We start from the raw sequence: 57671 nt of genomic DNA, 5'->3' as shown, positions 1-57671 counted from the left end.
TTTCGCGGCCTTTGCCGCTGGCTCCAATGATACGTCCCCACCCAAGCCCGTTGTGAAATGCGAAGACGGGCAGGTGTATGACAAGAAGTCAAAGACCTGTATCGATGCAAAGGATAGCCGGTTAACACCGGATGACCTTTATCAAACTGTTCGTGAACTGGCCTATGCAGGGGAATATTCGGATGCGCAGATCGTACTTGCCGCTATGCCTGAGCACGACGATCGTCGCTTGACCTACATGGGGTTCACGACGCGCAAAATGGGCGACCAAGCTGGCGGAATGGCGTTCTATGCGCGTGCGCTGGCAGCCAACCCTGCGAATGTTCTCGCGCGGTCCTATCGCGGGCAAGCTTTGGTAGAACAGGGCGATATCCCCGAAGCTTTGGCCGAACTTCGTGCCATTCGTGCGCATGGCGGGGCAGGGACATGGGCCGAAACCTCCTTGCGGACAGCGATCGCAACCGGTCAAACGTTTAGCTATTAACCAGCCGCTGTTGCATCCGGTGGCGCATTGCCGCCTGGGTGAAACACGCTTGTTGCGCGGGGCCCTGCGCGGTATGAACGGCAGGCCCCGCCCCTTAAGGGCGCTTTTCCTTGCAGGCAGATGCGCATGGCCAGTCCCAAATATCCCAAGAACGTTCGATTTAGCCGACGTGCAGGGCACTACCTGACCAATGCCTTTATCGTCGGCCTTATTCGACTGGCCTTGGTGCTGCCCTATAAAACGCGCATAGCCTTCGTCGGCTGGGTTGTTCAACATGTGATCGGGCCGGTAGCGGGATATCGGGCGCGGGCGCTTGAAAATCTTGCGATGATTTGGCCGCAGATGCCGCAAGAACGGCGCGCAGAAATTGCTTCAAGGTGCCTTAATAACGTGGGGCGCAGCTTTATCGAAAACTATTCGGCGCGCGACTTCCCCAAGCGTATGGCAAAGAATACGCCGACCGGCGCAGGCGTCGCGGCGCTGGAAAAAGCGGCAGAACAAGGCAAACCGGTCATTCTGGTGACGGGCCACTATGGCAACTACGAAGCGATGCGTGCCTGTCTTGTGGCGCGGGGGTATGACATTGGCGGGCTCTACCGCAACATGAAGAACCCCTATTTCAACGCGCACTATGTCCAAACGATGGAGGCTTTCGGCGGCCCTGTCTTCCCGCAAGGCCGACGCGGCACGGCGGGTTTCGTACGGCATCTAAAAGAGGGCGGGCAGCTGGTACTGCTGTTTGATCAACACGTCTTTGGCGCGCCGGCGCTCGATTTCTTGGGGCAACCTGCCAATACAGCGCTTTCTGCCGCCGAGCTGGCACTGCGCTATGATGCGCTGTTGATCCCGTTCTACGGCATTCGACAGGCTGATGGGGTGTCATTCGACACGGTGCTGGAGGCACCTGTGCCACACAGCGATGCTGTCACGATGACCCAGGCTTTGAATGACAGTCTTACCGCACGGGTCAAAGCGGATCCCGAGCAATGGTTCTGGGTCCATCGTCGCTGGCGCATCCACGACAATTAATGCCTAAACATCTAGGTGTTTTGAGTGACTACTTGATCCGCGCCGCTGCCACGATCGGCCCCGCGTTGCTGCGCTGCACCAGCACAACCACCGGCATATCGCCGGTGATGGCGGCAGAGAGTGATAGCGGCGCTTGCCCGTCCCACTGATCAACCGTCTGCCAGCCTTCGACGATGTTATAATTCTCGAACGTGTGGCCCGCGTTTTCGCCGCGTTTGACCTGCGTGACCGCCATCGGGTGATAGCGCAACATGTGCACGTCAAACGGTCCGGCGGCACCCGATACCGTATGCGCGTTGATGCGCAGGGTTTCCCCGTCGCGTGCGATAGATAGGTCGACCTGTGGGGCGTCTTCTTTGTGCTTGTTGATCGCCTCCATCAGCTTCATGGGTTTGGCACCGACCACATCGGACTGGCCGTTGACGATCATCTCGGGCGTGTAAATCGACGTCCGCCCACCGGTCAGCGCGTAGGCGCGCTGGCGTTCGGCGTGCTCAGGCGCACCAAAGGGGTCTTGCCAGCCGATATAGTCCCAATAATCCACATGCAGCGCCAGCGCGATCACGTCGTCCCTTTTGGACAGCTCGGCAAACATCTCGTCAGCAGGAGGGCAGGAAGAGCACCCTTGCGAGGTATAGAGTTCGACGACAACGGGGCGATCCTGAGCAAAGGCGGGCGCTATGGACAGCAGGCCAGCGGCGATCAGGGACGTAAACAGGCGGGGCATCGCAGGGTACTTTCGGTTTGGATGCACAATTCGTAGACTGCACCCGTTGTAATTACCACTCAACCTTTGTTGAGGCGCTGTAACGTCACGGGATTGCGTATGAAATGCCTCAGTCCAGTACACAACGGTATACAAAAGCGCCAGAAGCGCGTGTTTGCAGTTGAAACGACCCGCGCAATAAGGCATTTAGGCCCCAAGTCACCGACCTTTTTTAACCCATAAAGGGAGCCATCCATGACCATCTTCGTTGGCCAGGACACCGCCAAAACCCGCAAAACTCTATCTTCGGGCAGCCAATCCATCGCTTATTATTCGATTCCTGCAGCGCAGGAAGCCGGTCTGGGTGATTTCTCCAATTTGCCAGCCGCGCTTAAGGTGGTGCTCGAGAACATGCTGCGTTTCGAAGATGGCAAAACTGTCACCGTCGATGACATCAAGGCCTTCGCCGAATGGGGTGCCAAGGGCGGCCAGAACCCGCGCGAGATCGCTTACCGTCCCGCACGCGTGTTGATGCAGGATTTCACCGGCGTTCCCGCAGTTGTCGACCTCGCGGCGATGCGCGACGGGCTGGTTGCCTTGGGTGGCGATGCCGACAAGATTAACCCGCTGAACCCTGTTGATCTTGTCATCGACCACTCGGTCATGATCGACGAGTTCGGCAACCCGCGCGCGTTCCAGATGAACGTTGACCGCGAATACGAGCGCAACATCGAACGCTATACCTTCCTGAAATGGGGTCAGAAGGCGTTTAACAACTTCCGCGTTGTACCCCCCGGCACCGGCATCTGCCACCAGGTGAACCTTGAATATCTGGCGCAGACCGTTTGGACCGACAAAGACCAAGACGGCGTCGAAGTCGCATATCCTGACACGCTCGTCGGGACCGACAGCCACACCACAATGGTAAACGGCATGGCCGTTCTGGGCTGGGGCGTTGGCGGGATCGAGGCCGAAGCCGCGATGCTGGGTCAGCCGATTTCGATGTTGATCCCCGAGGTGATCGGCTTTGAGCTGACGGGTGCCATGATGGAAGGCACCACCGGGACCGATCTGGTGCTGAAGGTGGTCGAAATGCTGCGCGAGAAGGGCGTGGTTGGTAAATTCGTTGAATTCTATGGTGCTGGCCTTGATAGCCTGCCCCTGGCGGACCGCGCGACAATCGCCAACATGGCCCCCGAATACGGTGCGACCTGTGGCTTCTTCCCGATCGATGCCGAAACCCTGCGTTACATGCGCACCACCGGCCGTGATGAAGACCGCATCGCGCTGGTCGAAGCCTATGCCAAGGAAAACGGCATGTGGCGCGGCGATGACTATGCGCCGGTTTACACCGACACACTGTCGCTCGACATGGGCACCATCGTGCCTGCGATCTCGGGTCCGAAGCGTCCGCAAGACTACATTGCACTGACCTCGGCACACACTGCATTTGCAGAATACGTGAAAGGCGTGCGCGAAGGTAAAGATACCACAGCCAACGCCGAAGTCCGTTGGGAAGGTGAGGGCGGTCAGCCCGAGCCTCAAGACATCCCCGGCGACGAGGGCAACCACAAGCGTGGCTACGTCCAGACCGAAGATGGCAACTACCAGCTGCATGACGGGTCTATCGTGATTGCGTCGATCACATCGTGCACCAACACGTCCAACCCCTATGTGATGATCGGTGCCGGTCTGGTTGCACGCAAGGCACGCGCCTTGGGCCTGACACGCAAGCCTTGGGTCAAGACGTCGCTCGCGCCCGGTAGCCAGGTTGTGTCCGCCTATCTTGAGGCCGCAAACCTGCAAGAGGATCTGGACGCCATCGGCTTCAACCTCGTCGGGTATGGCTGCACCACCTGTATCGGTAACTCCGGCCCGCTCGAAGCACCGATCAGCAAGGCGATCAACGACTACGACCTGATCGGGACATCGATCCTCTCGGGTAACCGGAACTTTGAAGGGCGGATTTCGCCTGACGTGCGCGCCAACTATCTGGCGTCGCCTCCCTTGGTCGTGGCATACGCGCTGGTCGGTGACATGAACGTCGATCTGGCCAACAGCCCGCTGGGTCAGGACAAGGACGGCAACGACGTCTATCTGAAAGACATCTGGCCAACATCCAAGGAAGTCGCTGATCTGGTCGAGCAGACCGTGACCCGCGAAGCCTTCCAGGAAAAATATGCCGACGTCTTCAAGGGCGACGAAAAGTGGCAGTCCGTCGAAACCACCGACGCCAAAACCTATGACTGGCCACCAACCTCGACCTATGTGCAGAACCCGCCCTACTTCCAAGGCATGTCGCCAGAGCCGGGTGTGATCACCAACATCGAGAACGCCAAAGTGCTTGCCGTTCTGGGTGACATGATCACGACCGACCACATCTCGCCTGCCGGTTCCTTCAAGGAAACCACGCCAGCGGGTCAGTATCTGGTGGAACGTCAGGTGCCTGTGCGTGAATTCAACTCGTACGGTAGCCGTCGTGGTAACCACGAGGTCATGATGCGCGGCACTTTCGCCAACATCCGTATCAAGAACGAAATGCTGGACGGTGTTGAGGGCGGCTATACCAAAGGCCCCGATGGCGAACAGACCTCGATCTTTGACGCGGCTATGGCGCATCAGGAAAACGGCACGCCGCTGGTCATCTTCGGTGGTGAACAATACGGCGCGGGTTCGTCCCGTGACTGGGCGGCCAAAGGCACGGCGTTGCTGGGCGTCAAGGCGGTCATCGCCGAGAACTTTGAACGTATCCACCGCTCCAACCTGGTTGGCATGGGGGTTATCCCGTTCGAGTTCACCAACGGCGACACCCGCAAGAGCCTGGGCCTGACCGGCGAGGAAACCGTTTCGATCAGCGGTCTGGACACCATCAAGCCGCTGCAAGAAGTGCCCTGCACGATCACAATGGCAGATGGCTCGGTCAAAGAGATCATGATCAAATGCCGGATCGATACCGCGATCGAGATTGAATACATCGAACACGGTGGCGTTCTGCACTACGTGCTGCGCAACCTCGCGAAATCCGCCTAACCACCGGCCACTGGCCGTTTCGCACGGCCTTGAAAAGAACGCCCGTCAGGTTCCCCCTGGCGGGCGTTTTGCATACGCGTCCCCATTTTCACGGCAAACTTCCGCCTGCTTGCGTAAAATGACATAACCGGATGTGTTTTGCGGTTCACAATCGCGATTTTGGCCAACAGACTGTTTGCCGATGGCAGGCGCTTTCCGCTATGCACAAGGGAATAATAAACAAGTTTGCTGACGTTGCGGTCGCGCGCTCTATGTCTCACCCAACGGCACGTCGTTCTATGAGTACAGGGAGCACCGCATGGGGCATTTTCAATCAGACAGTTTTGCAAAGTTCTTGCGGGCGTCTACGGCCGCGGCAGCTTTGGTCTGGGGAGGATGCACGGCGGGTCTAGCGGCGACGCTCGACATCACCGGCATCGATAAGGACTCCGATCTATACGAGACGGTGCTCGGCGGATCGCTTCTGCGCGAACAAACGGACGAAGATGCAGACCCCACCACGCAAGAGCTTTTGGCCGCCGCGCAGGCCGATTATGCCCGCCTTCTGGCCGTGCTCTATGACGAAGGGTATTTTGCTGCCGTCATCAAGATTACCATCGACGGTGTAGACGCCTCTGCCATCGCGCCGGTCGCCCCGCCGCGCCAGATCAACCGCGCTGTGATCGACATCGAAACCGGTCGCAAGTTCAGCTTTTCCAAGGCCGAAATCGCCCCAGTCGCCCCCGAAACCGAGCTGCCTGATGAATTCGCCGCAGGTGAAACCGCAAGTCTCGGCGTCATGAAAGAGGCCGTCGCCGCCGGTATCGAAGGCTGGCGCGATCAGGGCCACGCCAAAGCCGAACTGGCCGACCAGCAGCTGACCGCCCGCGTGCCCGATGCCACGCTGGCGGCAACCCTGCGTCTGCGCCCGGGACCGCGCCTGCGTTTCGGAGAGTTGACGGTAAAGGGAAAAAGCGATGTGCGCCTGCGCCGGATCGTCAAAATCGCCGGCCTGCCCACCGGAGAGGTCTATTCACAAGAGCAACTTGATCTGGCCGCCACACGGTTGCGGCGCACGGGCGCATTCAGCTCTGTCGCGATGATCGAGGCCGAACAGATCACCGCGCCCGATGTTCTGCCGATTACAGCGCAGATCACCGACGCGCCCAAGCGACGCTTTGGTTTCGGCGGGGAACTGTCGTCGCTTGAAGGGCTTAGCGTCAGCACCTACTGGCTGCACCGTAACCTGCTGGGCGGGGCCGAAAGCCTACGTGTCGAAGGGGAGGTGTCGGGGATCGGCGGCGATTCCGGCGGCACGGATTATCGCCTTGGCACCCGTTTTGAACGCCCTGCGACCTTTAATGCCGACACGAATTTCTACGCGCTGGCCGAGATCGAACAGCTTGACGAGGTGAACTATTTCTCGCGTCAGCTCGACCTTGAGGCCGGGATCGAACGCATCGCCAGCGAGGAACGGACCTATACGCTTGGCGTCGGTTTGCGTACCGCTGAAACCCGCGACGCTTTTGGCGAGAACAAATATACGTTGCTGACGCTGCCCCTAAGCGCGGAACATGATTACCGCGACAATCGGCTTGATGCGAAAGATGGCTACTACGCCAAGGCCAGCGTGACGCCTTTTGTGGCGCTGTCGGGGTCGGATAACGGCGTGCGCACCTACATCGACGTGCGCGGCTATAAAACCTTTGGCACCACGCGGCCCGTGACCTTTGCCCTGCGGGGACAGCTCGGGTCGGTCTATGGCCCGACACTGGCTGAATCGCCCGCGGACTATCTGTTCTATTCCGGCGGCGGCGGCACCGTGCGCGGGCAACCCTACCAATCGCTTGGCGTTGATCTGGCCAGTGGCGATACAGTAGGCGGTCGCAGCTTTGCTGGCCTGTCCGCAGAGGCGCGTTGGCAGGTACGCGACAAGATCGGCGTCGTGGCCTTTGCCGACGCGGGCTACATCGGTGCCGAGGAATTCTACGACGGGTCAGGCACTTGGCAGTCAGGTGCAGGGCTTGGTCTGCGCTATGCCACGGGCATCGGCCCCATCCGCGTGGACCTCGCGGTGCCTGTGTCAGGCCCCGAAACAGATGAGAATTTTCAAGTTTATATCGGTATTGGACAATCGTTTTGATCCACTTCATGCGCAGCTTTCTGGTTTTCGCCCTGATCTTTGTCGGCTCTGTCGCTTCGGCCCAAGAGGATGACAAAGGCTTCCTGACCCGCACGATCCAAGACGCTCTCAGCGGCGCGGGCCGCACGGTCAGTATTGACGGTTTCGCTGGTGCGCTCAGCTCGCGCGCGCGGTTCGACCGGATGACCATCGCCGACGATCAAGGGGTCTGGCTGACGCTGGAAGAGGTGGAGTTGGACTGGAACCGCTCCGCACTGTTGCGCGGCCGGCTGGAGGTGCAGGCCCTGACCGCAAAGCGGCTGAGCGTTCCGCGATTGCCCGTGGCGCAGGAAGAAACGCTCCCCGATCCCGAGGCGAAACCCTTTACCTTTCCGGCGATCCCCGATCTGCCCGTCGCCATCGACGTGGCTGACTTTTCGGTCGACGAGATCAATCTGGGCGCGCCAATTCTGGGCGAAGCGGCCACACTGACGGTTCAAGCCACGGCGCTGTTGAATGACGACACGGCGACGGTCGATATTCTGGCCGCGCGCACCGATGGCAAGAAGGGCGAGTTCAAAATCACCGCTGATCTGGACCGCAATGACAGCCTGCTGGACATGGCTGTAACGCTTTCAGAGGAAGCCAAGGGCATCATCTCGCGCACGCTTAAACTGCCTGATGAGCCCTCTGTCGATCTGGTGATTGCGGGGCAGGGGCCGCTTTCGGATTTTGCGACAGATATCAACCTTTCGACCGACGGGGAACAACGGCTTGCCGGTCAGGTTATCGTTGCCGCCCAAGGCGATAGCGCCGCACCTGACCGCCGTATTCAGGCCGATCTGAACGGCGACGTGACCGCGCTGATCCTGTCGCAATACCGCGAATTTTTTGGCCCCGATGTCGCGCTGACCGTGGATGCTTTGGTACAGGCTGAAGGCGGTGTCGAGGTCAGCGATTTCGCCCTCAAGGCGCAATCCGCGGAGCTGCAGGGCGAGGTCACGCTGAACAGCGACAACTGGCCCAGCCTGATCGACATCACGGGCACTGTCGCCAGCGCCGATGGCAGTCGCGTTTTGCTGCCAGTGGCCGGGGGCGATACTTACGTGCGGCGCGTCGGGCTTGATGTGAACTATAACGCGCAAGATGGCGACTCGATTGACGCGACGTTCGACGTGACCGAACTGGCCACAGACGCGCTGGCGATTGACGCGACACAACTGAAGTTGAACGGGACGTTGCAAGGTGCGGCAGGGTCGGTCGGCGAATTCATGGGCGATCTGGCATTCTCGGCTGACGGGCTGACGCTGACCAACGCCGCGGTTTCCGAAGCGGTCGGCCAGTCCATCAAGGGGCGTACAACCATCGCCTATACCGAAGGCACACCGGTTCAGATCACGGGGCTTGATCTTTCTGGCGCGGATTATGGTCTGACCGGTGATGTCACGATTAGCGGGCCAGCCGATAGCTTTCTTACCCAGTTGAAAGCCCGCCTTGAAGCCACCGACATCAGCCGCTTTTCCGCTCTTGCCGGACGCGAGATGGACGGGGCCGCGAATGTAGAGATCGCGGGGCAGATCACGCCACTGGACGGGACGTTCGACCTGAATATCTCTGGCCTGACGCAGGATTTGAAAGTGGGGATCGAACAGGCGGACGCATTGCTGGCTGGCGACACGACGCTAAGCCTTGGCGCATCGCGTGACGAGACGGGCACCTTCGTGCGTGACGTGCTGCTGGAAAACGACGCATTGACCGCCAGCGGTGGCGTCGAGCTGCGCAGCAATAATTCGCAAGCGCGATTTGATGCAAAACTGAACGATATCGAGACTGTGCTGCCGCAATATTCCGGTCCCATCACGATCAAGGCCGAGGCCGAGCAGGACACCCGTGGCTGGACTGTCGATGCCGTGACGGACGGCCCCTACGGTGCCGCGCTGACCGCCAAAGGGCTGGCAACGGGCGAGAATGCGGTGCTCAACTTCACGGCCGATGTGCCCGAACTGCGTGACTTTGTGCCCGACGCGCCGGTCGAGGGCCCTATCGCGTTGGATGGCGTGCTCCGCCAGACGCCGGACGGGTGGCAGGTCGACACCAAAGCCTCCGCCCCCGAAGATGTGACCGCCTCGGTCCAGGGGCTGCTGACGCCGCTGGATCTGGACTTTAGCGCCTCGATCCCGCGGGTAGAGGCTTTTGCACCTCAGGTGACCGGCGCGGTAGAGGCGTCGGGCAACCTCAAGCAGTTGGAAGAAGGGTTCCAGATCGACGCGAAAGCCAGTGGCCCCTACGCCGCGCAGGTTGCCGTTCAGGGGATGTTAACACCTATGGTCGATATCTCTTTCGACGCATCGGTCCCGAATCTTCAGGAGGTGGTGCCGCAGGTGAACGGGCCACTTGCGGCGACAGGGACCGTGCGTCAGACGGAAAAGGGGTTCTTCGTCGATACCAACGCGACAGGCCCATATGGCGCGCGCGCGATGGTGGAAGGTTTGGCCACAGGCCCCGATATGTCGCTGACGTTTGACGTGTCGGTGCCAAATGTGCAGCCGCTGGTGCCGGGCGTGTCCGGCCCGCTGGCGGCAAAAGGATCGGTGCGGCAAACGCCCGCCGGCATCGCCGTAGATACAAACGCGACGGGCCCCTATGCGGCCCGGGCGTCTGTGCAGGGGGTTGTCACGGGGGATGCGCCCGCGCTGAATTATGATGTCACGATCCCCAATCTGGGGGCCGTGGTGCCAAAACTGTCCGGCCCGCTGAATGTGACCGGTACCGCACAGCAGGAAAGCGCTGGCTGGCGGGTCAATACGAACGCCACCGGACCAGCGGGCACCCGTGCCACGATCGCGGGGCTTGTGGGCAGCGATGGCAATCTGAACCTTGACGTGAACGGGAACGCGCCATTGGGGCTGTCCGCCCCGTTCATTGCGCCGCGGAGCTTGCAAGGTCAGGCACGGTTCGATTTGACGGTGAACGGGCCGCCGGCACTTGGGTCGGTCAACGGGAGCATTCAAACCTCTAACGCGTCGCTGTCCGCCCCCAACCTTCGGGTGACACTTCAGGACATCGCAGCGGATATCCGGCTGGCCAATAATCGCGCGCAAATCGACCTATCTGCGCGCAGCGCGGACGGGGGGCAGATCAAGGCGGGCGGGGCGGTGACCCTGACCGGATCACTGCCCGCCGATATCCAGATCGGATTGAACAACCTCGTGCTGATCGATCCATCGCTGTATCGCACGTCGCTTGATGGCAACCTGCGTCTTGCGGGACCGCTTTCGGGGGGGGCGAATATCAGCGGTCAGATCGACGTGGGCGAGACCGAGGTAAGCGTGCCGTCAACCGGTATGACCAGCATCGGTGATATTCCACAGATCGATTTCATCGGCGCGCCAGCAGATGTTGTGGCGACCCGTCGCAAGGCCGGTTTGACCGGTGCCGACGCGGGCACGGATCCCGCGGCAAGTGGCGACAGCGGGCCGGGGTTTGGCCTGAACGTCCGCATCAATGCGCCACGGCGGATTTTCGTGCGCGGCCGTGGTCTGGATGCGGAACTGGGCGGTAGCCTGTTGCTGACGGGATCGACCAATCGCATCATCTCGGCCGGTCGCTTCGACCTGATCCGTGGTCGTCTGGATATTCTTGGCAAACGGTTCGAGCTGGACGAAGGGGCCGTGCGCTTCCAAGGCGATCTGGTACCCTACCTGAGGTTTGTAACCTCGACGACCACCAACACAGGCGAGGTTCGTATCGTGATCGAGGGCAAAGCCACATCGCCCGAGGTTTCCTTTGAATCGACACCCGATGCACCGCAGGACGAGGTGCTGGCACAGCTTCTGTTTGGGCGAAACATCTCTGAAATCTCGGCGTTTCAGGCGCTGCAACTCGCCAGCGCGGTGGCGACACTTGCCGGACGCGGTGGTGCGGGGGTGATCTCTAACCTGCGCACAGGGTTCGGGCTGGACGATCTGGATGTGACCACCACCGACAGCGGTGCCACGGCTGTCCGCGCGGGTAAATACATTTCTGAGAATGTCTACACCGATGTGACCGCCGCCTCTGACGGGACAGCGGATGTGTCTATCAACCTTGATCTGACCAAGAATCTGACGGCGAAAGGGACGGTCGGGTCCGATGGGAACACCGGGATCGGTATCTTCTTCGAGAAGGATTATTGATCCGCCATTGAGCGCTTTGTTCTGCGGTTCAGCTAGGATGGGGGCCAGCCCCCGTCCCGGCGATGCCGGGACACCCCCGGGATTTTGACCATTTGGAACGGCTTACGGGCTATTCCGTCAGCGGTGTAAAACGGCCATAGCGGCCTTGGTCATACATCAGGCCCGCAACGCTGTCATCGGGGTCATAAGCGGCGTGCGTGACCTGCCCGAGGACAATGGAGTGGTCGCCCGCCGGATGCACGCCGTAGGTGTCACAGTGGAAGCTGGCGAGGCAGCCTGCCAGTGTCGGCGCGCCATTGGGGCCAATCGTCCAGTCGAATTGGTCAAACGCGTCGCCAGAGACAGCAAAGGCATCTGCCAGCGCCCGCTGACCGCTACCCAGAATATGCACAGCGAACTGCGCCGCGTTGGTAAATGCGTCATGACGTTTGGAACTGAGCGCAGGGGACCACTGCACCAAGGGCGGGTCCAGCGAAACCGAGGAAAAGGAGTTCGCGGTCATCCCCAATGGGCCATTCGCGGTCTGCACCGTCACAATCGTGACCCCTGTGCCAAAACGGCCAAAGGCGCGGCGTAGCTCGACTGTGGCGTCGGGCAGCGGGATGAAGTGGTGCAAAGGATCAGCCATGCCGCAGCGGTGCCACGGGGAGCCGGATTTGTCCAGACAGCAAACCCCGGCCCGTTGCGGCACGCCCTCTGCGGGTGGCGATGGTGGTCGATAAATACCGCTGTTTGGAACCGAATAGCGCCTGCCGTGTTGTTCCCCCACTGAGAGGCATGACCGTGAGATTTCGGACTGCCTGTCGGAGAAGGGGTGTTGGGATATGAGGTTCCAGCTACCGCCAACAGGCACCCGAATGCCGACGCTCACGACTGTTATTGGCGGGTTTCCCGCCGGAAGGATTAACTATGACACTGAATCGTTTTGCCCCCATCAAGCTGACTGTCGCAGCCCTTGTCACCGGCGCTGCTTTGTCCACGCCTGCACTGGCCGACGACGGCGAGACTGTGGACCACACCGAGGTCGGCTCGCTGAGCTGTGATGTTGGTGATGGCACGGGCTTTATCTTCGGGTCTACCCGTGAACTGACCTGCACCTTCAATCCTGTGCAAGAGGGTCTGGCTGACGAGACATACATCGGCGACATCAAACGCTACGGCATTGATATCGGTAAGACCCAGAATGGTCAGATGTCCTGGTTGGTGCTGGCACCAACTGAATCTGAATATTACGAAGGCGGGTTGAACGGCGACTATCAGGGTGTTTCTGCTGAAGCCACTGTTGGTGTTGGCCTAGGTGCCAATGTCATGGTCGGCGGTTCGGAAGACACGCTGGCGCTGCAACCGGTGAGCGTCAACACGCAGAACGGCGTAAACTTTGCCATTGGCGTGGGTGAAATTACACTGCAACGCGTCGAAGGCTAATTCAGGCCAATAGATCGATATGCAAAAGGGGCACCATTCGGTGCCCCTTTCGCGTTATGTGGTCAGCGGTTCATCCGGTTCGCGATCAGATCGTCGACAACCTCGGGCTCTGCCAGGGTAGATGTATCACCAAGCGTGCCATAGTCGTTCTCTGCGATCTTGCGCAGGATGCGGCGCATGATCTTGCCTGAACGGGTTTTGGGCAAGCCAGGGGCCCATTGGATCATATCGGGCGAAGCGATCGGGCCAATCTCCGAGCGGACCCAGTTGCGCAGCTCGGCCCGCAGGTCCTCGCTCGGGTTTTCGCCGCTCATCAAAGAGACATAGCAATAGATACCCTGTCCCTTGATATCATGGGGGAACCCGACGACCGCAGCCTCTGCCACCTTAGGGTGGGCGACCAAAGCGCTTTCGACTTCGGCCGTGCCCATCCGGTGACCGGAGACGTTGATCACGTCATCCACGCGGCCCGTGATCCAGTAATCGCCATCCGCGTCCCGGCGGCACCCGTCCCCGGTAAAGTAATAGCCCTTGTAGTCGCTGAAATAGGTCTGCTCGAACCGCTCGTGATCGCCCCAGACCGTGCGCATCTGGCCTGGCCAGCTGTCCGCGATACATAGAACCCCCTCGACGTCATTGCCCTCGATCTCGGCACCGGTGGTGGGTTCAAGTACGACCGGTTTGATCCCAAAGAAGGGCTTCATCGCGGCACCGGGTTTGGTGGCGTGGGCACCGGGCAGCGGCGTCATCAGGTGACCGCCGGTTTCCGTCTGCCACCATGTGTCAACGATGGGGCAGTTTCCTTTGCCCACAACGTCATTGTACCAATTCCAGGCTTCGGGGTTGATCGGCTCGCCCACGGTGCCAAGCAGTTTCAGGCTGCTCAGATCGCAACCGTCAACAAAGGCGCGGCCCTTGCCCATCAGCGCGCGAATGGCGGTCGGGGCCGTGTAGAACTGATTTACCTTGTGTTTTTCACAGATCTGCCAAAAGCGGCTGGCGTCGGGGTAGGTGGGCACGCCTTCGAACATGAGCGTTGTCGCCCCGTTGGCAAGCGGACCGTAGACGATATAGCTGTGGCCCGTCACCCAGCCCACATCGGCCGTGCACCAATAGACATCGCCATCGTGGTAATCAAACGTGACCTCGTGGGTCAGCGCGGCATAGACCAGATAGCCACCCGTCGTATGCACGACCCCTTTGGGCTGACCGGTCGAGCCAGAGGTATAAAGGATGAACAGCGGATCCTCGGCGTTCATCTCTTCCGGCGCGCAAGTATCAGAAGCCTCTTTTTCAAGCGCGGTATAATCCACGTCGCGCGCATCATTCCATGCCACATCACCGCCAGTGCGCCGCACAACCAGACATTTGACCGATGGGTCGCAGCCTGCCAAAGCCTTGTCCGCGTTGGCCTTCAACGGTGTCGCTTTGCCCCCGCGGGGCGCATAATCTGCGGTAATCACAACCTTGGCGTCCGACCCCTGTACCCGTGCCGCCAGCGCATCCGGAGAGAACCCGGCGAAGACGATCGAATGGATCGCGCCGATGCGCGCGCAGGCCAGCATGGCATAGGCGGCTTCGGGGATCATCGGCATGTAAATGATAACCCGGTCGCCTTTGCCGACGCCGATATCGCGCAGGATATTGGCCATTTTACACGTCTGGGCATGCAGGGCGCGATAGCTGATGTGCTGCGCCTCTTCGTCCGGGCTGTCCGGCTCCCAGATGATCGCGGTCTGGTCGCCGCGCGTTTCAAGATGACGGTCGATGCAATTGGCGCTGACGTTCAGCGCACCGTCGGCAAACCAGTTGATCTTGACCTGACCGAAAGTGAAATCGACGTCCTTGACCTTGGTAAATGGCTTCATCCAGTCGATGCGCTGCGCCTGCTCCAGCCAGAACCCTTCGGGGTCCGCGATAGAGGCATGATACATCGCGTCATATTTCGCGGCGTTCACATGGGCATTGGCCGCCATGTCGTCGGATGGCGGATAGGTCTGTGTGGCGACGTTGGACATGGTTCCTCCCTCAGAACTCTGTTCGTTTTCTGCCGCTCGGACGCATAGGCGCGGCGGCTCTCCCTTGGCAGATCATAACGGGAAGTGAAAAGAAGGAAATAAGCATATGGAAACACGCGGTTTGTCTGTAAATATTTTTCCGTTTTCTGCGCAGACTAGTAAATTTCGCTGACAACCCTGCCAAAACCCTAGGAAACAGCACCGATTGCCTGTTAACGGGGCCGATCGCGCGCGGGGCATGGTTCCAAATGGTGAAAAATCCTCGCCGAAGGCTCCCACAGGGGCAATCAAGAGATATGTTCAGGGGTTGGCAGCAAGTTGCCCTAAGGATAGTATTTCGCCCAAGCGGGCCCCAAACAGCCCGCATAAGGGAGATATCAATGAACAATCTACTGAACGGCGCAGCTGTCTGCGCTTTGACTTTCGCTTTTGCCTCGCAAGCGGCCGCGACGGAATGGAACGCCTCTGTCTGGGGTAAACGTCGTGCCTTCACCGAGCATGTCGAAAAGATTGCCGAGCTTGTGTCCGAAAAGACCAATGGCGAATTCACCATCAATGTCAGCTATGGCGGTCTGTCCAAGAACTCAGACAACCTTGATGGTATTTCCATCGGTGCCTTCGAGATGGCGCAATTCTGTGCTGGTTACCACGCCGACAAGAACCGCGCGATCACCGTGCTAGAACTGCCCTTCCTTGGGGTTCAGAACCTTGAAGAAGAAGTCGCCGTATCCCGCGCTGTGTATGCACACCCCGCCGTGGCCAAAGAGATGGCACAGTGGAACGCCAAGATGCTGATGACCTCGCCAATGCCGCAGTACAATCTTGTTGGCACGGGCGAGCCTCGCGATACGCTGGAATCCTTTGACGGCATGCGCGTGCGTGCGACAGGTGGTCTGGGCAAAGCCTTTGAAACCGTGGGCGCTGTCCCGACCTCCGTGACCTCCTCCGAGGCATATAACGCAATGGAATCCGGTGTTGTGGATACCGTGGCGTTCGCGCAGCACGCCCACCTGAGCTTTGGTACGATCAACAAGGCCGATTGGTGGACCGCGAACCTCAACCCCGGCACGGTGAACTGCCCTGTTGTGGTGAACATCGATGCCTATGAGGCCCTGTCGGACGCGGAAAAAGAAGCGCTGGACGGTTCTGTCGATGAGGCGCTGGATCACTATCTGGCGAACTATGGCGAGCTGCTGAACCGCTGGGACGCCGTGCTGGAAGAAAAAGGCGTTGAAAAAGTGATGTTCACGCCCGAAGTTCTGGCCGAGTTCAAATCCAAGGCAGCTGACCCTGCGCGTGAAGCCTGGATCAAGGATATGGAAGCCCAAGGCATCCCTGGCCAAGAGCTTTATGACCTGGTCGTCAAAACGCTTGAAGAAAAACGCGCGTCCAACTAATTGGCGCGGGGAGGGGGCTTGCCGATGCAGGCCCCCTTTGTTTGTACGATCTCCCTCCCACTCATTTGAAAGGAAAGCATCATGGCCGGTTCCTCCGCCGTGCTCGAAGACGGCAGTCTGCTTAGCCGTATCGACAAAGGGCTTTTACGCCTTGAAACCGTGTTTGCTCTGGTCTCTGGTATTGCCGTTTTCATGCTGATGGTGCTTGCCGTTTGGTCCGTTGGCGGCCGCAAGTTCTTTGGCACGCCGCTGGCGGGGTATGTGGACTGGATTGAATTCGCCATGCCGTTGATCGCGATCATGGGCATTTCCTATACCCAGCGGAACGGCGGCCATGTGCGCATGGACATCCTGATCGGCCAGCTTAAAGGCCGCGCGCTATGGGCCGCCGAGACATTCTCGGTCGTGCTGATCTTTATCCTTATGCTGGCGCTGATCTGGGGCTCTTGGGCACATTTCCAGCGCAGCTTTGACTTCGCCGCCCCGATGTGGAGCCGTGACAGCTCCATCGATATCGGTCTGCCGATTTGGCCTGCGAAACTGATCGTGCCAATGGCCTTTACGGTGCTGGCTCTGCGGTTGCTGCTGCAGATCTGGGGCTATGGGCGGGCCTTTGTATTGGGGTTGGAAAACCCCGTTGCTGTACCCTTGGTACAATCCGCGGCCGAACAGGCGATGGCGGAAGCTGAACATCTAGACGGGCGGGACTGATTATGGATCCTATTGAAATTGGCCTATGGGTCTCGGGCGGGCTGCTGCTTATGGTGGTGCTCGGTATGCGCGTGGCTTTCGCCGCGGCAATGGCGGGTCTGGTCGGCCTGATCTGGATCTTTTGGTCCAAGAAAGGCATGCAGTGGTCCGAACTGGACTGGGCGCTGACGGTCGCGATCAAGACCGCGGGGCAGGTGCCACACTCCAAAGTGTCGAGCCAGACGCTAAGCTTGATTCCCACCTTCATTCTGATCGGCTTTCTTGCCTATTACGCCGGTCTGACCCGCGCCTTGTTCGAGGCCGCAAAACGCTGGATTGCTTGGCTGCCCGGCGGTCTTGCTGTGTCGACTGTCTTTGCAACCGCGGGCTTTGCGGCGGTTTCCGGTGCTTCGGTCGCGACGGCAGCGGTTTTTGCCCGTATCGCCATCCCCGAGATGCTGGCGATTGGGTACAACAAGAAATTCGCGGCGGGCGTCGTGGCGGCCGGGGGCACTTTGGCCTCGTTGATCCCGCCGTCAGCGATTCTTGTCATCTATGCGATCATCGTTGAACAAGACGTGGGCAAGCTGCTTCTGGCGGGCTTTATCCCCGGTGCGTTTTCGGCCATCGTCTATGCCGTCCTGATCGTGGGCATTGCGACCATCTGGAAAAGCGTCGGCCCCCCTGTAAGCGGCTTTACCTGGAAGCAACGGTTCGCGTCTCTCCCTGCCGCCATGCCGATCTTTGCGGTTGTGATCATCATTATTTTCTTTGTTTACAACCCCTTCGGCGACGCATGGGGCACCCCGACCGAGGGCGGGGCCGTGGGCGCGTTTATCGTGTTCCTAATGGCGCTTTATCGCGGCATGCGGTGGGCCGAGCTTAAGGACGCGCTGCTTGAAACCGCGAAGCTGACGGTGATGATCTTTACCATCATCTGGGGCGTGCTGATTTATGTTCGGTTCCTGGGCTTTGCCGATCTGCCGGGCGCGTTCGCCGACTGGATTTCGGGGCTTGAGGCTTCGCCGATCCTGATCCTCGTGTGCATCCTGCTGGCCTATGCGGTGCTGGGGATGTTCATGGATGCGATTGGCATGCTGCTTCTGACACTTCCGGTGGTCTATCCTGCCGTCATGGCGCTGAACGGGGGCGAGTTCGTCTCTGCTGCGGATAGCGCCTTTGGCATGTCGGGGCCGATGTGTGCGATCTGGTTCGGAATCCTGGTGGTGAAGATGGCAGAGTTCTGTCTGATCACGCCTCCCATTGGCCTCAACTGCTTTGTGGTTGCAGGGGTACGCCCTGACCTGAGCGTTCAGGACGTGTTCAAGGGCGTGACACCGTTCTTTATCGCGGATGCCGTTACAATCGCGCTGTTGGTGGCCTTCCCGTCCATCGTGTTGTGGCTGCCCTCACTCGCTGGCTGACATGACTTCCTGATCCTTCATATCATCGGGTTTAACCTGCTCTGCGGACAGGAAATTCCCGATGGTATGAAGCGGTTCAAAGTTCTCGCAAACGACTTTGAACACCACAAGAAAGGGCACCGCGACCAATGCGCCGGGGATGCCCCATAGCCACCCCCAAAACACCACAGTCAGAAATACCGCGACGGTATTCATCTCCAACCGGCGCCCGACCAGCCACGGGGTAATAATCTGCCCCTCTAAGAGGGTCAGCGTCAGGTAACCGATCGGGGCCAACATCGCATAACCGATGGTATCAAACGTCACGAGAGAGAATCCCGCGACCAAGAGCACCCCCGCAAACCCGCCGATATAAGGCAGGAAGTTCAGCATGAACGCCGCGATCCCCCAGATATAGGCCGACGGCAAGCCCAGCACTGTCAGATAGGTCCCGACTAATATGCCGAGCACGGCATTGATCGTGGCAATCGTCAGCAGGTAGCGCGACACCCGCTTCTCCACGTCATAGACCGTATGCAGCGCACGTTTCTTTTCCGTTAACGTCGGCATGGATTGCACAAGTTTTAAGTAAAACAGCTCGCCGGAGCCAAGTAGGAACAGCGCCAGAATCAGGATCACCGCCAGCGACGCCCCTGTTTTGCTCACCGTATCCATCGCGGTATCGAGCAATCCAGGTTGGCGCACGACGACCTCTTGCGGTTTGCCGCCGGTTTCGGTGCCCAGTTTCTCTACCTCTTCCGAGGCAGATCGCATCGTTTCGACCGCATTGCTCACGCCGCTCAGCTTTATCTGGATCTCGCGGCCCATTTCCGGGATCTCGTCGCTCCAGATCGCCACGGTGCCGGCGGACAGTAAAACCACGGCAGCAATCACCAAGCTCGTCGCGGTCACCAGCAAAAAGGCCGACACAGGATGCGGCACGCCGATGCGATACAGCGCGCGGCCCACAGGCGACAGGGTCAGGGCAAGCAAAAAGCCCAGAACAATGGGCAATATCAAGTCCTTGGCGAAATACGCGGTGACGAAAAGGGAAATCAGGACCAGCAACTGAAGAGAGCGCCGGATTGAGGGCAGATGTTCCAAATATGGCTCCAGCAGTTGAAGGATTTAAACCTCAACGCCGTAGCGCGTGGAAAAGTTCACGGGTGTGTGAGCTTATATTGCGGCAGTGACCAAACGCCCCTCGAAGGTTGCGCGCAACTGTGATGAAACTAGGAGGATCGCGAAGAAATTATGAGCGGAACGATGAGCATATCCATTCACCCAATGTTAAGTGTTGCGCCCTATGCAGGGGGGCAGATGAAATGCCGATGTGCCGGGGTCGGTTGCTGATGGGGCGGTCAGCGGTCCTGGCGCTTGGTCTCGGCAGCCTTGTGTGCGTGCTATTTGTCGGGTCGCTGTTGATTGGCCCGTCCAGCGCTTCCGTGGGCGACAGTTTGAATGCGTTGGTAACCGGGCAGGGCGGCCCGCTGGCCACCGTCATGCGCGAGATACGGCTCCCGCGTGCGCTATTGGGCGTGATGATCGGCGGTGCCTTGGGGCTTTCTGGCGCTGCGATGCAGGGCTATCTGCGCAACCCGTTGGCGGATCCGGGGCTGATCGGGGTCTCGGGCTCTGCAGCGTTGGGGGCTGTGCTGGCGATACAGACCGGATTGGCCGCGCTTGCAGCGCTCGCGCTCCCCGCGATGGCGCTTGGCGGTGCCCTGATGGGGGTGTTGTTGGTGCTGCTGTTGGCAGGCCCTCGGGGCACGTCACTGGCGCTGATCCTCGCTGGTATCGCAATATCGGCCTTTGCTGCGGCATTGACCTCGCTGGTGCTGAACCTGTCGCCGAACCCCTATGCGGCGAATGAGATCGTATTCTGGATGATGGGCTCCCTGGCGGACCGGTCCATGACCCATGTCTGGATCGCGATGCCCTTTCTGCTTGGGGGCGGTGTCCTGTTGGCGACCCTCGGGCGCGGGCTTGACGCGCTGACCTTGGGCGAAGACGCGGCAGAGGCGATGGGGATCAACCTATTCCGGCTTCGCCTCACGGTTATTATCGGTACGGCGGCGGTCGTTGGTGCCTCTACCGCCGTGGCGGGGGCGATCGGGTTTGTGGGGCTGGTCATGCCGCACCTGTTACGTGGCTTTGTTGGCGCGCGACCGGGGGCGCTGCTATGGGCCGCGACACTTGGCGGCGCGGCGATGATCCTCGCATCGGATATCCTTGTGCGCCTTGTGGTGCCCGACCGTGATCTCAAGCTTGGGGTTGTGACGGCATTGGTCGGCGCGCCGCTGTTTCTCCACCTGATCTATCGCACGCGGAGGGAAGGGCTATGACCCTGCTATCACTGCAAAGCCTCTCCGTTCATCGGGGGCGGAAAACCGTTTTATCCGACATCAACCTTACCATACGTGAAGGAGAGGTCGTAGGCCTGGTTGGGCCGAATGGTGCCGGTAAGACCACCTTGATGCGCGCGGCACTGGGCCTGATCCCCGCTGATGGCCAAAGTTCAATCGCCGCACTTGCGCCGCGCATGCGCGGGCGCGCCGCCGCGTGGATGCCCCAATCGCGCGAGATTGCATGGCCGGTCACGGTTGAAACGATCATCCGACTGGGCCGCACACCCCATCTACTGGGCGGGCAGAAAATACAGGCAGAAGATCAGGCTGCCGTAGATCGTGCCATTGCGCAGATGGGTTTGGACACCTTCCGCAATCGTCCCGCCACACAGCTATCGGGTGGGGAGCAGGCGCGCGTGCTGATCGCCCGTAGCCTCGCGCAAGAGGCACCCTTGCTTATCTCAGACGAGCCCACCGCCGGGCTAGACCCCGCCCATCAAATCGCCGCGATGGAAAGCTTTTCCAAAGCAGCGGGCCAAGGGCGTGGGGTGCTCGTCTCGCTTCATGATCTGGGACTGGCAGCGCGGCATTGCACAAGGTTGATCGTGTTGCACAACGGCGCAGTTGTCGCAGACGACTTGCCACAGGTGGCGCTGACGACAGAGATTGTCAAAGCCGTCTTCGGCATCACTGCGTTCAGTGAAGTCACCGACAAAGGTTTTGTTTTCCAACCGCTTGAGGTCGTTTCTTAACCGCTGCTGTCTTGAGAAACGCCGGGGATGTCCACAGCGATGACACCCAATGATCGCGCCGTGGCCAGTGCAAGAACGGGGCTATCGGGCCCGCCAGTGCTGATCTGATACGCCCGCATTGCCCGCCGTGTCGCGTCGTCGAGCTCCGAATTAATGGCCCCGCCATAGAACCCTCGCGCCTCTAACGCACGTTGCAGCGTTGCGATCACGTCGGGCGTAAGCGCGCTGGTGCAGGGCGTCTCGAACCAGTTGTCCACACGGGGAGAGACGATCTTTTGCCGTGTTTCCGTGCGGTAGATCGGCAGCGACTGGATCTCGCCGGTAGAGCTGATCTGCGCTGGCTGCACCTGTACCTGCTCGGTCACCGTTTCGATCACTGCAGGTGATACGGTCCGCCCCCAACAGCTGCCCGGTGCAGCCCCTGCCGGGCCCTTGGTTGTCGCCTCGCGAACGCCAGGCTCGGGGGCCTCTGCGTCTTGGGAGGCGGCATTACACGCTCCGAGCGAGACGAGAACCGTAAATGCGCAGGCAAATTGAATTAAATGTGATCGGGAGAAATACTGCACAGCCGGGCCTTGCGGGTCAAAGGGTCCGTCGCAGGCTAGCGGCTTTTCGCAGCATTGCCTAGATGATAGGCCCATAGGGATGTGAATAATGCCATCCCCTTGCCTGAGCCGTGAAAAGGGGCTGGCGAAGCCGCGGGCTGCTGTTTACATATGTCGAAATTCTAAATTCGAAGGGGCATTCAGATGGCCAAGATCACTTATGTAGAACACAATGGCACCGAACATGTCGTCGATGTGGCCAATGGCCTGACCGTCATGGAAGGGGCCCGTGACAATAACATCCCCGGGATCGAGGCCGACTGCGGCGGTGCCTGCGCCTGCTCCACCTGCCACGTCTATGTGGATCCCGACTGGGTCGAAAAAGTGCCCGCCAAGGACGACATGGAAGAAGATATGCTCGACTTCGCGTTCGAGCCCGATCCCGCCACGTCCCGTCTGACCTGCCAGATCAAGGTCACAGACGCGCTGGACGGCCTGCGCGTGAAAATGCCCGAAAAGCAGATCTGATGCGACGGCTGGCGCGACATATGTCGTCGCGCCTTTTGCCGATCGTTGCGGCATGCGTGATCAATGCGCTGCCCGCTTCAGCGCAAGGCATCGCCCGCGCCAGCTTTGGTGATCCGACCACACGCTATGATCACGGCGTATTGGGCGATGCGGTCGAATGGGGCAGCCTGACGCTGGGGTTGGCTGACGGCACCAGCCGCCGCATAATCTCGCCCCAAGTCCTTGTATTCGAAGACACATCGCCCCGGATTGCGGATCTGGATGGTGATGGCCAACCCGAAGTGATCGTGGTTGAAAGCCATCAGTCCAAAGGTGCGCGGCTTGCGGTCTATGGCGCGTCCGGGCGCATCGCACAGACGCCCTTTATCGGGCGGAAGAACCGCTGGCTTGCCCCGATTGGTGCTGCGGACTTCACCGGAAATGGGCGGCTCGAGATCGCGATCGTCGTCACACCGCATCTGTCCGGTTCGGTGCAGCTGCTCGCTTACGATAACAGCAGCCTCACCGTCATTGCTACGGCAGAGGGGTTCACCAACCACCGCATCGGTGATCCGGAAATCGCGGGGGGTATCCGCACATGCGGCCCACACCCCGAATTAATCCTTGCGCAGATGCCGTGGCAGCGCAGTGCGCCATCGCAAATGGTGGCCCTTCAGCTTGACGGCAAAACACTAAGCCCGCGAAGCTTCGACGTGCCCTTCACCGCCAGCAATACCGCCGCCGCCCAAGCCTGTACGCTCAGCCCAAACTAAGCACAGACCTGCTTCCAAATGGTTGAAATCCTGGGGGTCCGGGGGCGAGCCCCCGGTCGGTCTCGTCAAACCAGCAGGCCGCGCCCTCAGGACAGCGCACGCCAGCCGATATCGCGGCGGTAGAACCCGCCCGGCCAGTCAATCGCCTCGACCATCTCATAGGCGCGCGCCTGTGCCTCGGCCAGGGTGTCGCCGCGCGCCGTGACGTTCAGTACCCGTCCGCCGATGGCCGTTATCGCCCCGTCTTTCTTGGCGGTGCCCGCATGGAACACCATGTTGCGGCTGTCTTCTGGTAGGGCATCCAATCCCTTGATAACGCTGCCCTTGTCATAGCTTCCGGGATAGCCTTGCGCAGCCATAACGACGGTGACAGCGTGATCGTCGGCCCAGTTCACGCGGGCCTCGTTCAGCCGCCCTTCGGCGGCGGCATGCATCAGGTCAAAAGCCTGCGCGCCAAGACGCATCATCAGGACCTGACACTCAGGGTCGCCAAAACGGGCGTTGTATTCGACCAGACGGGGGGCACCGTCCTTGATCATCAAACCGGCATAAAGCACCCCTTGGTAGGGCGTGCCGCGCTTGGCCATTTCGGCCATGGTCGGGCGGATTATTTCTGCCAACGCACGTTCGGCGATCTCGTCGGTCAGCACCGGCGCGGGCGAATAGGCCCCCATGCCACCGGTGTTGGGGCCGGTATCGCCGTCGCCGACGCGTTTGTGGTCTTGGGCTGTGCCGATCGGCAGTACGGTGTCGCCGTCACATAAAACAAAAAAGGACGCTTCTTCGCCGTCCATAAACTCTTCGATCACCACCTCTGCGCCCGCGTCGCCGAAGGTGCCGTCGAACATCGTATCGACGGCGGCCAGCGCTTCGGCATCGGTCTCGGCGATGATCACGCCTTTGCCCGCTGCAAGGCCGTCGGCCTTGATCACGATCGGGGCAGGGTGGTCGGCCAGATAGGCCCGCGCAGCGTCTGCGTCGGTGAAATGCCCATAGGCGGCAGTGGGGGCGTTTGCGGCGTCGCAGATCTCTTTCGTAAAGGCTTTGGAGGCTTCCAGCGCCGCGGCCGCTTTTGACGGGCCAAACACCAATACGCCGGCAGCGCGCAGATCATCGCCAACGCCTGCAGCAAGCGGGGCTTCTGGCCCGATGATGACGAAATCGATGTTGTTTTCGTCGACAAAACCGACCACCGCGGCCCCGTCGTTGATGTCGAAACTGGCGCAATCCGCGATGGCGGCGATTCCGGCATTGCCCGGTGCCACGATCAGCTTGTCGCATTTAGGATTTTGCAATACGGCCCAGGCCAGGCTGTGTTCGCGCCCGCCGCTGCCCAGAATGAGGATGTTCATGGTTGCACTCCCTTGGCCTTGGTTGCTGCGCGTTCTAAGCTGGGACTGAGCCCGACACAAGATAAACACGGAAAGACACCGCTGATGGATCTGATCGACGACCCGCGCGAGGGGCAGAACAGCCCCGAATTCACCGTGACCGAGCTTTCGGGCGCGATCAAACGGGTGATCGAGGGCGAATTCGGCCATGTACGGATTCGCGGCGAGGTGGGGCGTGTCAGCCGGCCACGTTCAGGGCATATCTATCTTGATCTCAAGGACGACAGTTCGGTAATTTCCGGTGTGATCTGGAAAGGCGTGTCAGCACGGCTTGAAACCCAACCCGAAGAGGGGATGGAGGTGATTGCCACGGGGCGCATCACCACCTTTGGCGGGCAGTCGAAGTACCAGATCGTGATCGAGGATATCAAACCCGCGGGCATGGGCGCGCTGATGGCGTTGCTGGAAAAACGCAAGGCGGTGCTGGCGGCCGAGGGGCTGTTCGCCCCTGAACGCAAACGCCCGCTGCCCTACCTGCCAGAGGTGATCGGCGTCGTGACCTCGCCCTCGGGGGCGGTGATCCGCGATATCCTGCACCGTCTGCGCGACCGGTTTCCGCGCAAGGTGTTGATCTGGCCCGTCGCCGTGCAGGGGGCGAAATGCGCGCCAGAAGTCGCGCGCGCCATTGCGGGGTTCAACGCGCTGACCCCGGGCGGAGCCTTGCCGCGGCCTGATCTGTTGATTGTGGCGCGCGGCGGCGGTTCGGTCGAGGATTTATGGGGGTTCAACGAAGAGATCGTCGCTCGGGCAGCCGCAGCCTCCGACATTCCGCTGATTTCGGCGGTGGGGCATGAAACCGATACCACGCTGATCGACTATGTCTCTGACAAGCGCGCGCCCACGCCGACGGCGGCAGCCGAGCTTGCGGTGCCTGTGCGCCATGAACTTGTCGCCCTGCTTGATGGGCAGGAGGCACGGATGACCCAAGCGCTCAGCCAGGGCCTTGCGCGCCGTGACCAGCGGTTGCGCGACATGGCGCGCGCGTTGCCTCGGCCCGACAGCCTGCTTGATGGTCCGCGCCAGCGGCTCGATATGCGCGGCGCCCGTCTGGGTCCGGCGCTGACCGCGGGTGTGCAGAAACGAAAGGTGCATCTCTCTGACATCTCTGGCGCGTTGCGCCCTGCCACCCTGCGCCGCAGCCTTCAGGCAGAGCAACGCAGGCTGGCCGCCTTGGCCGATCGCTTCCGCCCCGAGGCATTGGGCCGCGAGCAAAAGCGCCGTCTTGAAGGTTTGATCGCCCGATTCCGCCCCGACGCGTTAGAGCAGGACCGAAAGCGGAAAGAGGAATCCTTTCAATCGCTTGCGCGGCGACTTTCAGATGCTGGGCAACGGCAGACCCAAGGCTGGCACAAACAGATTGCAGGGCTTGACCGTCTGCATGAGATGCTAAGCTATAAATCGACGCTGGCACGGGGCTACGCCGTGGTGCGCGGCGACGGGGGCGTGGTGACAACCAAGCAGGCGGCGCAGGATGCCTCGGCGCTCGAGATTGAATTTATCGACGGCAAGATGAAGATCGGCGGCGGGGCGGCCCCCAAAAAGACCCCCAAGAAAGCGCCCGAACAAGGCAGTCTCTTCTAGGTCTCAGACCCCTACTTTCGGGCCGAGGCAGGTGAAATCCTGACCGCTGTTTTGCGCCTCGTAAAGCTCGGTGGTGGTCGGGTCGTTTTCGAACTGTGCGATCAACCCGGCCGCCCCTTCGCGAAAGCGCCAACACTGGGGTGTCGGGTTCTCGTCATAGGTAAAGCAAATCTTGCCCGCATCTTCGTACCAGCTGCCTGACTTGCATTCACCGTCCAGAAAGGACCATTCGACGCGCCGGTCGCTCAGATACCGCTCGGCACCGTAGGTCTCTCCGTTTTGGGCGTAGAACAGGGTTTTGCCCCGTGTATAGGCGTCAAATTCTGCCGCGGACATCATGGATTGCGCGGCCAAAGGGGCGGCCTGTGTCAGGGCGAGGATCAGGGCAAGCTGTTTCATAGCCGCAGCGTGCCAGAAACCCGGGGCGTGATCTAGTCTTGATCGCGGACCGGCTGCCAACGCGCAACACGGCGGTCCATCACCCGGTGCCACAGCGGTGGGACCAGCGCCAGCACTGCCATCACCGGCAGGGATCGTGGTAGCATCGGCATGGTGCCCGGTGTCAGTTCCAGCGCCGGAAAGGCGCGCGAGGGGCGCATGTGATGGTCCGAATGGAGCGGCGCATTCAGCATCATCGCCGAGGAATACCACGCAGGCGCATTCCAACTATGCTGCGGGCCCACGGGCTCGGGCTTGCCATTTTCGGATATTTTGCGGCGCAGGCCATAGTGTTGCACATAGTCGGACAGCAACAGCTGCATTTGCGCATAGGCCGCCAGCGCCAGCATCGCAACGACCCCACGTGCTCCGGCCACTGCAAAGCTGGCGGCGAGGGTGATCAACGCACCGGTGACATAGGTGACATAAGGGTGTGACAACAGGTGCCGTTTTCCACGCCGCTGCCGCGTATCAGCCCGTAGCCCGGCCATAAACTCGCCTTTTAGGGCGCGCAGGGCATAGGTATAGAAGCCTTCGCCCAATCTGGCCGAATTCGGATCATGCTCCGTTGCGACGTAGATGTGATGCACGCGCAGGTGGGCCGACACGTGATGGCCGTGCAAAAGGCTGCAATAAATTGCGGTGCCGATCCGTCGGCGCCATTTCGATGCGGCGTGGATCAGCTCATGCGCGTTGGAGTTCGAGATCTGGCCAAGAAACAAACCAAGCCCGATATAAATCAACAGCTTGTCGGTCACGTTCAACGTGTCGCTTGCGCCTAGCGCCCAGACCCCAAGGGGCAAAAGCGTGAAATGCACAACGGCCAGTGTCAGGCTTAGAACACGACCCGAAGAGTTTCGCACTGGCAGCCGGCGAGATAGCCTATCAAGGAAGAACACGACCACAGTGATCGACAGCAGCGCGATCAGGGGCCAGGGGCCGCCGCGTAGACAGGCGAGTAACAGAAATATCGCTGGGGTCAGGCTGGCGATGCTGTACCAGAACATAGGGCGGCTCCGCTGGGGATGCGTGTTTCTTATACGCGAAACGGCGCGTGAAAAAGGGCCTAGGTCGCCGCAGCTACCGCGTAAAGTGCTGCGGATTGGTCGCTTTTACTCTGCGCAAGCTGATGCGGCTTTGATAGCGTGATGCGAAAGCGATACGAGAGGGCAGCCCGATGGCGTTGGATAATCATGATACCTCAGATGCAAACGCACCGCGCAAAGGTGTGTGGAAATCCGGCAAGGGTAAGGGGCGTAGCCATACCAAGGGTCGCCAGCTGCAAGAGGACGCGTGGGATGAGGTGCGCGCCTTATTGGCGGATAAACCGCGACGTGCCGATCTGCTGATTGAGCATTTGCATCTTATTCAAGATAAATTCGGGCATCTTTCTGCGGCGCACCTGCGCGCTTTGGCTGAAGAAATGCGCATGAGCATGGCCGAAGTTTACGAAGTCGCAACGTTCTATGCCCATTTTGACGTGGTGAAAGAGGGGGAAACACCACCGCCCGCGTTGACCATACGGATTTGCGATTCTCTGTCCTGCGAATTGGCCGGTGCGCAGGCGTTGAAAGCCGCACTGGAAGATGGGTTGGACGCGTCAGAGGTGCGTGTCGTGCGTGCGCCTTGTATGGGGCGTTGTGATACGGCACCGGCGCTTGAGATCGGGCATAACTTTGTCGACCACGCAACCTTGGAACAGGTGAAGCAGGTCATCGCGGCAGGCGATACCCATGTTCATATGCCCGACTACGAAGCGTTCGACGCCTATGTCGCTGACGGGGGGTATGAGGCGCTCACGAAACTGCGCCGTGATGGCGATTGGGAGGACGTGCAGCAAAACCTGCTCGACGCTGGTTTGCGCGGTCTTGGCGGCGCCGGTTTCCCGTCGGGTAAGAAATGGGGGTTCGTGCGGGATAACGCGGGCCCGCGCTATATGGCGGTCAACGGCGATGAGGGGGAGCCCGGCACCTTCAAGGATCGCTGGTACCTGGAACGCGTACCACATCTTTTCCTAGAGGGGATGCTGATCGCCGCATGGGCCGTAGAGGCAGAGAAAGTGTTCTTGTACATGCGGGACGAATACCCGCAGGTGCTCGCGCTCCTTCGGACAGAGATTGCGGCGCTCGAGGCTGCAGGCATTGTTCCCGCAGGATACATTGATCTGCGGCGCGGTGCGGGGGCTTATATTTGCGGTGAAGAATCCGCGATGATTGAAAGCATCGAGGGCAAGCGTGGGCTGCCGCGGCACCGTCCCCCCTATGTGGCGCAGGTGGGTATCTTTGGTCGGCCCACCTTGGTGCATAACGTTGAAACCCTGCATTGGGTGGCGCGCATCTGCCGCGAAGGGCCCGAGGTGCTGAGCAGCACGGAAAAGAACGGGCGCAAGGGCCTGCGCAGCTATTCGGTATCCGGGCGCGTTGCCAAACCGGGGATGTATGAACTGCCTGCGGGATCCACGATCACCGATGTCATCGAGGCTGCGGGTGGCATGGCCGACGGGCACCGGTTCAAAGCCTATCAACCGGGTGGGCCATCTTCGGGGCTGCTGCCCGCTGCGATGGATGACATACCGCTGGACTTTGATACATTGCAGCCGCACGGGTCTTTCATCGGCTCTGCAGCAGTAGTGGTGCTGTCGGACCAAGATAGCGCCAAGGCCGCAGCGTTGAATATGCTACGTTTTTTTGAGGATGAAAGCTGCGGGCAATGCACCCCCTGTCGCGTGGGTTGCGAAAAAGCCGTCAAGCTGATGCAGGCGGACCGCTGGGATAAACCCCTGCTGGAAGAACTATCGACCGCTATGGTCGATGCCTCTATCTGCGGGTTGGGGCAGGCAGCGCCGAACCCGATCCGCTTGGTCATCAAACACTTCCCCGACGAGGTTTAGAACGGGATAGACGTTTCTTCAAAGTGGGAATTAGTTCTGCACCACCAAACAGGTGCACCCCGTCGCGCGCATCCTGTCGCACAGGCGCTGGGCGTCGGTGCGGGTGTTGCTGCCGTATTGTCCAAAGTAGAATCCTTTGCGGCGCGACACGCGGTTTTTCTTGAACAGGAAATCCAGACGCCGCCCTTTTACCGCGCTGCGACAGCTTGCTGTCTGGGCATTGGCTTTATCCCGCGCGCGGTCCTTGCTGGTCCCGAAGGATACCTGAACCCCCCAGGGTTTGATCACCAGGGCAGGGGGTGTCACCTTTAGGGCGGTCACCCGGCGATTGCGTGCCATCTCGTAGCAGGCGGGCAGGAAAGCTTGCGTTTTTGAGAGCCGGAAATCGGGCGTTTTGGGCGGGGCATCGCGCCATTGTTCGGCGTCCAGACCGGTGATGATGGGGACATAGGCGACCGTCTCGGGGGCGAGTCCTTTGCCGATTAGAAACCCCTCTGCACGGCGCTCACCGCCATTGTAGCCGATCGCGGCCAGCCCTTCGGTCCCGTATTTCTGCGTCATTTCAGCCAGATACTGGGCAGAGTGTTCCAGTGCGTCAGCTGGATTATACGGGTCTTTCAGCCCGCGCAACGCGGCGGTGGAGGGGATAAACTGCGCAATGCCGCGCGCATTGGCATGGCTCAACGCGTTTTGGTCAAACCGGCTTTCTTGCCAGATGAGCCGTGCGAAAAATCCGCTGTCCAGCCCGTGCCGCTCGGAAAAGACCTTGATCGCGTTGCACGTGTCATACACGAAATGCGCAGGGCGGATGCAGTGGGCATGGCCCCATTTGGTGCTGGAACAGTAGCGCTGGTCCGGCTCGGCCTGCGCCGCCCCTGCCATCAGTATTACCCAGAGCACCCATAAAAACCGCATGCAGACTTGGTGCGCGACGGGCCCCTAGCTGTCAATTGCTCTTGTCGCCCTTCCATCCCGCCGGTCGAGCCTATAGATCATAGAAAACGCCTGACAATTCGGAGAGCGCGCTTGGCCTTTTTTCAAAAGCTAAAATCCAAAATGTTCAAATCCTCGTCCAAGATCGACGAGGGGCTTGAGGCGATTGTCGAAGATGGCGGGGCGACGGATACCCCTGAAACGGTGGATGAAGTTCCCGTCGATCAGGTGATGGAGGCGCCGCAGGCCGCGGCCCAAGCATTGCCCGAAGCGATGGATGATGAACCCGCACCGATGCCCGCGGATGAAGAGGATACGCCCGCGCCCGTGCCGCTGCGCGAGACGATGACCCCCGTGGCCCCCGATCTGGTGCCCGCACCCCCCGAGCCTGCACCGGCCAAGCCCGGTCTGATGGGCCGCTTGATGGGACGCAGCGCCGCGGCCCCTGTTGTGCGGCGTGTGCTGGATGACGAGATGCTCGAACAGCTCGAAGAGCTGCTGATCTCGACCGATATGGGCGTGGATACGGCCCTGCGCGTCACCGCGAATATGGCCGAGGGGCGCTTTGGCAAGCGTCTGTCTGTAGACGAGATCAAACGCCTCATGGCGACAGAGGTCGCGCGGATCATGGACCCGATTGCCAAGCCTTTGCCGATCTATGCCAAGACACCGCAGGTGGTGCTTGTGGTGGGGGTAAACGGGTCGGGCAAGACGACCACAATCGGCAAGCTGGCCAGCCAGTTTAAAGCCGCAGGCAAGAACGTCGTGATCGCCGCCGGTGACACATTTCGCGCCGCCGCTGTCGAACAATTGCAGGTCTGGGGCGACCGTGCCGACGTGCCGGTGTTGACCGCAGGGCAGGGGTCGGACCCGGCGAGCCTTGCGTTTGACGCGATGACTCAGGCGGAGCGTGACGGCGCTGATCTGCTGCTGATTGACACGGCCGGACGGTTGCAAAACCGCGGCGACCTGATGGAAGAACTGGCCAAGATCGTGCGGGTCATTCGCAAGAAAGACCCAAGCGCGCCGCATAATACTCTGTTGGTGCTGGATGCGACGACAGGGCAGAATGCGCTCAACCAAGTGAAGGTTTTTCAGGAAATTTCAGATGTTTCCGGTCTGGTCATGACCAAGCTGGACGGCACGGCCAAGGGCGGTGTGCTGGTGGCGCTTGCGGATAAGTTCGGGCTGCCGATCCATGCCATCGGCGTGGGCGAACAGATTGATGATCTGCAGCCTTTTGACCCGCAGGAGTTTGCGGATGCCTTGATGGGGCTGGACCCGCAGTGACGCAGCATAAAGGTTCGGCGACATGACCGAATGGATCAGCCAAATTGAAGGCACCGCAGCGGGGCACCAAGCGGCGCTTTGGCTTGCGCTGGCCGCGGCTTTTCTGCACGCCGTTTTTGGCGCGCTTCAGAAAGGGCGGCATGATCCGTGGTTGACCCGCGGGGCGATCGACTTTTCCTATTGCCTGATAGCAGCCCCCTTTGCACTGTTTGTCGTGCCGTGGCCCGAGCCCCATATGTGGGTCATTTTTGCCGGGGCTTGGGCGATCCATATTGTCTATAAGCTGTTACAGGCCTGGGCCTACACCAAGGGGGCCTATACGGTCGTCTACCCTGTGGTGCGCGGCACGGGGCCCTTGTTCACCGTGATCGGCGCCTACCTCATTTTTGGAGAGAGCTTTTCGGGCGTGCAATGGTTGGGCGTTGCGGTGCTGGTGGCCGGCATCTTCGGGCTGGCGCTGTATAACTTTGTCTACCTCGTGTCCGAACGCGATACGCTGAACGCGGCCCTTGGGCTGGCGGTGCTGACGGGGCTTTTCGTGGCGCTTTATACCACGTTCGACGCCTATGGCATCCGCGCGACGGACAACCCGTTTACCTTTCTGGCGTGGTTTTTCATGATCGACGGGCTGGTCATGCCCGTGATCGCCGCGCGCCGCTGGCTGCGGATGGAGGATCGCCCCGAGCTTGGACCGTTGATGACCCGCGGCGTGGCGGGTGGCTTTGTCGCCTTTTTCAGCTTTGGTTCGATCATGCTGGCGACCCGTCTGGACAAAGTGGGCGAGGCCGCCGTGCTGCGTGAAACCTCGACCGTGTTTGCGGCGCTGATCGGATGGTTGGTGCTGAAAGAAACCGTAGGCCCGCGCCGTATTGCCCTGATGGCGCTGATCGCGCTTGGCGCGGTGATCGTCGAAATGGGCGGATAACTGGAGAGCAAGATGAGCACGACACGCGAGATAAACCCTTTCGTCAAATCGGCGCTGGAATACGGGCCGGTGCTGATATTCTTTGTCGCCTATCTGCGCTTCAAGGACGAGACCTTCACCCTTTGGGGCACCGACTACAGCGGCTTTATTGTGGTCACGGCGGCCTTTGTACCGCTGTTGATCCTGTCGACGGGCGCGCTGTGGGCGCTGACGGGCAAGATCAGCCGCATGCAGGTTGCCACAGTCATTCTGGTGACGCTGTTCGGGGGCCTGTCGGTTTGGCTGAATGACGAGAGGTTCTTTAAAATGAAGCCGACCGCCATCTACCTTTTGTTTGCAGCGCTGCTGGCGATCGGTCTGGCGCGGGGGCAATCCTATCTCAAGTTCGTGATGGAAGAGATGATGCCTTTGAATGACGCCGGCTGGATGATCCTGACCAAACGGCTGATGCTGTGCTTTTTCGGATTGGCGCTCGCGAACGAGCTGATCTGGCGCTTTGCCAGCACCGAGACTTGGGTGTATTTCAAGACATTCGGGCTGACGGCGGCGGTGTTTGTGTTTTTCATGACGCAAGGGCGGCTGTTCCAGACCTATGGTTTGGAAAAAGACGAAAGCTAGGACGGGGGCCAGCCCCCGCTGCCCCGTATGGGGCAGCACCCCCGGGATTTACGGCCATTTGGAAGGCGGCTCGCTGTTATAGTTGACGCGAGCGGGCGAGGGGCGTAGCAGATGACATGTGGCGATTTGATACCGGATTGCGGGCCACGGGCAGAGAAACCTGCCAAATTCCGCTAAAAGGTCAGGATGAAAGCCCCCTTTCGCTTGACCGCGTCTGGGGTTTTTTTACGCCCGCTGCACGGCGGGACAGGAAGGATGAGAGAATGAGCGTTGATTGGAAACCACGGACCAAGGCTGTTCACAGTGGCACCCGCCGCAGCCAGTATAACGAAGTGTCCGAGGCCGTGTTCCTGACACAGGGTTTTGTCTATGACAGCGCCGAACAGGCCGAGGCGCGGTTCCAGTCGCTGGGGGATGACGAGTTTATCTATGCCCGCTATGGCAACCCCACGGTGCGCATGTTCGAGGACCGGATCTCGGGCCTTTTGGGGTATGAGGATTGTTTCGCCTGTACCTCTGGTATGGCGGCGGTCAGCGGCGCGCTGACATCGCTGCTGAAAGCAGGCGATCACGTGGTCGCCGCGCGCGCGCTTTTCGGGTCGTGCCTATATGTGCTGGAGGATATCCTGGCGCGTTTCGGGGTCGAGGTGACCTTGATCGACGGCACGGATAATGCGGCCTGGGATGCTGCCATTCGCCCTGACACGACCATGGTCTTCTTTGAGAGCATTTCGAACCCCACCCTGGAAGTCGTTGACATGCGCCATGTGGTGAAAGCGGCCCATGCCGTCGGCGCGCTGGTGCTGGCGGATGACGCGATGGCGACGCCGGTATTTTCCTATGCCAAGGAATGTGGTGCGGATATCGCCATTATCTCGACCACGAAACATGTGGACGGGCAGGGGCGTATGCTGGGCGGTGCGATCTGTGGCCCCAAAGAGCTGATCCGCGGACCCATCGAAGCCTATATGAAACACACCGGCGGCGCGATGAACCCGTTTACCGCCTGGACCCACCTCAAGGCGCTTGAAACCATCGACCTGCGTGTGCGTGCCCAAGCGGATGCCGCCTATAAGATCGCAGATGCGCTGAACGGGCACCCCAAGCTGAGCGCTGTGCGCTATCCGACACACCCCAGCCATCCGCAGCACGCGCTCGCCACGTCTCATGCGCCGTCGGCGGGGACCGTCTTGGCGGTAGAGGTCAAGGGCGGTAAGGAGGCGTGTTTTGCATTCCTTAATGCGCTCGAGATTATCACCATCTCGAACAACTTCGCCGATGCGAAATCCATTGCGACCCATCCGGCGACCACGACGCACCAGCGTTTGCCGGATGACCAGAAGGCCACGCTGGGGATCAGCCCCGGCCTTGTGCGCTTGTCTGCGGGGCTTGAGGACGTGGATGATCTGATTGCCGATATCCGTCAGGCGCTGGACACATTGAAGTGATCACTCGGGGGCTTTGCCTGCTTGGCTGGACGGAGCATTGGTAAAGCCCCCGATATCGCCTATATAGGGGGCAACTTGCGAAAGGGCCTTGCTATGAATATCGCCGCGACAGTGATACCGGACCGTGATGACGCGGTTGCCGCACTTGATACGTTGCGGGCCTGGGCGCGCAAGGCCAGCACCGCCGAGATTGAGACGCTGGACCCGTCGCTGGCCCGTCTGCTGCAAAGCGCCGAAAGCTACCCCCAGTTCAGCCGCGATTACCCCAGTGATTTCGCCGTGGGTGACAATTATAAGGCCACGCTACCCGATCTGCAAAACGGACCGTCGAGCCTGATCCGTGGTGCGAAACAGCAGATTCAGCACGTGGGGATTTCGAACTTTCGGTTGCCCATGCGGTTTCACACCCGCGAGGGCAGCGATCTGACGCTCGAGACATCGGTCACCGGATCGGTCAGCCTTGAGGCAGACAAAAAGGGCATTAACATGTCCCGCATCATGCGCAGTTTCTATAAACATGCGGATGAGGTGTTCAGCTTCGAGGTGATGGAAGCTGCGCTGGATGATTATAAGTCCGACCTCGAAAGCTATGATGCCCGCATCCAGATGCGGTTTTCCTTTCCGGTGCAGATTGATAGCCTGCGGTCGGGGCTGTCGGGCTACCAGTATTACGACATTGCGCTTGAGCTGGTCGAGGCCGAAGGCGCGCGCAAGAAGATCATCCACCTTGATTACGTCTATTCCTCTACCTGTCCCTGTTCGCTGGAGCTGTCCGAGCATGCCCGTGCGACACGGGGGCAGCTTGCCACGCCGCATTCGCAACGCTCTGTCGCGCGGATCTCGGTCGAGGTGAACTGCGAGGAAAGCTGCCTGTGGTTCGAAGACCTGATCGACGCGGCGCGGCGTGCGGTGCCAACAGAGACCCAGGTGATGGTCAAACGCGAGGACGAACAGGCGTTTGCCGAGCTGAACGCCGCTAACCCGATCTTTGTCGAAGACGCGGCGCGGTTGTTCTGCGAGCAGTTGCAAGCCGAACCGCGGGTGGGTGATTTTCGCGTTGTGGCCAGCCACCAAGAAAGCCTGCACAGTCATGATGCGATCTCTGTTCTGACGCAGGGCGATACCTTTGCGGCTCAAAGCATTGACCCCAGACTGTTCAGCACGCTGTTTCACGTCGGCTGATGCTAGTACGGTTTTAGGGCAGTTACTCTGACATGTTTTCATTCGGCGCATTTATTGCGCGGAGGTTTGTGGTGCCTGCTTGAAACATGCACAAAGCCATGCTGCGATGCGGCATCTTTGGGATGCTGCTATGCAGAAACGTCGGTTCTCATTGCGGATTGCTTCGTTATATTAAGAGGCAGAACAAGGTAACCGGCAGAAATGCCAAGATAAATCGAGAGTTTATTATGGCTTACAACAGCACAATTTCGCAAAGCAACGTCCCCACCATCAAAGCCCCCTTCGCCGTCATCGGCGGGTTTTTTGCTGCCATCTGGAACGGTTTGATCGCAGCGGGTGCGAATTCGGGCCGGATGCGTCAGGTGACATTCCTGCAGTCCAAGACCGACGAAGAGCTGGCCGCGATGGGTATCAAACGTGATGACATCGTGCACCATGTTTTCCGCGACACATATTACGTCTGATCGGTTCACAGGTTGAGTATTGACGGCCCGGGTGTGTCTTGCCCGGGCCGTTTTGCGTTTTACCGCAGGGCGTGTCCTTGACACCGGCGCGCCGCCGCGCCAACGCTGCGCAGATGTTGGATTTGCGCCCAGTTGGATATGTCATCGGCCTTTTGGTGTCGGTGCTTGGCATCGCGATGATCGTGCCAATGTTGGTCGATATTGCCGAAGGGCGCGGCCATTGGCCCGTCTTCGTCGAGGCCGGGCTGATCACCATGCTGGGGGGCAGCATGATCGCGCTGGCCTGTGCCAACGGGGTCAGGGAAGGGCTGACGATCCAGCAGACCTTTTTGTTGACGACGGCCGTGTGGCTGATGCTGCCGCTCTTCGGCGCTTTGCCGTTCATGCTGGGCGCGACAGAGGCGCGTTTCGTCGATGCGGTGTTCGAGGCCATGTCGGGCATGACCACCACCGGATCAACGGTGTTTTCCGGTCTTGATGATCTGCCCAAGGGGCTGTTGTTGTGGCGCGCGATCCTGCAGTGGCTGGGCGGCATCGGTATCATTGTTGTGGCGATGGTGTTCCTGCCCGAACTGCGCGTCGGTGGTATGCAGATCTTCAAGTCGGAAGCTTTTGATACCTTTGGTAAAATCCTGCCACGGGCCGGGCAGATCGCCAGCCAGATCTCGGTCATTTATGTCTGGCTGACCTTCGCCTGCGCGCTGACCTATCTGACCTTGGGGATGAACGTCTTTGACGCGACGGTCCACGCGCTGACCACCGTGTCTACGGGCGGGTTTTCGAATTATGATGCCTCTTTCGGTACCTTTAGCGGCAATGCGGAATATGCGGCGTCGATCTTCATGGTGCTCGCGGCGTTGCCTTTCGTGCGCTACGTGCAACTGCTGAACGGCAATCCATTGGCCCTGCATCGTGATCCGCAGGTAAAGGGTTTCTTGCTGACGATTGCGGTGCTGGTGGGGCTGATCTTTATCTCTATTCAGTCGGTCTTTCCGCATCATTGGGAGCAATCCCTGCGCGAGGCGCTGTTCAATATCACTTCAATCATTTCGGGCACGGGCTTTGCCTCGGTCGATTATATGACCTGGGGGCCGTTTCCCGTGGCGCTGTTTTTCTTTACGGGGCTGATTGGCGGCTGCGCGGGGTCCACCGCCTGTTCGATCAAGATCTTCCGCTATCAGCTGTTGTTCGCATCCATCCGTGCGCAGTTGCAGCGAATCCGGTCACCCCACGGCATCTTTACCCCGCGCTATGACGGACGCCCGATCAGCGGCGATGTCATGATCTCGGTCATGTCGTTTTTTATGTTCTTCACGCTGACACTAGGGCTGGTGGCCGTGGCGCTCAGCATGACGGGGCTGGATTTCGTGACCTCGATCTCGGGGGCGGGGGCGGCCCTGGGGAACATCGGGCCGGGTCTGGGCAAGATCATCGGGCCGGCGGGCAATTTCAGCACCCTTAACGACACAGCCAAATGGATACTGACCGCCGCAATGCTGGTCGGGCGGCTGGAGCTTATGGCGGTATACGTCATTCTGACATTCAAATTCTGGAGAGCTTAATGAGCGCAGTACAAACCCGTCCTTTGGGGGCACAGATTTCGCATATGCTCAAGTCTCGCGGGGTAGAGGTGATCTTTGGCATCCCCGGCGTGCATAACCAAGAGATGTACCGCGGGATCGAGGAAGCAGGGCTGACCCATGTGCTGGCGCGGCACGAACAGGGGGCGGGCTTTATGGCAGATGGCTATGCCCGGGCCACAGGCAAGCCGGGGGTCGCCTATGTGATCACCGGCCCGGGGCTGTGCAATGTGATGACGCCGATGGGGCAGGCCTACAGCGATTCCGTGCCGGTGCTGGTGTTGTCCTCCTGTCTGGATGAAACGGCGGCGCGTAAGGGGCAGCTGCACCAGATGAAAGACCAGCGCGCGGCGGCGGAAACCGTGTGCGACTGGTCCGAAACGGCGCTGACGGCACCGGCGGCCTACCAGCTGATTGACCGCGCCCTGACCGAATTTGCCACCAGCCGCCCGCGGTCGAAGCATATTTCTGTTCCCATTCACCTGCTGGAGGCGGAGGCCGCCCCCGCGCACGCCCTTGCCGTCAGCGCGACCTTGCCGGCGGTGCCCCCTGCGCAGATCGACCTTCTGGCGCAAAAGCTGGCCGCAGCGCAAAAGCCGCTGTTCATTTTTGGCGGTGGTGCCGTTGGCGTTCAAAACGTTGACGCCCTGCTGGCCCGCTGGCAGGCGGCGAGCCTGACGACCTATGCCGGACGCGGCATCGTCTCGCCCGGAGCGCCGCTGCATTTCGGGGCCTATCTCGCGCGGGAAAGCAGCGTGGATGTGATCGCGCAGGCGGATCTTGTGATCGCCGTCGGGACCGAACTGGCAGAGGTGGACCTCTGGCGCGATTACCTGGGCCATTCCGGCGAGCTGGTGCGCGTTGATATTGATCCGCTGGTTCTGGCGGACCCGCAGGCGGCACCGTTTGCCATCCTTGGTGATGCGGTACAGGTAATGGCCGCGCTTGACGCTGCCTTGCCGGACGAACGCACAGCAGCTGGTTGGAATGCGGCCGAGGTGGCAGGCTGGCGCAAACGCTGGCGGTCAGAAGTGGATATGGAACGTCCGGGCATCCTTGCCGTGGTGGAGGCGGTCAAGGCTGCGACGCCCGAAGGCACGATGATCTACTCGGACATGACCCAATTCGCCTATGCCGCGACAGAGGTCTGGGAGATGGACCGGCCTGGATATTGGCATCATCCTTACGGGTTCGGCACGCTTGGCTACGCAACACCTGCTGCGATTGGTGGGGCCATTGGCCGGCCCGGACTGCCGACCATGGCGATCATCGGGGATTATGGCTTTCAATACACGGTGCAGGAACTGGGGGCTGCGGTAGAGCTGGGGCTGCCGCTGCCGATCATCCTGTGGGACAATGGCAAACTGGGCGAAATCGAAGACAGCATGACCCGCGCGCAGATCGCGCCAAACGCGGTCATCGCTCACAATCCCGATTTTTGCAAACTGGCCGAAGCCTACGGAGCCTATGCTGCGGCACCGAAATCGCTGGAGGAGCTGCCAGAGGTCTTGGCGCAAGCCTTCAAGGCCGACCGCCCGACGTTGATCTATCTGACGCCCCAGACCGCAGTCTGATCAAGGGCGCTGCCCGAAGCGGTTCAAACGACTGACCCCGATCCTCCGTTAAACGGGAGATCGGGGTTTTCTTTATTCCCAACAGCTGACCAGTACGGTCATGCCCTTGGCTTTTTCACGCAGGTCCTGCGGCTTGATCGTGGTGCTGCTGGCCGTGGTATCAACGGTGACACCGGCCTTTTGCGCGAGCTCTGCGATGACCTTGGATTCAACCGCAAACGCGACATCTTCGGGCAATTCGCGTGCGCCATTGGCACGGGGCAGCAACATGCCCAAGACCCGCCCGTCACGATCCAGAATCGGACCACCCGCGTCACCGCTGCGGGCTTCTAGCGCAAGGCGGGCGATGTTCTCTTCGCCTTGCAGCCCACGCACATCGGCCAGCGTGCCATAGGTCACCGTCGCAGATCCGAGCACGCCTTCATAGGGGAAACCCGCAACCGCGATTTCGGATTGCAAACGGGGGGGCACGGTGTTGAACGCCGCCACATCCAGGGGCGAAAGCGCTGCGCGGGGTTTCAGCAGGCTGACCCCGCTGGCCGCATCGTCAACAACCACATCAAGCTCTGTCTCGTCGTCCAGCGTCAGCCGACCACAGCTTTGCACCGCCTCGGATGTGGTGGCAACAGTACCGCGCCCATCAATGAAGAAGCCCGAGCGCGAGATTTTCGGCGACCGGATTTGCAGACCTGACACCAGATCGACAGCCTGACGGTCGCCCCCCCCCGCTGCGGCATCCAGCGTACCGGGCAGGCGGGTGAAGGATTTCGTCATCTCGGCAATCACGCGGCGGCGGCGGTCTTCGTCCCCGGCGGGCCAGATGAGGGTGAAGCCCTTGATCTCGCCATTCTGCAGCGACACCTGCGTCTGGCTGACGATGCGGCCGTTCTCGCCGATCAGCTCGAAACTGTCGGACTTCCGCTCGCGCGGGCCTTCTTCGGGGACGATTTCAAGGGTCTGCATGATGTCATACAGGCCAAAGAGCGTATCTTGATCGCCCGCCTGACTGATCAGCAGAACCCGCGCGTCGATGTCGCCGGTGCCATTGTAATGGGCGAAGGGGGGCTCGAACCGGTCAAACCCCACGATCTTGGTCGGCATCACCATCTCGATCCCGGCGTCGGCGTTGCGCACGACCTGCAGGCCCAGACCTTCGAGCACGGCGTTATATTGTTTCAGAAGGGCGGCGCGTTGCAGCGTTGTCAGCACGCCGGTGGCGTCATAGCCGTTGGCCCCTTGCCAATCGGCCATAGACCCCCGCGTACCCCGCCCGAAGGCACCGTCGATAGAGGCATTGTAAAACCCGGCCCACTTCAGCGCGACCTGCAGCTGTTCGCGCGCCTCGCGGTCAAGCTCCCGTTCGCTGGCGCGCGCTTCGGCCAGGGTTTCGTCACGTGGTGGTTCGGGCAGGACGGGGACTTGCGTGGTTTCTACCTCTACGGTGGCGGTGTTCTCTTGCTCCAGCGCTTCGCTGGCGGGGGGCAGGGTGGTTTGCGTGATCTCACTGTCTGTCTGCGTATCGGTGGGGGATGCAGGGTCAACCGGTGCGATCAGCGGAATGTTCAGGACGTTCGCGCCCACGGGCCAGAACTGCTGCTGGAACCGTTCAGAAAGCTGGATAAAGCTGTCGCGCGGAATCACCCCGTCGCGGCGGTAGCGGCGCAACAACAGCTCTGCGTCATCACGGCGATAGGGGCCGACCGCGATTCCATACCAGCTGCCGCCCAAGGCAAAGCCGTTCACATCCTCAAGATTGGCGCTATAGGCACGTGCGCGATCGGTCGCCGCGGCCAGATTGGGCTGGGCTTCGACCTGTATCCAAACCACATCATCGGCAGACTGTGCAAAGGCAAACGGGGCAATAAACAAGGCGGCGATCAGGGCCGCAAACAGTCGCGTCATAGGTATGGGTGCTCTCAAGGATTTAAACTTGCAGTAGATAAGCAGGAACCTGTGCAAAATACCATGCTTGAGACAGCGCAAATCATCACAAAGCTGCCAATTGACCCTACCGCGACAGCACCTTAGGAAAGGCGCGCAGCAGCAAAGGCAAAATCTTATGTCCGACCCGGTCCAGCGCCCCCGTTCATTTCAGGAAATCATCCTCGCCCTACAGTCCTATTGGGCACGTCAGGGCTGTGCGGTCCTGCAACCCTACGACATGGAAGTCGGTGCGGGTACGTTCCACCCGGCAACGACCCTGCGCGCGCTTGGCACCAACCCTTGGGCCGCCGCCTATGTGCAGCCCTCGCGCCGTCCGACCGACGGGCGCTATGGGGAAAACCCCAACCGTCTGCAGCATTACTACCAGTTTCAGGCACTGATCAAACCCAGCCCGCCCAACCTGCAAGAGCTCTACCTCGGATCGCTTGAGGCGATCGGGATTGATATGGCGCTGCATGACATCCGCTTTGTCGAGGATGACTGGGAAAGCCCCACTTTGGGCGCATGGGGACTGGGCTGGGAAGTCTGGTGTGACGGCATGGAAGTGTCGCAGTTCACCTATTTCCAGCAGGTCGGCGGCCATGATTGCCACCCTGTGTCGGGAGAGTTGACCTACGGGCTCGAGCGTTTGGCGATGTATGTTCTGGGCGTCGATCACGTGATGGACATGCCCTTTAACAGCCCCGACGCGCCGATCCCGCTGACCTATGGTGATGTGTTCAAACAGACCGAGGAAGAATACGCCCGCTGGAACTTTGATGTCGCCAATACCGACGTGCTGCTGGACCACTTTGTCGAGGCCGAGAACGAGTGCAAGGCGATCCTTGCGCAAGACGCCGTGGACCCCAAGACCGGCAAGCGCATCGTGATGGCGCACCCCGCCTATGACCAATGCATCAAGGCGAGCCATATTTTCAACCTGCTGGACGCACGCGGTGTCATCTCGGTGACAGAGCGTCAGGCCTATATCGGGCGGGTACGCACCCTTGCCAAAGCCTGCGCCGACGCCTTTGTTCAGACACGGGCCGGCGGTTGGTCGGAAAACGCGGCATGAACGGTAAAATTGTAGGAGGCGTCATCTTGGTTGCAGCAGCCATTGCGGGTCTCGCGCTTTATTATCTACAGGTCTACGGCTATTATCACGAGGCACCGGCACCGGATGAGGGCGTCTCGCTGGTGTCGATCTCGAGCAATGCGTCCGAGCCGATCCTGACCGACAATTTCCGCGCCATCGACGCTGACAGCTCGCCCATCCGCTACCGCGCATGTTTCGACACCTCGCTTAGCCTCGCCATGCTGTCCGAAACCTATGTCGTCAGCGACGAGGTCACGCCGCGCAATGCTCCGGGTTGGTTCGACTGTTTCGACGCCAAAGCCATCGCAGAAGAGATCGAGGCAGGCACGGCGCTGACCTTTCTGGGGCAGAAGAACGTGCATTTCGGCGTTGACCGTATCGTTGCGATCACTTCGGACGGGCGCGGCTATGTCTGGCACGAGCTGAACGATTGTGGCGACAAAGCCTATGATGGCACCGTCGTGGGCGAAGCTTGCCCGGAACGCCCCGCCGACTGATCCGCCCCGGATCGACCGGCCCTTTGACATAAGCGCTGTTTGCGCGACACATATTTAACCGCACCCAAGCGACACGCGGCCCCGAAAGGTACGAACCCATGCCCGACCTCCTGATAGAGCTTTTCTCGGAAGAAATTCCCGCCCGCATGCAGGCGCGCGCGGCGGATGATCTAAAGAAACTGGTGACGAACGGTCTGGTGGATGCGGGGCTGACCTATGCCTCTGCCGCGGCCTTTTCGACGCCGCGTCGTCTGACCCTGACGATCGAGGGGATGCTGGACGCCAGCCCGTCGCTGGTCGAGGAACGCAAAGGCCCCAAGGCCGACGCGCCGGAAAAAGCCATCGAAGGGTTTCTGCGCGGTGCGGGGCTGACCCGCGACCAGCTGGAAGAGCGCGACACGCCCAAGGGCAAGATCCTGTTTGCCATGATCAACAAGCCGGGCCGCCCCGCAGCCGAGATCGTGGCAGAAGTGCTGGAAACCACCATTCGCAATTTCCCTTGGCCCAAATCCATGCGGTGGGGCAGTGGCAGCTTGCGGTGGGTGCGCCCGTTGCACTCGATCCTGTGTATCCTGTCAGCCGAGGATGGCGCGCAGACCGTGCCCTTGACCATCGACGGGATCACCGCAGGCGACACCACGCGCGGGCACCGCTTTTTGGCCCCCGATACAATTACCGTCAGCAGCTTTGACGATTACAGCGCCAAGCTGAAACGCGCCTTTGTCGTGCTCGACCCGGCAGAGCGGCGCGATACGATCTGGAACGACGCGACCAATATGGCCTTTGCCAACGGGCTTGAGGTGGTCGAGGATGCGGGGCTGCTGGCCGAGGTCGCAGGGCTGGTGGAATATCCCGTCGTGCTGATGGGGCAGATTGGCGATGATTTCCTTGGCCTGCCGCCCGAGGTGCTGCAAACCTCGATGAAAGAGCACCAGAAGTTCTTTTCCGTGCGCAACCCCAAGTCGGGCCGCATCGAACGCTTTGTCACCGTCGCCAACCGCACCACCGCCGACGATGGCGCGACCATTCTGGCGGGCAATGAAAAAGTGCTCTCTGCGCGCCTGTCGGATGCTAAATTCTTCTGGGAAAACGATCTGCGCATCGCGCAATCGGATGCGGGGATGCAGACCTGGGTGGACCGTCTGTCCAACGTGACCTTCCACAACAAGCTGGGCACACAGGCAGAGCTGATCTCGCGCATGGAAGCACTGGCTGGGGAGCTCGCCCCGATGGTCGGGGCCGACGCAGAAGAGGCCCGTGCCGCCGCCCGTTTCGCCAAGGCCGATCTGTCGTCCGAAATGGTCTATGAATTCCCCGAACTTCAGGGGCTTATGGGCAGCTACTATGCCAAAGCCGCCGGCAAGTCCGAAGCTATCGCCGCCGCCGCCCAAGACCACTATGCGCCGCTGGGGCCATCCGACGACGTGCCAACCGCGCCCGTGTCCATCGCCGTGGCGCTGGCAGAGAAAATCGACAAGCTGACCGGCTTCTGGGCGATCGACGAAAAACCGACCGGAAGCAAAGACCCGTTCGCGCTGCGTCGCGCGGCCTTGGGCGTCATTCGGATTTTGGTTGAGAATGATGTGTCAATGAAACTGCGTGACACCATCCTTGAGCATTTGTCTCAAGCCCCTGCACCGGCTGCCGGAAGCGCCGAAGAGACGGCAGAAAACCTCCTCTCCTTCCTCCACGACCGCCTGAAGGTCTACCTCAAAGACCAAGGCGTCCGTCATGACATCATCGACGCTTGCATCAGTTCTTCTGATGGCGCACCTGCTGGTGCGACGGACGGCAACGACGACCTGACCCTGCTTGTCAAACGCGCGAAGGCGCTGAGCGAGACGCTGAAAACCGATGACGGGGAAAACCTGATCCAGGGGTTCAAGCGCGCCAACAATATCCTGAGCCAGGCCGAGGACGCGGATGGGGTGGAATACTCTTTCGGGGCGGATATCAAATTTGCCGAGACGGTAGAAGAGCGCGCGTTGTTTGCCGCCCTTGATACCGCAGAGGCGCAGATCAAACCGGCGATGGAGGCACAGGATTTCGGCACAGCCATGTCCGCGATGGCGTCCTTGCGCGGCCCGATTGATGCGTTCTTTGATGCGGTGCAGGTGAACGCGGACAATGCGACGGTCCGGCGCAACCGGTTGAACCTGCTCAGCCGTATCCGCACGATCTGTAGCTCGGTCGCGGATCTGACGAAAATCGACGGGTAACGCAGCAGACCCGACACGTGGGCAAGGCGATCACGCCTTGCCACACCACGGCGAAAGCCTATGCTGCGCAGGAACCAAAAGGTGCCGCAGTGCAGAAAACCGCCATGACAACCCTTGTGACCCAAACCGCCCCCATCGCGAATGATACGCATGGGGGGCGTGCGAAATGTCTGCAACGTCTGGTCCGTCTTGATCTGCCGGTGCCGCGCACCGTGGCGCTGCCCTTCGATGTCGTGCTCGAGATCGCGCAGGGGCAGATCCCCGATCTGCAAGCGGTCGCCGATGAATTCCCCCAAGACGCGCTGCTATGCGTGCGCCCCTCTAGCCAGGACCCGGATTGGGGCGGGCCGGGGGCGGTGATGAACATCGGCATGAACGATGACCGCTATGCCGACTATTGCGAACGCATGGGCGAGGGGCCCGCATCGGCGCTTTATACCCGTTTCGTGCAATCCTATGCCGTCAATGTGGCGCGTTTGGACCCCGATATGTTCGACGACGTCGAAGGCGATGGGCGCGAGGCGCTGCTGCAATCCCTGCGGGCCTACGAGCTTGAGACCGAAGAAAGCTTCCCCCAGGACCGTGTGACCCAGTTGACCGCCGTGCTCAGTTCCATGGCGCGGGCGTGGGAGGGCACCTCGGCGCGGCTGTTGCGCCAGGCCAAGGGGGCGCCTGCAGATGCGGGGCTGGGCCTGATCGTGCAGCAGATGGTGTTCGGTGTGGGCACGGGAATTTGCGGCTCGGGCGTGTTGCAACTGGTGGACAGCACCACCGGCTTGCCACAGATCACCGGGCGGTACCTGAGCCAGTCGCAGGGGCGCGACGCCTTGCAGGACACCGCCGATGCGCTTTACCTGACGCGCGATCCACGCGGACCGTCGCTTGAGGAACACGCCCCCGAAGCTTTCGAGATGCTCAAACAGCACGCGGCGCTGATGCGGGTCCGGCTGCGCGCCGAGATGCAGGTGGAATTTGTCATCTCTGACGGAGAGTTGTTTATCCTTGATGGCGTGCGCGTGTCGCGGTCCTCGCGGGCGGCGGTGCGGATCGCAGTGGCGCTGGCGGACGAAGGGATCATCCCCCGCGAAGAGGCGCTGATGCGTGTCCAGCCCCGCACCCTGACAGAGCTGTTGCACCGGCAGGTTGACCCACGGGTGAAACGCGATGTGATCGGGCGCGGCATTGCCGCCAGCCCCGGTGCCGCCACCGGCCGGATCGTGTTCAACGCGAATGACGCGCAAGCCAGTGCCGCACGGGGCGAGAAATGTATTCTGGTGCGCCGCGAAACCTCGCCCGAGGATATTCGGGGGATGCATGCCGCCCAAGCCGTGCTGACCGAACGCGGTGGCATCACCAGCCACGCCGCGGTGATCGGGCGGGGCATGGGCTTGCCCTGCGTCGTTGGTGCCTCGTCGATGCGGTTCGATCTCGTCAAGGGGGTGATCACGGCCCCTGACGGGCGGATGTTCAAGGCAGGCGATGAAATCACCCTCGACGGCACCTCGGGAGAGGTGCTGTGCGGGGCCGCGGATATGCTTGAGCCGCTGCTGGACGCGACCTTCCAAAAGCTCATGTCCTGGGCCGAAGACGCTGCCGACATCGGGATACGTGCCAACGCCGACACCCCGGCCGACGCACAAACCGCGCGCAATTTCGACGCGCAGGGGATCGGGCTGTGCCGGACAGAGCATATGTTCTTTGACCCCAGCCGCCTGACCGTGATGCGCGAGATGATCTTTGCCGATACCAGCGAAGGCCGTCGCGCCGTGCTAGAGCGGTTGCTGCCAATGCAACGCGATGATTTCATTCAGCTTTTCCGCATCATGCAGGGTCAGCCGGTGTGCATCCGTCTGTTCGATCCGCCCTTGCACGAATTCCTGCCCTCGACCCGAACCGGTCAACGCGATCTGGCCGAGGCGCTGGATTTGCCGCTGTCCAACGTGACCCGCCGGATCGAGGCGATGACCGAATATAACCCGATGCTCGGCCTGCGCGGCGTGCGTCTTGGCGTGACGGTGCCCGAAATCTACGAGATGCAGGCCCGCGCGATCTTCGAGGCCACGATCGAAGCCAGCCGCGACGGCGACCCCGTGGTGCCCGAGATCATGATCCCGCTTGTGTCGGCCAAACGCGAGGTTGAGCTGATCAAAGCCAGCGTCGACAAAATCGCAACGGCGGTGAAATCCGAACGCGGCGCGAGCTTTACCTACCGTTTGGGCGTGATGGTCGAAACGCCCCGTGCCGCCCTGCGCGCCGGAGAGATTTCGCCCCATTGTTCCTTCCTCAGCTTCGGGACAAACGACCTGACGCAGATGACCTATGGGTTGAGCCGAGATGACGCGGGACGGTTCATGTCGACCTACGTGCAGCAGGGCGTTTTCCCCGAAGATCCGTTCCATATGCTGGACCGTGATGGCGTCGGAGAGCTGCTTCAGCTTGGTGCCGCGCGGGGGCGGGAAGCACAACCTGGGATTACCTTGTCGATCTGCGGAGAGCACGGCGGCAACCCCGAATCGATTGCTTTTTGCCGTGCAGCGGGTTTCGACTACGTTTCTTGCTCACCTTTCCGTGTTCCGGTGGCCAGATTGGCGGCGGCACAGCTCGCAATCGCGGACAAGATCGGGTAGTTTTGCGCGGCTGATCGCCTAGATGTTGTTTTTCTGTGCGGGTTCCCGCGCAGGCGGTTTCGGCAGGGTTTACGCTTGGTGCCAGTTTGGGTAGGGGGCGCTGTCCGAAACTACTTGCGAGGCGCTCAATGCGTTCTTTTCAGAAATTCTCGTCCTGCGCCCTGCTGGCGCTGTCTTTGCTTGCTCCTGCCGTGGCGTCCGCCAGCCCGCAACAGGCCAAAGCACTGGCTGACATCGAAGCCAAAGGGCTACGCTCTGTCGGGTCGGAACGTCTGGAAAGCATGATCGCATCGAACAACGCAAGCGAGGTGGAGTTCACCCGCGCATGGCTGGCTGAACAGCCGAAAGCATCGGGCGGCGAACAATGGCGCTGTCTGGCAGAGGCGCTGTACTTTGAAGCGCGCGGTGAGACGGTCAAGGGCCAGTTCGCGGTGGCCGAAGTGATCATGAACCGTGTGAAATCCGCGCAGTTTCCCGGGTCTTTGTGCAGCGTGATCAATCAGGGAACAGGTCGCAAATACCAGTGTCAGTTCACCTACACCTGCGACGGCAATGCCGAAGTGATCGCCGAACCGCGCGCCTATGCGCAGGTCGGCAAGGTCGCGCGGGCGGTGCTGGACGGCAAGGCACCATCGCTGACAGGGGGGGCGACGTATTATCATACCACCGCCGTAAGCCCTCGTTGGTCGCGCGTCTTTACCCGCACCACCAAGATCGGCGTGCATATGTTCTATCGTGACGGCGTTCAGACCGCGTCGAACTAAGCGGCGTTTCTGTCGTCTTTGATGGCTGGCCAGCCGTGTCTGGCTTTGGTACATCCGCGCAAACGGTCTAGGATCGTTTGCGAGTGAGACAAGCAAAGGCCCAAACCCATGACAAGTGACACGCGGCTTGCCTTTGCGCACCCGTCCGAACGCGCTGCTGCGACGGCGGGGCCTGAACCTCTGGACCGGATTTCCCTGCGCGATCATATCGTTGAGGTCGAGATCGGTGCCTTCCAGGCCGAACGTGGTGTAACGCAGCGCATCTGTTTCAATGTCGTCGTCGAGGTGCAGCCGCTGACCGGCCCCGTCGACGACGATGTGGACCGTATCCTGTCCTACGACCGCGTGACCGAGGCCATCGCCTACGAGCTGTCGGACGAACGGCTGAACCTGCTCGAGACGCTGGCCGAACGGGTCGCGGATCGTATCCTGCTGGAACGGCAGGCGATGCGGGTGTTTGTGCGCATCGAAAAGCTGGACCGTGGCCCCGGTGCTTTGGGCGTCGAGATCGTGCGCGCCCGTGATGATACCCCCGACAGTCAGGCCGAGGCGCGCGAGGTGCCACACCCCGAGCTGGTCTATCTGAGCAATGATGCCATCGCCTCGCCGCATCTGGCGGGGTGGCTGGACCAGTTGCACCAGATGGGGCGGCCCCTGATCCTATGTGTCGGCGCATCGGACACCGCCGCGCCGCAGGTCGGGCATAAAATGGCGCAGCGTCGCATTGATCTGCTGGCGATTGAACAGAACGCTTGGGTGCTGGCCGCAAAGGATGATCGCTGCGTTGTGGTGGCGACGCGGACAGAGCTGGATTGGGCAATGAAGAACGGCCAGACGAGCGTTTGGGCCCCGTCGAAGATCGTGCTTGATAGTGTGGATACCCCGTCGGCGCAGCCGCGCGATGCAGTGGCCTTGGCCGCGTGGTTCGCCGCCAGCTTCGACGCGACAGAGATGTTGGTGATCGGGGCGGACCTGCCGGCTGACGCCTCTGTTCCGCTGCGCGCCGTAGCGGTGGACCAGGGCAGGCTGTGAGACATGACCGATTACTTTCGACCTCTCGTCCAGATCGGCCCCGCGCGGCCTGATACTGCGGTGTCTCTCGCGGGGGGGTGGGGCTGGTTCACCCATGCCGAGGTCTTGTCGCGTCGCACGCCGGCCCGTGTTGTGCCCGCGGCCGATATCCCGGCAAGCGTGATGGCACGGCTGACCGCGCCCCGTCCCACGATGGCAGGGCTGACGCTGGACCGCCCGCGCATCATGGGCATTCTGAACACGACGCCCGATAGTTTCTCGGACGGGGGGCAGCATAATGCCGTACCCGATGCGCTGCGCGTCGCACAAGAGATGGTGGCCGCCGGCGCGGATATTCTGGACATTGGCGGCGAGTCCACGCGCCCCGGCGCGGATTTTGTGCACGTCTCCGAAGAGATCACGCGCACCGCTCCCGTCATCGCCGCGCTGCGGGGGGCGGGGCTGCACACGCCGATCTCCATCGATACCCGCAAGGCCGCCGTGGCCGAGGCCGCGGTCAACGCTGGTGGCAATCTGGTAAACGACGTCTCGGGCTTCACCTTTGATCCCGCGCTTGGGCCCCTGTGTCAAAAACTGGCGCTGCCGGTTTGCGTTATGCATGCCCAAGGCGATCCCGCGACCATGCATCTGGACCCACAGTATGATAACGTGCTGCTTGATGTTTTTGACGCGCTGGAGCGGCAGATCAGCATCCTAGAGGCATCAGGCATCCCGCGGGGGGCCATTCTGGCGGACCCGGGCATCGGGTTTGGCAAGACGCAGGATCACAATCTGGCTCTGCTGGCGCGGCTGAGCCTGTTTCACGCTTTGGGGACGCCTATCCTGCTAGGCGTGTCGCGCAAACGGTTCATCGGAACGATCGGCAACGCGCCGCAGGCTCAGGACCGCGCGCCGGGGTCGATCGCCGTGGCGCTTGCAGGATTGGCGCAGGGTGTGCAAATGATCCGTGTGCATGACGTTGACGACACCCGCCAAGCGGTCGCTCTGTGGCATGCCGCATATTTTGGGAGCATTTTATGACAAAATTATTTGGAACAGACGGTATTCGCGGAAAGGCCAATGTGCATCCGATGACAGCCGAGGTCGCCCTGAAAATCGGGGCCGCTGTGGGGCGCTATTTCAGCGCGGGTCGTGACGGTGTGCACCGTGTGGTGATTGGTAAGGACACGCGGTTGTCGGGCTATATGTTCGAAAACGCGCTGACGGCGGGGCTGACGTCCTCGGGGATGAATGTGCTGCTGCTGGGGCCGGTGCCTACGCCTGCGGTCGGGCTGCTGACGCGGTCGATGCGGGCTGATCTGGGGGTCATGATCTCGGCCAGCCACAATCCGGCGACGGACAATGGCATAAAGTTCTTCGGCCCCGACGGGTTCAAGTTGAGCGACGCTGTGGAGGCAGAGATCGAGGCGTTGATCGAAGGCGGTGTGGAGTTGAACCCCGCCGACAAGATCGGCCGTGCCAAGCGGATCGATGACGGGCGGTTCCGCTATGTCGAGCGGGTGAAGTCATCGTTCCCGCGCCAGATGCGTCTGGACGGGCTGAAGGTCGTGATCGACTGCGCCAATGGGGCCGCACACCGCGTCGCACCCGAAACCCTATGGGAACTGGGGGCCGAGGTGATCGAGATTGGCGTGTCGCCGAACGGTTTCAATATCAACGAGAATTGTGGCTCGACCCACCCCGAACGCGCCGCAGCGGCGGTGGTAGAGCACGGTGCCCATGTGGGCATTTGCCTGGATGGCGACGCGGACCGCGTGATCCTGATTGACGAAACCGGAAAGGTCGGTGACGGGGATCAATTCATGGCCCTTATGGCGTCCCGTTGGGCGGCCGAAGACCGGCTGGCCAATGGCGCCCTAGTTGCCACCGTGATGAGTAACCTTGGCCTTGAACACTTCTTGCAGGGCAAGGGGCTACGGCTTGAGCGGACGTCCGTGGGCGACCGCTATGTGGTCGAGCGGATGCGCGAAGGCGGCTTCAATCTGGGCGGCGAGCAATCGGGCCATATCGTCATGACCGACCACGCCACCACGGGTGACGGTCTGATGGCGGGGCTGCAGTTTCTGGCAGAGATGATCCGGTCGGAGAAGACCTCCTCCGAGCTGCTGAACAACTTTGAACCCGTGCCGCAACTGCTTAAGAACGTAAGGTTTTCTGCCGGTCAGGTGCCGTTGGAAGACGCGCAGGTGCAAGGGGCCATCGCACAGGCCGAAGCCGATCTGGCTGGTCAGGGGCGTTTGCTGATCCGCAAATCCGGTACCGAGCCGCTGGTGCGTGTGATGGCAGAACATGAAGACGCGCAGCTGATGGAACGCGCTGTCGATTCTGTGGTGGATGCGGTCACGGCGGCTGTCGCACCTTAAGCTGATCGCAGGGCTGCTGGCGGGGATGTCCTGCGCAGCGGCCCTGCCTTGCCCTCGCGGGACGCGCCGCCTGCGGTGGCTGTGGGATGCCTTCGGCGAGGATTTAGAGCCATTTGGAAGCTAGGCGCGCGTGCGGGTGAACAGCCGGCGGAACGCGCCATATTGGCTGAGCGCGACGCCCGAGAGGATCAGCACCATCGCGTAGAGCAGGGATGGCGGCAGCGGTTCGTTCAGCAAGAGCGCACCGAGGCAGACGGACCAGACGGGGACTTGGTAGTTCACCAGTGACATAAACACCGGGCCAGCACTGCGGATCACCAGCACGCGCAGGAAATTCGCGGCGGCGGTGGGGATCAGGCCCAGAAACGCCAGCGCCGCGAAGATGGACGGCGAGGGGCGGGGCGGCAGACCTTCGATGATGATTGCCATGGGAACGGTGATGCAGGTGGCAATGATCAGCAGGATGGTCGCAAGGCCGATCGCGTCCACCGCGGGCAGGCGGCGCATGATGATCGAGCTGGTGGCGTAGCACCCCGCCGCACCCAGGCAGGCCAGACGGCCTTGGGTTTCAAGCGCGGTGCCAGTGCTTTCAAAGGCTTGCGCGCCGATCAGGATGACAACGCCGACAAAGCCCAGGGCAAACCCGATCACCTTGCGCGGGCTCATCGCTTCGCCCGGAACGAAGAAATGCGCGAGCGGCAGGATGATCAGCGCCGTCGCGGCCATGGTCACCCCCGCGAATCCCGAGGTGACATATTGCTGACCCCATGCGAGCAGGCTGAACGGCACGGCAGAGCTGGCGGCACCGATAAAGATCACGGCCGCGATGTCGCCGCGGGTGGGGGATTGGGTAAAGAGCCGAAACCCGCGCAGAGCCCAGATTACCACCATCACGGTGGCCGCGAACCCGACACGTGTGGCCGCGATCCAGAAGGGTGGCATTTCAGTCAAAGCGATTTCGGTCACCAGAAACGTGCCTCCCCAGATGAAGGCAAGCAGCAGGATCATCAGCCAGCTGGATTTGGTGATCTGGGGCGCGTCCGGCATGACATATCCTGTGGGAACTCTCGGCCCGCCAGATGTGACAGCCGGTTGCGCAAAAGAAAAGGCCCGGTGCAGAACCGGGCCTTTCCACATCGCTGCAATGGCGATCAGTTCTTGGATTTGTCGACCATCTTGCCGGCAGAGATCCAGGGCATCATTTCGCGCAGCTTGCCGCCGACGACTTCGATCTGATGTTCGTCATTGGCGCGACGCGAGGATTTCAGCGTGGGCTGACCGACGGAGTTTTCCAGCATGAAGTCACGCACGAATTTGCCCGACTGGATGTCGCTGAGAACGGCTTTCATGCGCGCTTTGGTCTCGTCGTAGGGCAGGATGCGCGGGCCGGAGACGTATTGGCCGTATTCCGCTGTGTTCGAGATCGAGTAGTCCATGTTGGCGATGCCGCCTTCATAGATCAGGTCAACGATCAGCTTGGTTTCGTGCAGACATTCGAAATAGGCCATTTCGGGCTCGTAGCCGGCTTCGACCAGTGTTTCAAAGCCACAGCGGATCAGTTCAACGATACCGCCGCACAGAACAGCCTGTTCGCCGAACAGATCGGTTTCACATTCTTCGCGGAAGTTGGTTTCGATGATGCCGGAACGGCCGCCACCGATGGCGGAGCAGTAGGACAGGCCGATTTCCAGCGCTTTGCCGGTGGCATCGGTGTCTACCGCAACCAGGCAAGGCACGCCGCCGCCTTTGGTGTATTCGCCGCGCACAGTGTGGCCCGGGCCTTTGGGGGCCATCATGATCACATCAACGCCGGGTTTGGGTTCGATCAGGCCAAAGTGGACGTTCAGGCCGTGGGCGAATGCGATTGCAGCGCCTTCGCGGATGTTATCGTGCACGTATTTCTTGTAGGTTTCAGCCTGCAATTCGTCGGGCATGGTGAACATGATCACATCGGCCCAAGCCGCAGCTTCGGCGATTTCCATGACTTTCAGGCCTTCGCCTTCGGCTTTCGCTTTCGAAGCGGAGCCTTCGCGCAGCGCAACGACGAGGTTTTTCGCACCGGAATCACGCAGGTTCAGCGCGTGGGCGTGGCCCTGGGAGCCATAGCCGAGGATGGCGACTTTCTTGTCCTTGATCAGGTTCACATCGCAGTCACGGTCGTAATAAACGCGCATTGGGGCGTCCTTTCGGGTTCGTTGAAATCTAGGGAGACCATATCGAAGCTGCTGCGAGATACTATTGCGGAATTGTGAGTTTATTTGGAAAAATGAAGATGGTAATGCGCGGTATGCAGTAAAAATGGAAAAATCATGCTTGATGATATGGATCGACGACTTCTGCGCCACTGGCAAGCGGATGCGGGGTTGTCGCCGGCGGAGTTGGCCGACCTTACGGGGCTGACAGCGGGTAAGGTGTCGCGGCGGATCACGCGCATGCAGGAAGCCGGTATCGTTCAGGGGGTGGCGGCTGTCGTCGATTGGGCGGCATTGGGCTACACGGTCGAAGTGTCCTTGCGCATCACTTTGGACAAGACACAGGGCAATGCCTTTGACCGCTTTCTTGAAGAGGCACGCCAACTGCCTGAGGTGATCGAGCTCCAGACCTTTCTGGGGCGGGTGGATGTGCGCCTATCGGTAATAGCGCGGGATATGGCGCATTATCAGCAGATTTACCGGGAGGGTATTCTGACCTTGCCGCATATTGCCGATATCGAGGCGCTGATGCATGTGGCGCGGATCAAGTCAGAGGAGGCGTTGCCGCTATGATCACGCTCGATGAGGTGGACCACCGGCTGATCCGGTCGCTTGCGCGCGATGCCACACAAAGCGCCGGTGCCCTGGGGCGTCATCTGGGGCTGTCGCAGCCTGCCACTTGGCGTCGGATCAAACGGTTGGAGGAGGCAGGCATCCTGCGCGGCAAGAGGCTGCGCTTGAACCGCGAGGCATTGGGGTTCGGCGTCACCGTCTTTCTCGGCGTCAAGCTTGCGACCAAAGGGCGGGTTAGCCTGGAGGATTTCGAACGCGCCGTCAGTGCTATCCCCGAGGTCCAAACAGTGGAGCATGTTCTAGGGCTATATGACTACCGTTTACGGGTTGTTGCGCGGGATCTGGCGGATTTCGAACGGGTGCTGCGGCGGCGGATCATGACCCTGCCGGGGGCGGGGGCCGTCGAGGCAAATGTGCTTCTAAGCGAGGAACGACTGACCGGACCATTGGGCCTGTGACTTTACCACGCGAGGGGCTATGTTCGCGCGAAACCATCAGGAGGATATCATGCCCGCTTTGCTAAATTCAGTTGACCCGGAAGGGCTTGAAGAGTTTTCGGTCGTGTTCACCGACCGGTCCTTGAACCATATGAGCGCCGTGTTCCAAGAGGTCATGCGCGACATCAGCACTCTGCTTAAGGACGTATACAAGGCCGATGCCGTGGCTGTCGTCCCCGGGGGCGGGACCTATGGGATGGAGGCGGTCGCCCGCCAGTTCGCACGGGGGGCCGAGGTGCTGGTCGTGCGCAACGGCTGGTTCTCCTATCGGTGGAGCCAGATCATCGAGAGCGGCGATCTGACCGGCAATGCCAACGTCATGAAGGCGCAGATGCAGGGCAACAGCACGCCCGCGCCGTTCGCCCCAAGCCCGATTGATGACGTCGTCAAGGCCATCGAGACGCATAAGCCGCAGGTGGTTTTCGCACCTCATGTGGAGACCAGTGCGGGGGTGATCCTGCCCGATGACTATATCAAGCAGATGGCAGAAGCGGCCCATGCCGTCGGCGCGCTGGTGGTGCTGGATTGCATCGCGTCGGGCTGCGCATGGGTGGATATGAAGGCGCTTGGCGTCGACGTATTGCTCTCTGCGCCGCAAAAAGGCTGGAGCGCTTCGCCCTCTGCCGGGCTGGTCATGATGTCGGATCGCGCGGTTGCACGCATGGGAGAGACAACATCGGACAGTTTTGCCATCGATCTAGCCAAGTGGCATAGCATTATGAAAGCCTATGAAGATGGCGGCCACGCCTATCACGCGACCATGCCGACCGATGCGCTACGTCAATTCCGCGATACCATGCTTGAGACGAAATCCTACGGCTTTGACCGTCTGAAAGAGGCGCAGTGGCGTCTGGGGGATTCCGTGCGCAAGATGCTGGCGGAGAGGGGCGTTACCTCTGTCGCGGCGGAAGGTTTTGGCGCGCCGGGGGTGGTGGTGAGCTATACTGCGGATCCCTCCGTGCAAAACGGCAAGGCCTTTGCTGCCGAAGGGATGCAGATCGCCGCTGGCGTGCCCTTGATGTGTGACGAGCCGGAGGATTTCCAGACCTTCCGTCTGGGGCTGTTCGGTCTGGATAAGCTTTACGACGTCGATGCCACGCTGGCGCGGTTGGCAGCCGTGGTCGATAAGGTACTGTAAATAAAGGCGCGCGGCAGGTCAGCCCTGCCGCATGCCCAAGCCCATCTCCATCAACATGCGCCGTACGGGGGGCAGGGCATATAGCGCGCTGAGCCCTTTGGCACGGGCATCGCGGGCCAGTGGCGTTGTCGCCTGACTGGCGCGGTTCAAGAGGTCGATGCCGCGCAAGCGCAGCTGAATATCGCCAAAACGCGCCTTGTGGTAGGCGTCCAGCATGTGCTGGCTGCCCAGATCAGCGCCGTGCTTTTGCGCCAGTTCCAGCAGCGTTGCGATGTCTTGCAGCGACATGTTCAACCCCTGCGCGCCGATGGGGGGCATCACATGGGCGGCTTCTGCAATCAGGGCGACGCGTTCGGCAGAGAGACGCGCGGCATGCTGGCTGATGATCGGCCAGATCGCCCGTTCGGAGGCCAGCGTCAACGGGCCGAGCACATGGGCACTGCGGTCGGTCGCGGCTTGGGAAAACGCATCTGCGTCAAGCGCCATCCGCGCAAGGCAGGACGCGCCGTCATCCATCCACACCACGGCAGAGCAGGGCAGACCGTCGCGATCGGGCAGGGGTACAAGGGTGAAGGGGCCCCCGCTGCGGTGCACCTCGGTCGACACGTTTTCATGCGGGATCGGGTGTGTCACGGCAAAGGCAAGCGCCTTTTGGCCATAGCTTTGGCGGGTAACCTCAATGCCGGCGGCGTCGCGCATGGGGCTGTCGCGCCCGTCTGCGGCAATCACGAGCTTTGTCGAAATTTTCGTGCCATCGCTGAGGCTTACGCGTGCGCCGGTGGTGCGGGTGAACAAGCTGGTGGTTGCGGTGCCGGGGCGGAAATCGACGTTCGGCAAAGCCTCTAGCCGCTCCAGAAGCGCACGCCTTAGCAGCCAGTTCGGGAAGTTCCAGCCGAACGGTTGGTCCGAGATATCGGCAGCATCAAAAGCGCGGCTGGTCACCGGTGCATCGCCGTCACCGCCCGCATCCACAATACGCATCACCTGCAACGGTGCGGCATGTTCTTCCAGATGGGCCCAGATGCCCGCTGCCTCAAGCACGCGGCGCGCCGG

The 57671-nt window shown here is 60.8% G+C and carries 47 protein-coding genes (2 of these 47 running past the window's edge); 34 read left to right on the top strand and 13 right to left on the bottom strand.

All coding sequences use genetic code 11. From position 1 onward, the window contains the following. Nucleotides 1-484 carry the 3' portion of a tetratricopeptide repeat protein gene (locus ACTRWK_RS01255; RefSeq protein ID WP_074634533.1) on the top strand. The gene continues 41 nt to the left of window position 1, outside the view, so only the last 484 of its 525 coding nucleotides appear in the window; its start codon lies off the left edge, out of view; the stop codon is at nt 482-484. Between the two features lie 126 nt (nt 485-610). Further along, on the top strand, nt 611-1513 hold the full coding sequence (locus ACTRWK_RS01250) for a lysophospholipid acyltransferase family protein (RefSeq protein WP_037945065.1): 903 nt from the start codon (nt 611-613) through the stop codon (nt 1511-1513). Nucleotides 1514-1541: 28 nt separating this feature from the next. Here the strand turns inward: ACTRWK_RS01250 and ACTRWK_RS01245 are convergent, their stop codons facing one another. Beyond that, complete coding sequence (locus ACTRWK_RS01245; protein ID WP_037944578.1) at nt 1542-2240, bottom strand: DUF1223 domain-containing protein; 699 nt, start codon at nt 2238-2240, stop codon at nt 1542-1544. A gap of 234 nt (nt 2241-2474) precedes the next feature. Between ACTRWK_RS01245 and acnA the strand changes: the two genes are divergently transcribed. The 3 genes from acnA to ACTRWK_RS01230 all read left to right on the top strand — a co-directional run bounded on the left by acnA (nt 2475) and on the right by ACTRWK_RS01230 (nt 11525). Continuing rightward, on the top strand, nt 2475-5249 hold the full coding sequence (acnA, locus tag ACTRWK_RS01240) for an aconitate hydratase AcnA (RefSeq protein ID WP_037944577.1): 2775 nt from the start codon (nt 2475-2477) through the stop codon (nt 5247-5249). Nucleotides 5250-5547: 298 nt separating this feature from the next. After that, entirely contained in the window at nt 5548-7371 is a 1824-nt protein-coding gene (locus ACTRWK_RS01235) for an autotransporter assembly complex protein TamA (protein ID WP_289085337.1), read from the top strand. Further along, entirely contained in the window at nt 7368-11525 is a 4158-nt protein-coding gene (locus tag ACTRWK_RS01230) for a translocation/assembly module TamB domain-containing protein (RefSeq protein WP_235183795.1), read from the top strand. The genes ACTRWK_RS01235 and ACTRWK_RS01230 overlap by 4 nt, the downstream gene beginning before the upstream one ends. Before the next feature lie 109 nt (nt 11526-11634). Here ACTRWK_RS01230 and ACTRWK_RS01225 read toward each other — a convergent pair whose 3' ends face one another. After that, nucleotides 11635-12153, bottom strand: a complete 519-nt coding sequence (locus tag ACTRWK_RS01225) for a flavin reductase family protein (protein ID WP_051577585.1) — start codon at nt 12151-12153, stop codon at nt 11635-11637. A 281-nt stretch (nt 12154-12434) separates the two neighbouring features. Between ACTRWK_RS01225 and ACTRWK_RS01220 the strand changes: the two genes are divergently transcribed. Then, nucleotides 12435-12950, top strand: coding sequence for a DUF992 domain-containing protein (locus ACTRWK_RS01220; protein ID WP_037944573.1), 516 nt, complete (start codon nt 12435-12437; stop codon nt 12948-12950). A 62-nt stretch (nt 12951-13012) separates the two neighbouring features. Here the strand turns inward: ACTRWK_RS01220 and acs are convergent, their stop codons facing one another. Next, on the bottom strand, nt 13013-14968 hold the full coding sequence (gene acs, locus ACTRWK_RS01215; RefSeq protein ID WP_289081254.1) for an acetate--CoA ligase: 1956 nt from the start codon (nt 14966-14968) through the stop codon (nt 13013-13015). Nucleotides 14969-15348: 380 nt separating this feature from the next. Here acs and dctP point away from each other — a divergent pair, with 380 nt between their 5' ends. From dctP to ACTRWK_RS01200, 3 genes are all read left to right on the top strand, one after another. Further along, nucleotides 15349-16365 carry a TRAP transporter substrate-binding protein DctP gene (gene dctP, locus ACTRWK_RS01210; protein ID WP_005854249.1) on the top strand — a complete coding sequence of 339 codons (1017 nt, stop codon included), beginning with the start codon at nt 15349-15351 and terminating at the stop codon, nt 16363-16365. An 81-nt stretch (nt 16366-16446) separates the two neighbouring features. After that, nucleotides 16447-17076 (top strand): TRAP transporter small permease subunit, encoded by a 630-nt coding sequence (locus ACTRWK_RS01205; protein WP_005854247.1) that lies wholly within the window; start codon nt 16447-16449, stop codon nt 17074-17076. 2 nt (nt 17077-17078) lie between these two features. Next, the gene (locus tag ACTRWK_RS01200; protein ID WP_005854245.1) at nt 17079-18479 is read left to right on the top strand and encodes a TRAP transporter large permease; all 1401 of its coding nucleotides are present in this window, start codon (nt 17079-17081) and stop codon (nt 18477-18479) included. On the opposite strand, the gene ACTRWK_RS01195 is transcribed toward ACTRWK_RS01200, so the two are convergent. After that, nucleotides 18465-19562, bottom strand: a complete 1098-nt coding sequence (locus ACTRWK_RS01195; protein WP_005854243.1) for an AI-2E family transporter — start codon at nt 19560-19562, stop codon at nt 18465-18467. The two genes, ACTRWK_RS01200 and ACTRWK_RS01195, sit on opposite strands and share 15 nt — an antisense overlap. 248 nt (nt 19563-19810) lie before the next feature. Between ACTRWK_RS01195 and ACTRWK_RS01190 the strand changes: the two genes are divergently transcribed. Beyond that, a complete protein-coding gene (locus tag ACTRWK_RS01190; RefSeq protein ID WP_289081301.1) occupies nt 19811-20803 on the top strand; it encodes a FecCD family ABC transporter permease in 993 nt (330 codons plus the stop codon). Further along, entirely contained in the window at nt 20800-21558 is a 759-nt protein-coding gene (locus tag ACTRWK_RS01185) for an ABC transporter ATP-binding protein (protein ID WP_289081255.1), read from the top strand. Before ACTRWK_RS01190 ends, ACTRWK_RS01185 begins: the two co-directional genes overlap by 4 nt. Here ACTRWK_RS01185 and ACTRWK_RS01180 read toward each other — a convergent pair. Continuing rightward, on the bottom strand, nt 21555-21923 hold the full coding sequence (locus ACTRWK_RS01180; protein ID WP_289081256.1) for a peptidoglycan-binding domain-containing protein: 369 nt from the start codon (nt 21921-21923) through the stop codon (nt 21555-21557). The genes ACTRWK_RS01185 and ACTRWK_RS01180 overlap by 4 nt on opposite strands. 384 nt (nt 21924-22307) lie before the next feature. Between ACTRWK_RS01180 and ACTRWK_RS01175 the strand changes: the two genes are divergently transcribed. Then, nucleotides 22308-22631 (top strand): 2Fe-2S iron-sulfur cluster-binding protein, encoded by a 324-nt coding sequence (locus tag ACTRWK_RS01175; RefSeq protein WP_005854231.1) that lies wholly within the window; start codon nt 22308-22310, stop codon nt 22629-22631. Nucleotides 22632-22651: 20 nt separating this feature from the next. Then, nucleotides 22652-23383 carry an FG-GAP repeat domain-containing protein gene (locus ACTRWK_RS01170; protein ID WP_462843761.1) on the top strand — a complete coding sequence of 244 codons (732 nt, stop codon included), beginning with the start codon at nt 22652-22654 and terminating at the stop codon, nt 23381-23383. 86 nt (nt 23384-23469) lie between these two features. On the opposite strand, the gene purD is transcribed toward ACTRWK_RS01170, so the two are convergent. Beyond that, nucleotides 23470-24735: a phosphoribosylamine--glycine ligase gene (purD, locus tag ACTRWK_RS01165; RefSeq protein ID WP_005854217.1), complete on the bottom strand. Its 1266-nt coding sequence runs from the start codon at nt 24733-24735 to the stop codon at nt 23470-23472. Nucleotides 24736-24819: 84 nt separating this feature from the next. Between purD and xseA the strand changes: the two genes are divergently transcribed. Continuing rightward, on the top strand, nt 24820-26355 hold the full coding sequence (gene xseA / locus ACTRWK_RS01160; protein ID WP_037944562.1) for an exodeoxyribonuclease VII large subunit: 1536 nt from the start codon (nt 24820-24822) through the stop codon (nt 26353-26355). Between the two features lie 3 nt (nt 26356-26358). Here the strand turns inward: xseA and ACTRWK_RS01155 are convergent, their stop codons facing one another. Both ACTRWK_RS01155 and ACTRWK_RS01150 read right to left on the bottom strand, forming a co-directional pair. Continuing rightward, nucleotides 26359-26754 (bottom strand): hypothetical protein, encoded by a 396-nt coding sequence (locus ACTRWK_RS01155; protein ID WP_037944561.1) that lies wholly within the window; start codon nt 26752-26754, stop codon nt 26359-26361. A gap of 32 nt (nt 26755-26786) precedes the next feature. Continuing rightward, the gene (locus ACTRWK_RS01150) at nt 26787-27800 is read right to left on the bottom strand and encodes an alkane 1-monooxygenase (RefSeq protein WP_037944560.1); all 1014 of its coding nucleotides are present in this window, start codon (nt 27798-27800) and stop codon (nt 26787-26789) included. Between the two features lie 170 nt (nt 27801-27970). On the opposite strand from ACTRWK_RS01150, the gene ACTRWK_RS01145 reads away from it, so the two are divergent. Then, complete coding sequence (locus ACTRWK_RS01145) at nt 27971-29683, top strand: NAD(P)H-dependent oxidoreductase subunit E (RefSeq protein ID WP_289081258.1); 1713 nt, start codon at nt 27971-27973, stop codon at nt 29681-29683. A gap of 30 nt (nt 29684-29713) precedes the next feature. On the opposite strand, the gene ACTRWK_RS01140 is transcribed toward ACTRWK_RS01145, so the two are convergent. After that, nucleotides 29714-30583, bottom strand: a complete 870-nt coding sequence (locus tag ACTRWK_RS01140) for a lytic transglycosylase domain-containing protein (protein ID WP_462843760.1) — start codon at nt 30581-30583, stop codon at nt 29714-29716. A 126-nt stretch (nt 30584-30709) separates the two neighbouring features. Between ACTRWK_RS01140 and ftsY the strand changes: the two genes are divergently transcribed. The 8 genes from ftsY to ACTRWK_RS01100 all read left to right on the top strand — a co-directional run bounded on the left by ftsY (nt 30710) and on the right by ACTRWK_RS01100 (nt 39697). After that, entirely contained in the window at nt 30710-31906 is a 1197-nt protein-coding gene (gene ftsY, locus ACTRWK_RS01135) for a signal recognition particle-docking protein FtsY (RefSeq protein WP_289081260.1), read from the top strand. 22 nt (nt 31907-31928) lie between these two features. Further along, complete coding sequence (locus ACTRWK_RS01130; RefSeq protein ID WP_289081261.1) at nt 31929-32831, top strand: DMT family transporter; 903 nt, start codon at nt 31929-31931, stop codon at nt 32829-32831. Nucleotides 32832-32843: 12 nt separating this feature from the next. Beyond that, complete coding sequence (locus tag ACTRWK_RS01125; protein WP_037944555.1) at nt 32844-33449, top strand: inner membrane-spanning protein YciB; 606 nt, start codon at nt 32844-32846, stop codon at nt 33447-33449. A gap of 263 nt (nt 33450-33712) precedes the next feature. Then, nucleotides 33713-34897, top strand: coding sequence for an aminotransferase class V-fold PLP-dependent enzyme (locus ACTRWK_RS01120; protein WP_037944554.1), 1185 nt, complete (start codon nt 33713-33715; stop codon nt 34895-34897). A gap of 93 nt (nt 34898-34990) precedes the next feature. Then, entirely contained in the window at nt 34991-36079 is a 1089-nt protein-coding gene (folE2, locus tag ACTRWK_RS01115) for a GTP cyclohydrolase FolE2 (protein WP_289081262.1), read from the top strand. A 227-nt stretch (nt 36080-36306) separates the two neighbouring features. After that, nucleotides 36307-36543 (top strand): hypothetical protein, encoded by a 237-nt coding sequence (locus tag ACTRWK_RS01110; protein WP_005854202.1) that lies wholly within the window; start codon nt 36307-36309, stop codon nt 36541-36543. 113 nt (nt 36544-36656) lie between these two features. After that, nucleotides 36657-38105, top strand: a complete 1449-nt coding sequence (locus ACTRWK_RS01105; RefSeq protein ID WP_037945061.1) for a TrkH family potassium uptake protein — start codon at nt 36657-36659, stop codon at nt 38103-38105. Beyond that, nucleotides 38105-39697: a 5-guanidino-2-oxopentanoate decarboxylase gene (locus tag ACTRWK_RS01100; protein WP_289081263.1), complete on the top strand. Its 1593-nt coding sequence runs from the start codon at nt 38105-38107 to the stop codon at nt 39695-39697. Before ACTRWK_RS01105 ends, ACTRWK_RS01100 begins: the two co-directional genes overlap by 1 nt. 72 nt (nt 39698-39769) lie before the next feature. Here the strand turns inward: ACTRWK_RS01100 and ACTRWK_RS01095 are convergent, their stop codons facing one another. Next, nucleotides 39770-41599, bottom strand: a complete 1830-nt coding sequence (locus ACTRWK_RS01095; protein ID WP_037944550.1) for a serine protease — start codon at nt 41597-41599, stop codon at nt 39770-39772. A 157-nt stretch (nt 41600-41756) separates the two neighbouring features. On the opposite strand from ACTRWK_RS01095, the gene ACTRWK_RS01090 reads away from it, so the two are divergent. The 8 genes from ACTRWK_RS01090 (at nt 41757) to glmM (ending at nt 52218) form a co-directional block, all read left to right on the top strand. Beyond that, nucleotides 41757-42695, top strand: coding sequence for a glycine--tRNA ligase subunit alpha (locus tag ACTRWK_RS01090; RefSeq protein ID WP_005854198.1), 939 nt, complete (start codon nt 41757-41759; stop codon nt 42693-42695). Then, entirely contained in the window at nt 42692-43213 is a 522-nt protein-coding gene (locus tag ACTRWK_RS01085; protein WP_064215613.1) for a DUF6446 family protein, read from the top strand. Before ACTRWK_RS01090 ends, ACTRWK_RS01085 begins: the two co-directional genes overlap by 4 nt. 98 nt (nt 43214-43311) lie before the next feature. Continuing rightward, entirely contained in the window at nt 43312-45432 is a 2121-nt protein-coding gene (glyS, locus tag ACTRWK_RS01080; protein WP_289081266.1) for a glycine--tRNA ligase subunit beta, read from the top strand. A gap of 104 nt (nt 45433-45536) precedes the next feature. After that, nucleotides 45537-48059 (top strand): putative PEP-binding protein, encoded by a 2523-nt coding sequence (locus tag ACTRWK_RS01075; protein ID WP_180829350.1) that lies wholly within the window; start codon nt 45537-45539, stop codon nt 48057-48059. Between the two features lie 128 nt (nt 48060-48187). Further along, nucleotides 48188-48823, top strand: a complete 636-nt coding sequence (locus ACTRWK_RS01070; RefSeq protein ID WP_037944544.1) for a cell wall hydrolase — start codon at nt 48188-48190, stop codon at nt 48821-48823. A gap of 108 nt (nt 48824-48931) precedes the next feature. Continuing rightward, nucleotides 48932-49855: a dihydroneopterin aldolase gene (locus tag ACTRWK_RS01065; RefSeq protein ID WP_037944543.1), complete on the top strand. Its 924-nt coding sequence runs from the start codon at nt 48932-48934 to the stop codon at nt 49853-49855. Nucleotides 49856-49858: 3 nt separating this feature from the next. Further along, nucleotides 49859-50875 carry a dihydropteroate synthase gene (gene folP / locus ACTRWK_RS01060; protein ID WP_289081267.1) on the top strand — a complete coding sequence of 339 codons (1017 nt, stop codon included), beginning with the start codon at nt 49859-49861 and terminating at the stop codon, nt 50873-50875. Further along, a complete protein-coding gene (glmM, locus tag ACTRWK_RS01055) occupies nt 50872-52218 on the top strand; it encodes a phosphoglucosamine mutase (RefSeq protein WP_037944541.1) in 1347 nt (448 codons plus the stop codon). The genes folP and glmM overlap by 4 nt, the downstream gene beginning before the upstream one ends. Nucleotides 52219-52338: 120 nt before the next feature. Here the strand turns inward: glmM and ACTRWK_RS01050 are convergent, their stop codons facing one another. After that, entirely contained in the window at nt 52339-53265 is a 927-nt protein-coding gene (locus ACTRWK_RS01050; protein WP_037944540.1) for a DMT family transporter, read from the bottom strand. 104 nt (nt 53266-53369) lie between these two features. Then, complete coding sequence (gene ilvC / locus ACTRWK_RS01045) at nt 53370-54392, bottom strand: ketol-acid reductoisomerase (protein ID WP_009824953.1); 1023 nt, start codon at nt 54390-54392, stop codon at nt 53370-53372. A gap of 135 nt (nt 54393-54527) precedes the next feature. Here ilvC and ACTRWK_RS01040 point away from each other — a divergent pair, with 135 nt between their 5' ends. From ACTRWK_RS01040 to ACTRWK_RS01030, 3 genes are read left to right on the top strand one after another with little or no spacing between them, the layout of a single operon-like run. Beyond that, a complete protein-coding gene (locus ACTRWK_RS01040) occupies nt 54528-54983 on the top strand; it encodes an Lrp/AsnC family transcriptional regulator (RefSeq protein ID WP_037944539.1) in 456 nt (151 codons plus the stop codon). Beyond that, complete coding sequence (locus ACTRWK_RS01035; RefSeq protein WP_005854186.1) at nt 54980-55441, top strand: Lrp/AsnC family transcriptional regulator; 462 nt, start codon at nt 54980-54982, stop codon at nt 55439-55441. Before ACTRWK_RS01040 ends, ACTRWK_RS01035 begins: the two co-directional genes overlap by 4 nt. A 49-nt stretch (nt 55442-55490) precedes the next feature. Then, nucleotides 55491-56618: an aminotransferase class V-fold PLP-dependent enzyme gene (locus ACTRWK_RS01030; RefSeq protein WP_289081268.1), complete on the top strand. Its 1128-nt coding sequence runs from the start codon at nt 55491-55493 to the stop codon at nt 56616-56618. 18 nt (nt 56619-56636) lie between these two features. On the opposite strand, the gene ACTRWK_RS01025 is transcribed toward ACTRWK_RS01030, so the two are convergent. Beyond that, a protein-coding gene (locus ACTRWK_RS01025; protein WP_289081269.1) for a UbiH/UbiF family hydroxylase crosses the window boundary here: on the bottom strand, nt 56637-57671 show its 3' portion. It continues 168 nt past the right edge of the window; only the last 1035 of its 1203 coding nucleotides appear in the window; the start codon falls outside the window, past its right edge; the stop codon is at nt 56637-56639.

The organism is Sulfitobacter sp. G5_S2_6_S6 (assembly GCF_054968505.1).
This window is presented reverse-complemented; position numbering and strand designations above follow the sequence as displayed.

Bases quoted from the DNA above. Each gene is read 5' to 3' on its own strand.
- ACTRWK_RS01250 (WP_037945065.1), top strand. From the start codon at position 611: ATGGCCAGTCCCAAATATCCCAAGAACGTTCGATTTAGCCGACGTGCA.
- ACTRWK_RS01245 (WP_037944578.1), bottom strand. From the start codon at position 2,240: ATGCCCCGCCTGTTTACGTCCCTGATCGCCGCTGGCCTGCTGTCCATA.
- acnA (WP_037944577.1), top strand. From the start codon at position 2,475: ATGACCATCTTCGTTGGCCAGGACACCGCCAAAACCCGCAAAACTCTA.
- ACTRWK_RS01235 (WP_289085337.1), top strand. From the start codon at position 5,548: ATGGGGCATTTTCAATCAGACAGTTTTGCAAAGTTCTTGCGGGCGTCT.
- ACTRWK_RS01225 (WP_051577585.1), bottom strand. From the start codon at position 12,153: ATGGCTGATCCTTTGCACCACTTCATCCCGCTGCCCGACGCCACAGTC.
- ACTRWK_RS01220 (WP_037944573.1), top strand. From the start codon at position 12,435: ATGACACTGAATCGTTTTGCCCCCATCAAGCTGACTGTCGCAGCCCTT.
- acs (WP_289081254.1), bottom strand. From the start codon at position 14,968: ATGTCCAACGTCGCCACACAGACCTATCCGCCATCCGACGACATGGCG.
- dctP (WP_005854249.1), top strand. From the start codon at position 15,349: ATGAACAATCTACTGAACGGCGCAGCTGTCTGCGCTTTGACTTTCGCT.
- ACTRWK_RS01205 (WP_005854247.1), top strand. From the start codon at position 16,447: ATGGCCGGTTCCTCCGCCGTGCTCGAAGACGGCAGTCTGCTTAGCCGT.
- ACTRWK_RS01200 (WP_005854245.1), top strand. From the start codon at position 17,079: ATGGATCCTATTGAAATTGGCCTATGGGTCTCGGGCGGGCTGCTGCTT.
- ACTRWK_RS01190 (WP_289081301.1), top strand. From the start codon at position 19,811: ATGGGGCGGTCAGCGGTCCTGGCGCTTGGTCTCGGCAGCCTTGTGTGC.
- ACTRWK_RS01185 (WP_289081255.1), top strand. From the start codon at position 20,800: ATGACCCTGCTATCACTGCAAAGCCTCTCCGTTCATCGGGGGCGGAAA.
- ACTRWK_RS01175 (WP_005854231.1), top strand. From the start codon at position 22,308: ATGGCCAAGATCACTTATGTAGAACACAATGGCACCGAACATGTCGTC.
- ACTRWK_RS01170 (WP_462843761.1), top strand. From the start codon at position 22,652: ATGTCGTCGCGCCTTTTGCCGATCGTTGCGGCATGCGTGATCAATGCG.
- purD (WP_005854217.1), bottom strand. From the start codon at position 24,735: ATGAACATCCTCATTCTGGGCAGCGGCGGGCGCGAACACAGCCTGGCC.
- xseA (WP_037944562.1), top strand. From the start codon at position 24,820: ATGGATCTGATCGACGACCCGCGCGAGGGGCAGAACAGCCCCGAATTC.
- ACTRWK_RS01155 (WP_037944561.1), bottom strand. From the start codon at position 26,754: ATGAAACAGCTTGCCCTGATCCTCGCCCTGACACAGGCCGCCCCTTTG.
- ACTRWK_RS01150 (WP_037944560.1), bottom strand. From the start codon at position 27,800: ATGTTCTGGTACAGCATCGCCAGCCTGACCCCAGCGATATTTCTGTTA.
- ACTRWK_RS01145 (WP_289081258.1), top strand. From the start codon at position 27,971: ATGGCGTTGGATAATCATGATACCTCAGATGCAAACGCACCGCGCAAA.
- ACTRWK_RS01130 (WP_289081261.1), top strand. From the start codon at position 31,929: ATGACCGAATGGATCAGCCAAATTGAAGGCACCGCAGCGGGGCACCAA.
- ACTRWK_RS01125 (WP_037944555.1), top strand. From the start codon at position 32,844: ATGAGCACGACACGCGAGATAAACCCTTTCGTCAAATCGGCGCTGGAA.
- ACTRWK_RS01120 (WP_037944554.1), top strand. From the start codon at position 33,713: ATGAGCGTTGATTGGAAACCACGGACCAAGGCTGTTCACAGTGGCACC.
- folE2 (WP_289081262.1), top strand. From the start codon at position 34,991: ATGAATATCGCCGCGACAGTGATACCGGACCGTGATGACGCGGTTGCC.
- ACTRWK_RS01110 (WP_005854202.1), top strand. From the start codon at position 36,307: ATGGCTTACAACAGCACAATTTCGCAAAGCAACGTCCCCACCATCAAA.
- ACTRWK_RS01105 (WP_037945061.1), top strand. From the start codon at position 36,657: ATGTTGGATTTGCGCCCAGTTGGATATGTCATCGGCCTTTTGGTGTCG.
- ACTRWK_RS01100 (WP_289081263.1), top strand. From the start codon at position 38,105: ATGAGCGCAGTACAAACCCGTCCTTTGGGGGCACAGATTTCGCATATG.
- ACTRWK_RS01095 (WP_037944550.1), bottom strand. From the start codon at position 41,599: ATGACGCGACTGTTTGCGGCCCTGATCGCCGCCTTGTTTATTGCCCCG.
- ACTRWK_RS01090 (WP_005854198.1), top strand. From the start codon at position 41,757: ATGTCCGACCCGGTCCAGCGCCCCCGTTCATTTCAGGAAATCATCCTC.
- ACTRWK_RS01085 (WP_064215613.1), top strand. From the start codon at position 42,692: ATGAACGGTAAAATTGTAGGAGGCGTCATCTTGGTTGCAGCAGCCATT.
- glyS (WP_289081266.1), top strand. From the start codon at position 43,312: ATGCCCGACCTCCTGATAGAGCTTTTCTCGGAAGAAATTCCCGCCCGC.
- ACTRWK_RS01075 (WP_180829350.1), top strand. From the start codon at position 45,537: ATGACAACCCTTGTGACCCAAACCGCCCCCATCGCGAATGATACGCAT.
- ACTRWK_RS01070 (WP_037944544.1), top strand. From the start codon at position 48,188: ATGCGTTCTTTTCAGAAATTCTCGTCCTGCGCCCTGCTGGCGCTGTCT.
- ACTRWK_RS01065 (WP_037944543.1), top strand. From the start codon at position 48,932: ATGACAAGTGACACGCGGCTTGCCTTTGCGCACCCGTCCGAACGCGCT.
- folP (WP_289081267.1), top strand. From the start codon at position 49,859: ATGACCGATTACTTTCGACCTCTCGTCCAGATCGGCCCCGCGCGGCCT.
- glmM (WP_037944541.1), top strand. From the start codon at position 50,872: ATGACAAAATTATTTGGAACAGACGGTATTCGCGGAAAGGCCAATGTG.
- ACTRWK_RS01050 (WP_037944540.1), bottom strand. From the start codon at position 53,265: ATGCCGGACGCGCCCCAGATCACCAAATCCAGCTGGCTGATGATCCTG.
- ilvC (WP_009824953.1), bottom strand. From the start codon at position 54,392: ATGCGCGTTTATTACGACCGTGACTGCGATGTGAACCTGATCAAGGAC.
- ACTRWK_RS01040 (WP_037944539.1), top strand. From the start codon at position 54,528: ATGCTTGATGATATGGATCGACGACTTCTGCGCCACTGGCAAGCGGAT.
- ACTRWK_RS01035 (WP_005854186.1), top strand. From the start codon at position 54,980: ATGATCACGCTCGATGAGGTGGACCACCGGCTGATCCGGTCGCTTGCG.
- ACTRWK_RS01030 (WP_289081268.1), top strand. From the start codon at position 55,491: ATGCCCGCTTTGCTAAATTCAGTTGACCCGGAAGGGCTTGAAGAGTTT.